Here is a 54910-nt window from a genome sequence, read left to right as displayed (position 1 = left end):
GTCGAGGATGCGGCGGAAGGCCGCGTGGTCCTGGGAGGCGTTGAAGTCGCCGGCGAGGATCAGCGGCCCGTCGTCGCGGTGCTCGGCGGCGAAGTCCCGCAGCCGGCCCAGCTCCCGCTTCCACAGGGCGACCTGGCGCGGCAGCGGCGGCATGGGATGCGCGAGCTGCAGCCGTACGGCCCGCCCGTCGACGTCGGCGACGGCCCCGGGCATGCCCATGCGGCCGGGGACGGCGGGGGCGGGTGTCAGCGGAAAGCGGCTGAGGACGACGGACCCGACGGAGGTGCCCCCCGCCACGGCCCGCCGATGCGGATACGCCGCCCCGAGTTCCCGCGTGACCGCCGCCTGACAGCCGTATTCGCACTCCTCCACGAACACGAGGTCCGGCTTCTCACGGCGAACGGCGGCGATCAGCGCATCGGTGGCCTGCCCGAACTCGACGTTCGAGGTCAGTACGCGCAGCCGTGCGACCGCCGCCCCCTCGGGCTGACTGCTCTTCCCGTACGGCTCGATGAACCAGGCGAGGAGCCCGAGCAGCACGACTCCCCACACCAGCCCGGTCAGCCAGCGGCCCAGCAGGGACAACAGCAGCCCCAGCCCCGTCGGCACGAGCAGCCACGGCAGAAAGGCGAGGAGCTGCGGTACCGGCGTGAAGGCGTCGGTGTCACCGGTCCGGCACCCCACGACCACGCTCACCCCGACGAACAGCAGCCCGGCGCACCAGGCGGCCGACCGCCGCCCCCCGCGCCTCACGGGTGCCTCAGCGGAATTCCCGGACGACCTCGATGCGTCCGACGATGTGCGCGTTGAACTCATCCAACTCCTCCGCCGGCACCCAGAGCTCCAGGATGGTCTCTCCGCCGGCCTGGCGCACCGGATACCGCTCGAGGAACTCGCTCTCGACCTCGAACCGCGTGACGTATCCGACTCCGGAGGCGGGCACGTTCCAGTCCCGCGCGATCCGGACCGCGTAGTCCTCGTTCAGGACGGGATAGAAGATCGGCTGCTCGGGCAACCGCGGCGGCCAGGCGGTCCACCCGGATGCCTCGACGAGGGCCAGCTCCTCGGGGCCGGTGGGGCGCCAGAGGGTCGTTGTCCGGTTCATGGGGTGCGACGGTAGTCGCGGGGGCGCCGGCCAGGCCAAGGGATTAGCCGGCCCGGCCACGGGATCAAAGGAATGATCAGCCGTGGACACGCCCGTCGACACAGCCGGCGACGTGGTCGTCGACACCACCGTCCACACGGCTCAGGAACTCCCCCAACACCCCGTTGAACTCTCCCGCCCGCTCCAGATTCGGCATGTGCGCGGACCCCTCGATGACCCTCAGGACGGAGTCCGGGACGAGGGCGTGCATGTCCTCGGCGTCGGACACCGGGGTGAACTCGTCGTCCGCGCCGACGACGATCAGGGTGGGGACGGTGACGCGGGTGAGGAGGGGGCGGTAGTCGGGGCGTTCGGCGCGGCCGCGCAGGGCCGCGGCGGCGCCCTCGGGCGGGGTGGCGGTCATCATGCGGTGGACGTGGGCCTTGACCTCGGGGTCGGCGTAGGGGGCGACCATCTTGTCCAGGACCTCGTCGGCGTAGCCGCGCATGCCCTCGCGCAGCAGGCGGTCGGCCATCCGGTTGCGGGCCGCCCTGCCGGCGGGTGTCTCCGGGGCCGGGAAGGTGTCGGCGAGGACGAGGCCGACGATGCGGTCGCCGAAGCGGTCGTAGCACTCCATCGCGATCTGGCCGCCCATCGACAGGCCGGCCAGGACGCAGGTGTCCGCCTTCAGGTCGTCCAGGAGCTCCTCGATGTCCTGGGCGAAGCGGGAGAGGGGGGTGAGGCCGGGGGCGACGGGGGAGGTGCCGTAGCCGCGCAGGTCGGGGGCGATGACGCGGCGGCTGGAGGCGAAGGCCTCCACCTGGGGGGCCCACATGGTGTGGTCGAAGGGGTGGCCGTGGATGAGGACGAGAGGGGCAAGGGTGGTATCCGTGCCTTTGTCCTCGTATGCGAGGAAGGGTGCCATGGCGTCGACCCTAGGGTCGGGCAACTCCTCGGTGCAATAAGATCTTTGCTCTCGGTGCAATGTCATGGGGGGACCGGGTGGACGACTACCGACGTATCGCCGACCGCATCGCCGACGACATCGCCGCCGGACGGCTGGTCCCCGGCCAACAGCTCCCGCCACAGCGGCGTTTCGCCCGACGGCACCGCATCGCCGCCTCGACGGCCGGGCGGGTGTACGGCGAACTCGTGCGGCGCGGGCTGGTGGTGGGCGAGGTCGGCCGCGGGACCTTCGTGCGGGCCACCCCGGTGGTCGAGCAGGGGCGGGCGCTCGTCGAGACGGCCACGGCCGCTCCGGTGAACCTGGAGCTCAACTACCCGTCCGCGCCGGGCCAGTCCGAGCTGCTGACGCCTGCCCTCACCCCGCTGCTCAGGCCGGATGTGCTGAGCGAGGCGATGCGTCCGGCCGCCGCCGACGGCACCGCCGCCGCCCGCGCGGCCGCGGCCGACCTGCTCGGCCTCCCCGGCTGGCGCCCCGACCCCGGCCGGTTCCTCTTCACGGGCAACGCCCGCCAGGCCATCGCCGCCGCCCTCGCCTCCCTGGTCCGGCCGGGCGGCCGGGTCGGAGTGGAGCAACTGACGTATCCCCTGGTCAAGGAGATCGCGGCCCGGTTGGGGATCGTGCTGGTGCCGATCGCCGGTGACGGGGAGGGCCTACGACCGGACGCCGTCGCCGCCGCCCACCGCACCGCTCCCCTCTCCGCCCTCTACGTCCAGCCCGCCCTGCACAACCCGACATCGCTGCGGACGAGTGATGGGCGGCTGCGTGAACTCGCGGGCACGATACGGGCCTTGGGCATCCCGGCCGTCGAGGACCGCATCTGGTCCTTCCTCCAGCCGGACGCCGTCCCGCTCGCCGCTCACGCACCCGAGCTGACCCATGTCGTCGACGGGCTGTCCAAGCGGGTCGCGCCGGGACTGACCGTCGGCTTCCTCGTCGTACCGCCGCACCGGGTCGAGGCGGTGGCCGGCGCGGTGCGGTCCGGGGGGTGGAGTGCGGGGCGGTTCGCGTTGGAGGCGGCGGTGCGGTGGGCCGGGGACGGGACCGTGGCACGCCTGGTGGCGGCGAAGCGGGCCGACGCGGCGCGCCGCCAGCGGCTGCTGGCGGACCGCCTGGACGGTTTCACCGTCCACACCGCCCCGCACGCCTACTTCGCCTGGTGGGAACTCCCCGCCCCCTGGCGGGCGGACACTTTCACAGCGGCAGCCGCCACCCACGGCATCGCCCTCACCCCCGGCACAGCCTTCACCGTCGACCCGCACCGCACCCCGAACGCGGTGCGGCTGGGGCTCGCGTCCGCGGGGGAGGAGGAGTTGGGGCGGGCCTTGGGGGTGCTTGCGGGGGTGGCGCGGGGGGTGGGGCTTGGGTGAGGGGGCGGAGTTGCGGGGCGCAAGGGGAGGCGTCGGTGGGGGTGCGGAAGGCGGCGCTGGGGGGCAGGGGGCGGAGCCCCCCGCTGGGGTCTGGGGGCGAAGACCCGGAGGGCGTTCACCCTGTGTCCAGCCGAGTCGGATGAGTGGTGGGTGAGTGCCCGGGATCCGGGGCGGAGCCCCGGGCCGGAACACGGAGGTACCGGGTGAACCACACCCCGCCCGCCACTGTCAGCCCCAGCGCCAACAGCAGCCAGGACGCCGTGCGCAGCGTCGCGGTGAGGGTGTCGTAGACGGCCGCCGCGGCCGGGCGGTGGCTGTGGTCGGGGAGGTCCGCGAGGGTGAGGTGGCGGCCGATGGCCACCGCGAGGCCGAGGAACGCGCCGCCCAGGGCCGTGCCGAGGGCCGTCGCGGTGAGGGCGCGGCGGCGGCAGGCCGCCACGGCGATGCCGGTGACGGCGAGCGCGACGGCCGTGAGGGGGAGCCAGAAACCGGCGACGTCGAGCACGTGATAGCCCTTCCGGAGTGCGGCCAGGTCACGGGCGGGGAGGACGGTGACCCGGCTGTGCGGTATCGGGACGCGTTTCGCGAACGGCAGCCGCTCGGCGGCGAGTTGGCGCTGGATGCGGGCGGCCACCGGCGTCAGGTCCACGGTGACGTCGCCGACGCGGTCGTCGCGCAGGGCGGCCATGACCGACTGGTGCGTGGCCTCGTTGGCCGCGTCCCACCCGGCGTGGAAGGCCCGGGTGCGGGTGAAGGAGAGCACCGCGTCGTGCACGAAGGGGGCCACCTCCGCGGACGGCCGGCGCCCGTCGCGGGCCGCCTCCCGCAGGATGCCCTCACCGACCGTGTCCGCGACGGCGTCCCGTACGGCGGGGTCGGAGGCCAGCGGCGCCATCGTGGTGACGTAGCGTCCGGTGTCCGTCAGCCCGTACGCCGCCCAGGCCGCCAGTGTGCCGAAGGGCAGCAGGAGGCAGGCGAGGGCGATGAGGACGGCCGAGACGGCGGTCCGCAGGCGTCGGGACACGCCTCCAGGCAACGCGGTGCGGGCGAGGGGGCGCGAGCGGGACTCCGCCAGTGGAGTGGCGTCCGGCAACCCCTGGCCGACCTGGGGACTCCGCTCTCCGGTGGAGGGTTCACCCGAACGGGTGTCTCATGGATCTGGGGAGAAGGAGGTCGATCATGCGCACCACTCCGGCCCTGCGGACCCTGGCCGCGGCCCTGCTCACCGGTGGCACCCTCGCCGTCACGGCGGCGGGCACCACAGCGGCGGCAGCGCCCCGCACGGACCTGAACCTGCGACAGTCACCCACCACCCAAGCAACCGTCGTCGCAACGCTTGCGCCCGTCGGCCACGGCGGCGGCGGTGTCCAGTGCGTGGTCCTCGGGTACAGCTGGGACGGCACCCCGTACTGGTACTGCGTCGATTCGTCGCCGCAGTGGAGGGACAGGGACCGGGGCAACTGGGCGGACCCGTTCTGGAACAACTCCTGGAACAACTCCTGGAACAACTCCTGGAACAACTCCTGGAACAACTCCTGGAACTTCGGTTCTTCCGCAGCCTCGTCGAGCGGGTGGGAGTGGATCTCGCTCGCGCGGTGAGTGGAGGGATGAGGGAAACGTGGGCCCCGGCGAGGAACCGCCGGGGTCCACGTACGCGTCAGCTGATGCGGTGTCCTTCCGCGTCCTCGTGCGTGTAGTAGCGATAGAACAGCACCGCGAAGAAGCCCGCCGCGATCGCCACCGCGACGCCCGTGGAGTACACGACGCTCGACCCGGCCTGGTTGATCAGGAAGCCGGACGCGCAGCCGGCGAACGCCGACCACAGCAGCGCGTGCTGTTCCCGCTTCATCCGCGGGGCCACGGCGCGTACGCCGATGTACAGCACGGCGAACACGAGCGCGGTGACGAAGCCGAACAGGACGTTCCAGCCGGTGATGGGCCCGCCGCTGCGCTGGTTGGCCGCGGCCCAGTAGCCGTAGACGAGCCCGAGCACGACGGGCAGCGCCCACTTCGCGATCCTGTGGGTCCGCTCGCTGAAGACGTCGGGTGTCGTCGTGGGAGGGGTCCGCATTCCCAGCGCGGGTGCCGGATGAGCCATGAGAGCACTCCTCTCTCCTCGCCCCCGGCTTCCAGGGCACACCTCGGCGGGGGCCGGTGGCAAGTCGGCGTCGCGGTCGGGGTGCGACCTGTGGCCGCGCGTGCTTCGCTGACCTCATGAAGCGGGGCCAGGGGCTGCTCGACCGCTACCCGCGGGCCCGGCGCCGGGACGTGCTGCAACGCCACCAGCTGCTGCAGATCCGCGGCCGTAGCGTGACCTGGCTGGTGCCGTTGCTGACGCTCGTCGTCATCGCGGTCGTCGACTACAACACCACCGGCGAGTTCCGGATCGTCGCCTGGTGTGTGTTCGTCGCCGCCATCGCGGCCGTGCTGTGCGGGGTGTGGACGACGGCGCTCTTCGCGGTGCTCGCGCTCATCACGTACGTCGAGGCGGACGCCGCCTGGCCCGAGGAGTACCGTGCGGGTCCCGCCGACTTCGTCCTCGTCCTCGTCGGCGGGGTGCTCTCCGTCCTCGCCGCCGACATGCGGGTGCGCGCGGAGCGGCGGATGCTGCACATGCGGCACATCGCCGAGACCACCCGCCGCACGGTGCTGCGCCCGCTGCCGCCCGGCTGGGGCGGCCTCGACCACGCCGCGGTCTACCTCGCCGCGGACGCCGACGCCCGGATGGGCGGCGACTTCTACGACATCCAGCCCGGCCTGCACGGCACCCGCGTCCTCCTCGGTGACGTGCAGGGAAAGGGGCTGGGCGCGGTGGAGGCGGCGGCCGCGCTGCTCGGCACCTTCCGTGAGGCCGCCTACCACGAGGCGGACCTCGCGACCGTCGCCGAACGCCTGGAGACCCGGATGCGGCGCCACCGCGTCCACACCGTCGCCCTCGGCCGCGACGACGGCGACCGCTTCGCCACCGCCGTCCTCCTCGGCTTCCCCGAGGGCGAGACCGGTGCGGTCGAGTGTGTCGGCTTCGGCCACGAGCCGCCGCTCGCGCTCGGTCCGGCGGGGGTACGGCAGCTGCCATGCGGCGACGGGCTCCCTCTGGGCCTCGGTGACCTCACCTCCGGCGGTTCCCCGTCCGTCCTGAACGTCCCCCTCGCCGCCGAGGAGACGTTGCTGCTGGTCACCGACGGTGTCACCGAGGCCCGTGACAGCACCGGCGCCTTCTACCCGCTCGCCGACGACCTCGCCGAGGCCCTCACCCGCGATCCCCGCACCGCCGAGCCCGGCCGCCTCGTCGCCTACGTCCGCGACCGCACCCTGCGCCACTGCGGCGGGCATCTCGACGACGACACGACGATCTTCGCGGTGCGGCGGATGGGGGCCGGGGGCGCCGAGGGCGACGAAGGCCCCGTACGGGGACGTTTGCAGTCCTGAGGTCCACCTTTGCAGCAGCAGCGGTTACGGTGCTGACGTACGGTGATCGACAGGGGGAGGGACGATGCCTGGAACCGTGCTGCTGCTCGCGGCCTCACCCGTGGGCAAGGGGTGCCTGGTGGACGCGGCGTCCGTGCTTCCCGTGCTCGCGGCCGTACCGCCCGCGGTGCTGGCCGGGACCGACACCGCGAACGTCGTCGAGCTCGCCGATCCGCTGGAGCCGCAGGCGGTGCTCACCCGGCTGCGGGCCGCCGCGGCGGCGACCGGGCCGCTGACGCTGTTCGTCACCGGGCAGCTCCAGCTCGACCGGCGTCAGCGGCTGCCCCATCTGGCGCTGGCCCGTACGACGCCGGCGACCGTCCGGTACACCGCGTTTCCCTGGCACTGGTTCCGGGAGGAGCTGCGGTTGCGGCCGGTGGGGTCGACGACGCTGCTGCTCGACCTGCACGCGGACGCGGAGACATGGGCGTGGTTGCGGGGGCATGCCCTGGACTGCGGGCCCGGCGTCGCCGTGCACGGTCGTGTCGCGCCGCCGGCGGGGCGGCGGAGGGTGGCCGCGCCGACGTACATGAAGGCGGTCGCGACGATATTGCGGAGCGGTGGCCGGCCGGCGGCGGAGCAGTTGCATCAGATGGCGTTGGCTCGTGTCGCCGGGGAGGGGGAGGTGGGGGACCTGGTGCTGTCCGGGGTCGGTACCGGCGCCGGTCCCGGGGTGGGTTACGCCCCCGCCGCCCCTGCCCGTCCCGTCCCTGGGGGCTACCGCCCCCAGCCTCCCGCATCGGCCCCGCACGGGCCTCGTCCTCAAGCGCCGGACAGGCTGACGTTCCCCGCACCACCGACGAACGAGCCCACCGCGGCCCGCACCGCCCCCCGAGCCGCCACCACCGACACGACCGACCCCCACGCCGCCATCACCACGGCCGTCCAGTCCGGGAACCACGCCGACGCCGACGCCCTCGCCGCCCGCTGGGAGCAGGCCGCAGTGGCCGCGCACGGGCCGGGGTCGGAGGAGGCGTTGCACTGGGCCGAGGTGCGGGCCGATCTGGCGATGTTCGCGGGGGACGCCGAGCGCAGCTGCCGTACGTGGATGGCGGTCGCCGCCGCCCGCCTGTCCGCCGGCCAGCCGGTCGACGCGCCCGCAGTGGAGGCAGCCGTGGACCGCGCCCACCACCAGTGGGGCCGCATCACGGACGCCCCCCGCGCCCGCGAACTCGGCCCCGCCCTCGCCGACCTCCGCAGCCGGGTCCCGGGCCGCCGCGAGGGTGCCCTGGACCACGTCCGCAAACAACTGCACCAGCTGCAGACCCAGGGCTGAACTCGGGCCCGCGCAGGCGGAGAGCGGCCACCGGCGGGGGTGGGGGAGATGCCGCCGGCGGCCGCGGTCCGGGTGGGGTCAGCTCCAGGCGTTGAAGCGGATGTCGGACGGCTTGGCCTTGTTCAGGGTGTTGCGGAAGCGGTCGCCCTTGTCCTGGAGCGGGAAGTTGGCCTGGCCCCACTCGGAGTTCGCGAGCGCGTTGAACGCCGTGCGGTTCTTGCTCCACAGGGTGTCGTAGGGGACGAGGGCCGGGCGGTCCCAGCCGCCGTTGCCCCACGCCTCCGCCCGCTCGCCCACCTTGGCGAAGCGGAACGCGTGCGTGCCGAACTCGCCGTCCTTGTGGTAGACGACCTTGAAGCGCTTGCCCTCCCGCTCCACGTCGTTGAACCGCTTGGTGGTGTAGTTGCCGTGGGCGGAGGTGGACACGTAGCTGGGCCACTGGTCGCCGTTGCGGTACCAGACCACGGCGGCCTCCCAGTCGTGCCGGTGCCCGATGTCGAGGACCTTGTTGCCCTGGTCCTTCTCGAAGTACAGGGTGTAGACGATGCCGCACCAGCCGGTGCCCTTGTCGCACTTGGCCCGCGAGTAGGTGTTGGCCCTGCCGAGGTGGTCCCGCCCGCAGCTGCCGTTGAGCGCTCCGGAGGGGTTGAGGCCGCCGTTGAGCCGACCGCTCGAGTCGACGGCCGCCGCCGGGTAGCAGCCGTCCGAGTCGTAGTCGAACCAGGGCTGGAACATCTCCTGCACCGGGGCGCCCTGCCCCATGTACGGGAAGGGGTTCAGCAGGGCGGCGTTCGCGCTGCCGGTCAGACCGATGGTCAGCGCGGCGGCGCTGCCCACGACGACGGCGGCCCTGCCGAGGCGGGACGCTCTCTTGCTCCTGCCTGCCTCGGAGCTGCTCTCGACTGCCTCGGACCTGCTCTTGATTGCCTGGGACATGCGGTGGCTCTCCACGTGCTGTCAGTGCGGTCGCCCGGCTGGTCGGGCCGGGCGCACCGGGCCGGGAACCGGCGCGGCGCAACCGACGTTCACATCCGCGGAGTTGATTGGCAGCCCCCTTCACCAGGCCAATCAATGCAGAAAACGCTCGCTTCTCTGTTCGGACACCCGTCACTCACCTGTCATCAACACCGCGTACGAAGGCGGTCGGAGCAGCGCGGAAGCAGGTGAACGCATGGGGCGTCCCGAAAGACCCGTCGACCCCGAGGCCGGTCCCGTTCAGCGGCTCGCGCACGAGCTGCGGGAGCTGCGCCGGACGGCCGGCGGCCCGTCGTACCGGACGATGGCCCGCACGGCCGGCTTCTCCGCGACCACGCTGTCGCAGGCGGCGTCCGGCGAACGGCTGCCGTCGCTCGCCGTCCTCCAGGGGTACGTACGGGCCTGCGGCGGCGACCTGGAGGAGTGGGAGCTGCGGTGGAAGGAGGCCGAGGCGGCGGCCGCCGTGGGTGAGGAGGGGGACGGCGCGGCGCCCTACCGGGGGCTGGCCCGCTTCGAGACCGACGACCGGCACCTCTTCTTCGGCCGGGACCGCATGGTCGAGGAGCTCAGCCGGCTGGTGTGCGACCACCGGCTGGCGGTGCTGTTCGGGCCCTCCGGCAGCGGCAAGTCCTCGCTGCTGCGGGCCGGGCTGATACCCCGCCTCCGCGAGGAGATCGCCCGGCGCGGCGATACGGCCGTGCTGCGGGTGTTCACCCCGGGGGCGCGGCCCGCGCAGACGTACGGGCATCTGCTGCGGCCCGCCGCGGACTGGCCGGCGAACTGGGTGGTGGTCGACCAGTTCGAGGAGGTCTTCACCCTCTGCCGGGACCGCGCCGAACGCGCCCGCTTCATCGACCTGCTGCTCGCCGCCCGTGCCCCCGCAAGCCGCCTGCGCGTCCTGCTCACCGTCCGCGCCGACTTCTACGCCCGCTGCGCCGAGCACCGCGGCCTCGCCGACGCCCTCTCCGGCGCCGGGCTGCTGCTCGGCCCGATGACCGCGGACGAGCTGCGGGAGGCGGTGGTGCGCCCGGCGCAGGCGGCGGGGCTGCTCGTCGAACGCGAGCTGACCACGCGGATCGTCGACGAGGTCCTCGACCAGCCCGGCGGCCTGCCGATGCTCTCGCACGCCCTCCTGGAGACCTGGCGTCGCCGCAGGGGCCGCATGCTCACCCTCGGCGCGTACGAGGCGGCCGGCGGGGTGCGCGGCGCGATCGCCGCGACCGCCGAGGAGGTGTACGGCGAGCTGTCGCCCCAGCAGGCGACGACGGCCCGGCACCTGCTGCTGCGGCTCGTCGCGCCCGGCCAGGCGGGCACCCCGGACACCCGCCGCCCCCTCACCCGCGCCGAACTCGACGCGTGGGCGGACCCGTCGGTGCCCCTGGTCGTCGAACGACTGGCCCGCGCCCGGCTGCTCACCGTCGCCGAGGACGGCGTCCAGCTCGCCCACGAGGCCCTTCTGACCTGCTGGCCCCGGCTGCACGGCTGGCTGGAGGAGGACCGCGAACGGCTGCGCCACCACCGGCGCCTGACCGACGCCGCCCGCGTCTGGCTGGAGCACGACCGCGACCCCGGCACCCTGTACCGGGGCAGCCGGCTCGCGCGCGTGGAGGAACTGTTCCCCGACCACGCGCGCGACAGCACGCTCACCGCGCCCGAGCGCGCCTTCGTACGGGCCTCGCTCACCGCCCGCGCGGTGGAGCAGGACACGGCGGCCCGTTCCGCGCGCCGGGCCCGGACGCTGGTGGCCGCGCTGTCCGCCGTGCTCGCGGTGGCGCTGCTCGCCGGCCTGACCGCGTGGCACCAGGCCCGCGACAACGCGCGCCAGCACACCGACACGGCCGCCCGCCGCATCGCCGCCGTCGCCGACGGTCTGCGCACCACCGACCCGCGCGCGGCGATGCTGCTCGGTGTGGCCGCCTGGCGGGTCTCGCCGCTGCCCGAGTCCCGGCGGGCGCTGCTCGGCGCGCTCGCCCAGCCGGAACAGGACACCTTCACCGACCCCGCCCCCGGCGACGGCCCGCGTCGCTTCCTCGCCGACTCCGGCCGCACCCTGCTCAGCGTGGCCGACGGCCGCTGGACGGCCTGGGACGTGACCGCGCACCGCCGTACCCGCTCCGGCCGGCTCCCCGACGGCACGGACACGGTCCGCGCGGTGTCCCCGGACGCCCGCCTCCTCGCCGTGTCCACGGCCGACGGCCTGCGTCTGTGGGACACCCGGGCCGCCCGCTGGACCGGCGGCCCGCGCCGCCCGGCCTCCGGCTGGTACGACCTCGGCTTCGCCCCCGGCGGCGACACCTACCTCCTCAGCGGCATCGACGACGACTGGGTCCAGCTCCGCTCAGCCGCCGACGGCCGCCTGCTGTTCGAAACCGGGGGGACGGCGGGCCGCGCGAACGTGGCGGTCTCCCCGGCGGGCGACGCCGTGATGACCTGCCCGGTCGGCGCGGCACCCACGGTCCGCAGGGCGGGCCGCACCGTCCCCGGCGCCTGGCAGCGGGCGAGCGGAGTCTGCACGGACACCTCGGCCCTCGTCCCCGCCCCGCCCGGCACCACCCGCTTCGCGGCCCTCACCGACACCGGCGTCCAGGTCTGGGACACGAGGACCGGCCGCGAACTCGCCGGCCTCCCCGCCCCCGCCGCCTACGCCACCTTCAGCCCCGACGGCTCCTTCCTCGCGACCGCCGACCGCGGCGAGGTCCGCGTCTGGCGCCTGTCCGCCCCCCAGGCCCCCGTCTTCCGCCACGCCCTGAACAACCAGCACCTGTACGGCGGCCTGGCGTGGGACCCGGTCCACCCCGTCCTGCGCTACCTGGAGGGCGGCACCGTCCACTCCCTCGACGTGACGGCCCCGACGACGAAGGCCTGGCGGGACCGCCCCCTGGCCGACACCCTCCTCAGCCCCGACGGCCGCACCCTGGCCACGGCGGAGCGCACCGGCACCCACTACACCTTCCGCCTCCGGCCCACGAGCGGCACCGGCACCCCACGCACCCTCCCCGCCCCACCCCTCCCCGTCTCCCGTGACCGCGCCCTGCCGGTCGTCCCGGCGGACACCCTCCCCCTGATGACGTTCAGCCCGGACGGCTCGACCTTCGCGTACGGTGTCTCGGCCCCCGGCAGGGAGGCTGCCCCGCAGCGGATCACGGTGTGGGACGTGCGGAAGGACCACGGCAGGACGACCCTGGACCTGGTGCCGTCGCCGGCGGACCCGGCGGGTGCGGTGCTCTCGCTGGCCCTCTCCCCGGACGCCCGCACCCTCTACGCGGCCCGCACGGACCGGGTGGGCGAGGTGGTCGACGAGGCGTGGACCGTCCCGACCGGCCGCCGAGCGCCCCTCCCGCGCGGCCTGACCGGCATCCACCTCGCCGTCCGCCCCGACGGCGGACTGCTCCTCTCCGACACCAGCACGGTCCCTCTCCCCTCGGGCCGGTCCCTGCGGCGCGACCTGGTCCAGGGCGAGCAGCTCGGCGCCCTGGCCTTCGACGCGGAGGGCTCCCTGCTGGCCGCCGGCGACATGACCGGCCGCGTGGCCCTCTGGGACAGCGACCTCCGCCGGCGCTCCGGGGTCCTGCGCAACGTCTTCCCGGCCCCCCTCGGCGACACCCCCGAGGCCGTCGCCGCCCTGGCCCTCAGCCCCGACGGCCGCACCCTCGCGGTCGGCGGCGACGCGGGCACCCTCCAACTCTGGGACGTGGCGACCCAACAGCCCCTGGGCGACCCGGTCCCCACAGCGGGCGAGGCCATCGAGTCCCTCTCCTTCAGCCCCGACAGCACCACCCTGTACGCCTCCGGCACCCACGTCCCCCTCCAGCGCCACGTGATCGACCCGGCCCGGGTGGTGGAACGGGTGTGCGCGCGAGCGGGAGCGGGCCTGACGAGGGAGCAGTGGAGGACGTACGTGCCGGACGCCGGGTACCGGAGGACGTGCGACTAGGCAGGCCGTGGGACAGGGGCCGGCCGTGGGCGGGCCGTGCGGAAACGTACCAGCACACTCGTTCGAGTGAACGGCTCCGGATTCCCTCTCCGGGCTCCCCGTCTACGCTGGGAGGGTCGCGCTGAGCGAAGGAGGTCTGTCATGGCGACGGCGGAGCCGATCATCATGCCGGGGTACCAGGGCGAGGCCATTTACGGCCCCTATGACGACGCTGACGGCGACAGCGACAGCGACGCGGACAGCGGCGTGCCCAGCCATGAGGGCGCGAGCGTCGAGCAGGTCTTCCAGCTCATCAGTGCGACGGCTCCCAGGGGCTGGCGCGTGGAGCTGATCGAAGGGGAGATCTGCGTGACGCCTCCGGCCAACGGGGAGCACGAGGAGATCGTGTCGGAGCTGACGGAGCAAATCATCGACCGCCGACAAGACCGGTCCCTGCGCAATTGCACAGGCATCGGCCTGAACGTCCCCGGCGCCTCCGTGACCGGTCACGTCGTCCCCGACCTCGCCATCGCCCCCAAGGGCACCTTCGACGACAAGGAAGAGTGGCACGACCCCTCCGCCGTCCTCCTCGTCGCCGAGGTCGCCTCGGCCGGCACCGCCGACCGGGACCGCGAGAAGAAGATCCTCGGCTATGCCCGCGCCGGCATCCCCCTCTACCTCCTGATCGACCGCGAGGAGGGTGCGGTGACGGTCCACTCCGAGCCGTCCGGCGACCAGTACGCCAAGGCGTCGAAGTGCAAGCTGGGCCTCACCGTGCCGCTGCCCGCCCCCCTCGGGTTCGACCTGGACACGGCGGAGTTCTGACTCACCCGCCCCGCACCTGGCCCTCCGCCACGGCCGGTGCCGGCCGGGTGCCCTCCGCGTGGGCCGGGACCGCGTTGGCCGCGATCACCAGGGCCGCCACGGCGAGGACGGCCGCCGCGACGGCTCTGGCGTACCGATGCGAAGAGCGTCCGTAGGGTGCGGATGTGCGTCCGTGCACGGCAACCTCGCAGCGTCGGCGACTACGGCGGACAAAAAGCGACTTCTGCCACGGCTGTTGGCGTCAACCGTGTATTAAGCATGCTTAAGTCGCCGTTTAACCTAGGGGCTGGGCCAGCCGAACGGCAAGGGGCCCAGGGGCAGTTGGGGGGAGTCGGGGCGTGGGAACGCGGGACGAACCGGAGGTCATCGGGCGCCGTGTGCAGCGAATGCGGGTCGAACGGGGACTGACACAACGGCAGTTGGCCGAACCGACCTACACCCCTGCCTACGTCTCGACGCTGGAGGCGGGCCGGGTGCGCCCCTCCGACGAGGCGCTCAAACACATCGCCGCCCGGTTGGGCGTGGACTTCGAGGAACTGGCCACCGGCCGCTCCGCGCGCCTGGTCACCGACCTCCGCCTGCGCCTCACCGAGGCCCAGCGGGCCCTGGCCACCGGGGAGGCCGAGGAGGCGACGGCCCAGTACACCGCGCTGCTGGCGGAGTCCGAGGAGTACGGCCTCGTGGAGGAGCAGGCCACCGCCCTGCTGGGCCTCGGGGAGTGCGCCCTGGCCACCGGCGACCTGGAACTGGGCCGCGAGCACTTCGAACGGGCGGAGGCCTGCCTGGCCGACTCCCCGCTCCCGGTACGGGTACCGGCGCTCCGGGGCCGGGCGGTGGCCCACTACCTGGCAGGCGAGCTCCGCTACGCGGTCTACCTGCTGGAATCCACCCTCGACGAACTCAACAGGTCCGGCCTGCAAGACCCCGACGCCCTGCTCCTCCTCTACGCCTCCGTCATCGGCCCCTACATGGACATGGGCGCCCACGCCCGCGCCGCCCAGGCCGCCGAGTTCGCCCTCGCCCTCGCTCCCCGGGTCGGCGACCCCGCCCTCGTCGCCCGCATGCACCGCTCCGTCGCCCGCACTCTCCTCGCCGAGGGCCGCCTGGCCGAGGCCGACGCCTCCCTCGCCAAGGCCGCCGAGCTGTACCGTCAGCTCCAGCTCCGTACCGAACTCGCCAACTGTCACTGGATGCGCGGCTACGTCTACGCCCAGAACAACCAACTCGAGCGAGCCGAGGACGAGTTGAAGCAGGCCCACACCATGCTCGCCGCCCAGCACGCAGCCCTCTACAGCAGCCAGGCCGCCGTGGAACTGGCCGACGTACTGCGCCGGCGCGGCAAGTCCGAAGAGGCCGCCGAACTCCTGCACGGCGTCCTCGGAGACCTCTCCCCCGAACGCGGAGCCGTCCACTCCGCCGGCGCCCACCGCCTCCTCGGCATCATCGCCGAGGACGCCCGCGACACCGAGGCCGCCGAGGAGCACTACGTCCGAGCCCTGAGCCTCCTGGAACGCGCCGGCGCCGCCGGCGACCTGGCCGACCTCTGCCGCCTCCTGGGCGACCTGTTACGCCGCACAGGAAGAGTGGAAGCAGCCCTGGACGCCTATCGAACGGGCCTTGGCCATCGCACGGCCCCGGGGACGACGACCCTGGGCCCGGCTCCCGCCCAGCCCCCGCTCTAGTTCTCTCGCCCCTGCTGCCCTTATCCCAAAACGCCGGACAGGCTGGGTACACCCGCTCCCTCGTCACAGCTGTGTCTTCGCCGAATCCGAGGCGGTCCACAGCCGTCCCCGCTAGCGTCCCGAGGACACCCACCGGCGGGATGAGAGCGCGTGCAGAACCAACGAACCGTGGCCGACGGCCTCCGTTTCGCCGTGCGCGCGCTCGTCCACGCCGTCCTGGGCGGCGCCGCGCTCGTCGCCATCGCGACCGTCGTCTCCGTACTCGGCCCGACGCTCGCGCTCGACCTCTACACCCCGCCCGTGGCCGCCTGGTGGACGGTGTTCACGGCCGTCGCCGTCCAGGGGGTGCCCTTCCTCCTCCTCGGCACGGTCGTCTCGGCGGCGATCGGCGCGTTCGTGCCGGAGCGGGTGCTGAAGCGGCTGCTCCCGCGCAGACAGGCGCTCGCCGTGCCGGTCGCCGGGGTCGCCGGGGCCGTACTGCCCGGCTGCGAGTGCGCGTCCGTACCGGTGGCCGGGAGCCTGATGCGGCGCGGGGTGGCGCCGGCGGCGGCCCTCGCCTTCCTCCTCTCGGCACCCGCGATCAACCCGGTCGTCCTCGTCGCGACCTCGATCGCGTTCCCGGACCAACCGCACATGGTCCTGGCCCGGCTCCTCGCCTCGCTCGGCACCGCCGTCGTCATGGGCTGGCTGTGGGCGAGGTTCGGCAAGGAGGAGTGGCTGCGGCTGCCCCGCCGGGCAGCCCCCCACGCCAACGGCACCGCCACCGGCGCCCGAGCCTTCCTCGCCGGCCTCCAGCACGACTTCCTGCACGCCGGCGGCTTCCTCGTCCTGGGCGCGGCGGCCGCGGCGACCTTCAACATCGTCGTCCCGGCGTCGGTCCTGGACGTGTTCACCGGCTCCCCCTGGACGGCGGTGCTGCTGCTGGCCCTGCTGGCGGTCGTGCTCTGCGTGTGCAGCGAGGCGGACGCCTTCGTCGCCGCGTCGCTGAGCGCGTTCCCGGCGACCGCGCGGCTGGCGTTCATGGTGGTCGGCCCGATGGTCGACCTGAAACTGATCGCACTGCAGGCGGGCACCTTCGGCCGCGCCTTCGCCGTGCGGTTCGCGTCCGTGACCTGGGTGGTGGCCGTGGCGGCCAGCGTGTTCGTAGGGTGGTGGCTCCTGTGAGGCGATACGGAACGGCGGTCCTGCTCCTCCTCACCGGCGGGGCGGTCCTGCGCATCACGCTCTTCAGCGAGCTGTACCTGCGGTACGTACAGGCGGGCCTGCGCCCGTACCTGATCGTGTCCGGGGCGGCGCTGGTGCTGCTGGGCCTGGCGACGGCGGTACTGCGGAGCCGTACACCGGACGATCACGTTGCCCTGGCCTGCGAGGACCAGCACGGACACGACGAACAAGAGGCCCCCCACAGCCACCACCGCACCCCCCGCACAGCCTGGCTCCTCACCCTCCCCGCCGTCGCCCTCCTCCTCTTCCCGCCCCCCGCCCTCGGCTCCTACAGCGCCGCCCGCGAGGCCGCCCAACGCGCCGCCCAGGGCGTCGGCACCTTCCCTGCGCTCCCGGCCGGGAACCCCGTGGAGCTGACCGTGGCCGAGTTCAGCTCGCGGGCGATCTACGACAGCCGCCGCTCCCTGAAGGGCCGTACCGTCCGCCTGACCGGCTTCGTCACCCACGGCGACGACGGCACCTGGTACGTCACCCGCCTCACCGTCAGCTGCTGCGCCGCCGACGCCACCACCAGCAAGGCCGAGGTCCGCGGCGCGGACGCGCTGCCCGCCGACACCTGGGTCACCGTCACCGGCACCTGGCACCCGAAGGGCGCCCTCGGCTCCGACGAGGCCTGGCCGCCGGTCCTCGACGTGACGACGGTGACGCAGGTGAAGCAGCCGGCGGACCCGTACGAGAAGCCGTAGCGGCACTGGTTTTCCCGGCGGGCGGGGGGTACCCGGCCGACGACGGAGAGGCGGTGCGGCGGCCGTGGGCGGAGGTGATCGCCGTGCGGGACCGGGAACGGATCGCCGACGTGATCGCCCAGGAGGTGCGGGGCGCCGAGCCGGGCGAGGTGCCGGAGCGGCTGTGTGCCGCCGCGGTGCGGCTGCTGCCGGTGAGCGGCGCGAGCGTGTCGCTGCGCGGCGAGGGGATGCCCGTACCGCTGAGCGCGAGCAGTGAGCGGGCCGCGCATCTGATGGAGGTGCAGGCCACGCTGGGGGACGGGCCCTGTCTGCGGGCCGCGGAGACCGGTACGCCCGTCTTCGCCTCCGACCTCACGACCGGCCGGGACGCCACCCGCTGGCCGGTGTTCGCCCAGCAGGCGGCGGCGTCCGGGGTGCGCGCGGTGTACGCGCTGCCACTCGGAGACCGGGCGGTGTGCGTGGGCACCCTCGACCTCTACCGGGACGTCCCCGGCGAGCTGGCCGACGACGAGGTCCGTACGGCGCGGCTCGTGGCCGACGTCCTGACGGTGGCGCTGATGGCGCTGCCGCGCGGCGAGGAGGCCGGCCGGCAGGGCGACGGGCTCTGGCTGAGCCCGCTGGCCACCGACCACGACGAGGTGTACCAGGCCGTCGGCATGGTCATGGCCCAGCGCGGCGTCGCCTCCGACGAGGCCCTGTCCCTGCTGCGCGCCCACGCCTTCGCGGAGGGCCGCACGGTCCTGGACGTGGCGCACGAGGTGGTGGTGAGGACGACACGCTTCGACACGGACTGAGCCCGGTCGCACGGACTGACTCCGGTCGCACGGACTGGGCCCGGTCGCACGGACTGGGCCCGGTCACATGGCCTGACTCCGGTCGCACGGACTGGGCCCGGTCATACGGACTGACCTGCTCGCCTACACCTGCACCCGCCCCTGCTTCCTCACCTCCGTCAGCCGCTGCACCCCCAGCTGCACGGCCGCCTGCGTGGCCTCGTTCGGTACGTCGTTCAGACCGCCGTTGACGAGCGCGAAGGTGTCCTGGCCGGCGCGGACGGCGGCCACGTCGAGGGCGAGGGAGAGCGGGTCGCCGTCGCCGTCGGTGCTCCAGTCGGTCAGCGTCACCCGCAGCCCCTGGCGGACGTCACCCACCTCCGGCAGGGGCAGCTCGGCGACGGTGACGTCCAGCACGGTGTCGTTCGGCGCGTTCGCGGAGAAGCGCGCGCACCTCTCCGGCAGCGTCCGCAGCCAGGCCAGCGCGCGGTCGGCGTCCGCCGGGCGGCGGTCGGTGAGCTGGTAGCGCAACTGGGCCTCGGTGTCGAGGTCGTCGAGGGCGACGACCGCGCGGGCCGGGGCGCCGAGCAGCTCGTCGGAGTACAGGCCGTCGAGGAGCTTCTGGCAGTCGGCGGTCGGGGTGGTGGCCTTGAGCATGCCGTCCCGCCAGGTGGCGGCGCCGCGTGTCGGGCTCCAGGGCGCGCCGAGGTCGGTGTCGCTGATGAGGGCGGCGTGCGCCTGGGCGTCCGTGAGGACGGGGGAGGCGGTCGGCGCGGACGGCTTGCCCGGCGACGGCTGGACGGTCGGCGCGGCCTGGCGGGCGGTCGGCGGGTGCTCCAGCCCGAGGGTGGCGCAGGAGGCGACGGTGAGGAGCCCGGCGACGGAGAGGGCGGAGGCGAGGAGGGTACGGCGGGTCATCGGGGGGTGCCTCCTGCTGGACGGTGAGGGTGCCTCCTCTCACGGCAACACCACGCCTGCGGGCCGACCAGCGCGGCGGGCCGTCCGGGTTACGGGGGTTGGTGCGGGCGGGTGGCCGCCGTGACCGGATGCGTAACCGGATGCCGGGCCACTCGCCCTGGCCGTCAGTCCCGGCCGAAAGCCGCATCCGCGGCCTCAGCCGTATCCGCAGCCCCCGAAAACAGATCGCCCCTCCCCCACCCCCTTGCTACGCTCCCGCCATGCAGCGCGCCCACGTCTCCCTCACGACGACGCCGGAGAGTGTCCCGGCGCGCTGACCACTGGATGTCCGAAGCCCCGGGGCGAGTGCCCCGGGGCTTCGTCGTGCGGGTACTCGCCTCTCTCCCGAGAGGAACCCACCGTGGAACCCACCCCGAACGACCACCGCCGCCTCGGCCGCGACCTCGCCCTCTTCGACACCGACCCCCTGATGGGCGCCGGTCTCCCCTACTGGCTCCCCGACGGGGCCGCCGTCCGCCACACCCTGGAGGAGTACGTCCGCGAGGCCGAGCGAGCCGCCGGCTACCGGCACGTGTACTCGCCCGTCCTCGGCAAACGCGACCTGTACGAGATCTCGGGCCACTGGGACCACTACCGCGACGACATGTTCCCGCCTATGGACCTGGGCGCGGAGCAGGTCGTCCTGCGCCCCAGCCTCTGCCCCCACCACGCGCTGATCTACCGCTCCCGCTCCCACAGCTACCGCGAACTCCCTCTCCGTATCGCCGAGTTGGGCGGCATGTACCGCTCGGAGCTGTCCGGTGTCCTCGGTGGCCTGACCCGCGTCCGGGCCATCCACCTCAACGACGCGCACATCTTCTGCACCCTCGACCAGGCCGTCGAGGAGGCCCGCGCGGCCCTCGCCCTGATCGCCCGCGCCTACGCCGACCTCGGCATCCGTGCCTCCCGGTACCGCCTGTCCCTCCCGGGTGAGGGCGGCAAGTACGTGGCCGACCCGGAGCTCTGGCGCAGGGCCACCGCGCTCCTCAGGGAAGTCCTGGACAACTCCGGCATCGCGTACGAGGCCGCCGAGGGCGAAGCCGCCTTCTACGGCCCCAAGATCGACGTACAGATCACCGATCCCGTCGGCCGTGAGGCCACCCTCTCCACCGTCCAGATCGACTTCCACCAGCCCGAACGCTTCGACCTGCACTACGTCGGCGCCGACGGCGCGAAACACCGCCCCGTCATGGTCCACCGCAGCATCATCGGCAGCGTGGAACGAGCCGTCGCCTACCTCATCGAGCAGCACGGCGGCGCCTTCCCGGCCTGGCTCGCGCCCGTGCAGCTGGCGGTGCTGCCGGTGGCGGAGGCGCAGGAGGAGCGGGCGCACGAGGTCGTACGGCAGGCGGTGGCGCGCGGGCTGCGGGCGGAGGTGCACGGCCCCGGCGAGGGCACCCTCGGCGCCCGGATCCGGGCGGCGCGGCTCGTGCCGTACCAGGCGGTGATCGGGGAGCGGGAGGCCGACGGCGGGCTGGTGGCCGTACGGCTGCGGGACGGGCGACGGCCGGGGGCGGTGCCCGTGGCGGAGCTCCTGGACCGGATCGCGGCCCGGGTCGCGGAACGCGGCACCGAACTGTGGCCCGCTGCGTAAGGTCGCTCTCGTACACCTGGCTCGAGCACCTGGCTCGAACACGTCTCGTCCGCGGAGACTCGAACGCATCTCGTACACGGAGAGAGGAGCGCCGCCGTGACCGGTCGGCCCATCCCGGTGATCATCGACTGCGACACGGGCGTCGACGACGCCCTGGCCCTGCTGTTCGCCGTACGGCATCCCGGTCTCGATGTGCGCGCGGTGACCTGCGTGGCCGGGAACACCGGCGTGGACGGGGTGGTCCGCAACACCCTGACCGTGCTGGAGCAGGCCGGCGCCGGTGACATCCCGGTGGCCCGGGGCGCCGAGTGTCCGCTGATCGAGCCGCTGCGCACCTCCCCGGTGCACGGGCAGGACGGGATGGGCGACCTCGGGCTGCCCGCACCGACCCGGCGCCCTGTCGACGTGGACGCGGTGACGCTGCTGCGGCGGGAGATCCTCGCCTCGCCGCGCCCGGTCATCCTCATCCCCACCGCGCCGCTGACCAACATCGCCCTGCTTCTGCGTACGCACCCGGAGGTGGTGCGGAACATCGAGCGGATCGTGTTCATGGGCGGCGCGGTGGAGATCGGGAACGCCACGCCGGTCGCGGAGTTCAACGTGTGGCACGACCCGGAGGCGGCCGCGATCCTGCTGACCGCCGGGGTGCCGATCACGATGTACGGCCTGGACGTGTTCCGGCAGGTCGTCGTCCCGGCCGCGGACGTCCGGCGGCTGCGCACGAGCTCCGAGCCCCGCCTCCGTCTGGCCGGCGAACTCCTCGCCCACCGCGACCCGGCCGCCTCCGACGACCCCGCCCCCGCGGGTGGCCTCGGCGACGCGGGCGCCGTCTGCGCGGTCGCCGACCCGGAGGGCCTGACCACCGAACTGCTCCCGGTCGAGGTCTCCCTGGCCCCCGGACCCACCCGAGGCCAGACGATCGTCGACCGCCGCCCCCGCCCCGGCGAGTCCGAGATCCATGGGGGCCCCCGCGAACAGGCCCTGGTGGACGTGGCGTTGGGCGTCGACGTCGAGCGGTACGTGAATCTGTGGCTGACGACGGTGGAGAAGCCGTAACAGCCGCGGCAGCCCGCAGCGCCCGGGGTCAGCGAACGACGCCGGCCGGTTTCCCACGGCCCGGCCGGCGTCGAGTCACTGATCCCGCTGCTGGCGCGTTTTGAGCAGGTCGGGTCGCTGCAGTTCGGCAGCGCCCCGAAGGGGCGCGGGGAACTGCGCGACCAGCCACGACGATGCCGCAGACGACTGACGACACATCGCGGCACCCCAGCGGAGCGTCAGCGCGTCGCCTTCCGCCGGCGCGTCGCCAGGACGATCGCCGCGCCGCCCGCCAGCAGGGCCGCGGCGCCGCCGACGATCACGCCGGTGCTGCCGTTGGCGCCGGTCTCGGCGAGGTCGCCGCCACCGCCGTTGGGGGTGGGCGCCGGGGCGGTGCTGGACTCCGAGGCGCTGGGCGTCGGGGTGGACGTCGACGGGGACTCGGACGGCGTCTCCGACGGCGTCCCCGACGGGCTCTCAGAGGCGGGCTCGGACGGGGGCTCGGAGGCCGGGGCCGACGGCGACTGCGGGGTGTCGGCCGGCGGGGAGGCCGGCGGCTGCTCGGCCGGCGGCTGCTCGGTGGGCGTGCAGTCCTTCGAGCCGCCGTTCCAGGCCGCGATCAGCTTGTCCTTGATGACCGGGCGGTCCGGGCCCTTGGGCAGGTCCCCGTGCTCGAAGCCGTCCTTCGCGTCGAGCTTGCCGTCGAACTTCACCGCGCCGCGGTAGAGGTCGATCTGCGCGTAGCACCCGGCGTCCGGGACGGCGATGTCGAGGGTGTCGGTCTTGCCGGGCTTGACCGTCACGGTGTCGAAGTCGACGAAGACCTGCTCGCCGGAGGTGCGGAAGTCCGGGCCGTGGGCCAGGTAGGAGGCCAGGGAGGCCGTGCAGGTGGTGGCGTTGTCGGCGGCCCGGACCGTGATGTGGACCTTGCCGTCGTCGGTCGGCTTCAGGTTCTGGTCGTCGACCTTCACCGAGTCGAAGAAGTTCTTGCCGTCGAGCGAGAACTGGCAGCGGTCGGTCTCCGTCTCGGTGCCCGCACCGGTCCCCGGCTGGTACTGGCCGCCGGACTTCCAGCCGTCGCCGCCGGGCGTCTCGGAGGCCCAGGCCCCGGAGGCGGCGGCGACGGACGCGGTGCACAGGGCGAGCGATGCGGCGCCCGTCCCCAGCAGGCGGCGCACGGAAACACGTCTCGCTATGGACATGCGAATCCCATCTTGGCGAGTGCCCGTCACGGGACGGCGGAGGCCGGGTCGGCGACGGCCGGGGTGACGGGTCAGATCAGAAGAAACACTGGGCCCATTGGTCACATGCGCCACGGTGTGGCCACATCGTGCGGCTCACGACAGACCGCTGTCAACCTGGGGCTATGGAGGGGGAGTTCAAGAATCCGTCACGACTTCCCCACGTGAGGAATGATCCGATCCGGATGGTGCGGACGTTGCCTTACCCGGCAAAGTGGACAGTCTCCTCTGCGTGACCGACTTCGCGCCCGACCACGAGACCGATGCCGTGACCGCCCCCGCGACCGACCTCTCCACCCGCAACCCCGACTGGTGGCGCCAAACCGTCGTCTACCAGGTGTACCCGCGCAGCTTCGCCGACGCCGACGGCGACGGCCTCGGCGACCTGAAGGGCGTCACCGACCGGCTGTCCCACTTCGCCGCCCTCGGCGTCGACGCGCTCTGGCTCAGCCCGTTCTACCCCTCCGAACTGGCCGACGGCGGCTACGACGTCATCGACCATCGGGACGTCGACCCCCGCCTGGGCACCCTGGACGACTTCGACGCCCTGGTCGCCGAGGCCCACCGCCTCGGCCTGAAGGTGATCGTCGACCTCGTCCCCAACCACACCTCCCACCGTCACGTCTGGTTCCAGGAGGCGCTCGCCGCCGGCCCCGGCTCACCCGCCCGCGACCGCTACGTCTTCCGCGACGGTCGCGGCACGCACGGCGAACTCCCGCCCACCGACTGGCAGTCCGTCTTCGGCGGCAGCGCCTGGCAGCGTGTCCCCGACGGCCAGTGGTACCTGCACCTCTTCGCCCCCGAGCAGCCCGACCTCGACTGGGACCACGAGGAGGTCCGCGAGGACTTCCGCACCACCCTGCGCTTCTGGTCCGACCGAGGCGTCGACGGCTTCCGCGTCGACGTGGCCCACGCCCTCGCCAAGGACCTGAGCGAGCCGCTACGGGACCTCGGCGCCCCGGAGTTGAGCGCCGAGGACTCCCTGGCGGCTCTCGCCCCGGGCACCCACCCCTTCTACGACCGCGACGAGGTCCACGCGATCTACCGCGACTGGCGCCGCGTCCTGGACAGCTACTCCCCGCCCCGCACGGCGGTCGCCGAGGCCTGGGTCCCGGGCGCCCGCCGCGCCCTGTACGCCCGCCCCGACGAGCTGAACCAGGCCTTCAACTTCGAGTACCTGCAGGCCGCTTGGGACGCGGCGGCGATCCGCGAGGTCATCACGGCGTCGCTCGCCACCGCCCGTGCCGTGGGCGCCTCCGCGACCTGGGTCCTGTCCAACCACGACGTCGTCCGCCACGCCTCCCGGCTGATGCTCCCGCCGGGCACCGACGAGAACGCCTGGCTGCTCTCCGGCGGCCACGCCCCGCCCGTCGACGAGGAAGCCGGCCTGCGCCGCGCCCGCGCGGCCACCCTGCTGATGCTGGCGTTGCCGGGATCGTCGTACGTCTACCAGGGCGAGGAACTCGGCCTGCCCGAGGTCGCCGACCTGCCCGTGGAGGTCCTCCAGGACCCGCTCTGGGAACAGACGGGCCGGGTCCGCAAGGGCCGCGACGGCTGCCGGGTGCCGCTGCCGTGGACGACGACCGGGCCGTCGTACGGCTTCGGCGCGGGCGGCGCGTGGCTGCCGCAGCCCGCGTCCTTCGCGCGGTACGCCGTCGAGGCGCAGGACGGCGTGGACGGCTCCACGCTGGAGCTGTACCGCACGGCCCTGCGCCTGCGCCGCAAGCTGCTGGAGGGCGAGGAGCTGAGCTGGGCGGAGGACACCCCGCCCGGCGTGCTGGCCTTCGCACGCTCCGACGGCTGGCGGTGTGTGGCGAACCTGTCGGACACCCCCGTCGCGTTGCCGCCCGGGGAGGTGCTGCTGGCGAGCGTCCCCCTGGACGGCGAGGGCCGGATCGGCCCGGACACGACGGTGTGGCTGGCGTAGGGGGAGCCCTACTGTCCTACTACACCCCCTGCCGTGGGCGCCGGCGCCGGGGTCACCCCGCCCGCCACGGACGCGGCGTCGATGTCCACGGGGGTGGACGTGGCGGTCGGCGGCGGAGTGAGGACGATCATCTGCTCGCCCGCGGCCGGCACCGGCGGGGTCAGGTCCGCCTGGGGCAGCTTCGGCGGGGTGGTCTGGTTGAAGAGCGTCTGGTCGAAGTCGACCATGCCGGTCTTCTCCATCACCGTGATGTGGTCGAGAACGGTGTCGTTGGCCTGGTCGGCCAGCGCCCGCACGAGCGTGTTCTTGGTGGTGGACCGGATCTTCGCCACGGTGTTGAAGATGGAACCGTGCGTCTGGCGCAGGATGTTGGCGAACTCGATGTCGAACTGCTGGCCCTGGGCCGCCTGAAGCTTGCTGACGAAGCCGACCTGCTGCGGGCTGGCCACGTTGGGGATCGTGATGTTCAGCATCGGTGCGATCTTGCGGCAGGTGGTGTCCAGGGCCGCGTGCCCGTCGATCAGGTGCTCGCTGGCGGTCTTGACCGCGGGGCTCTGTCCCTTCTGCAGCCCGATGAACCCCACCGGGTACTCCCAGAGGCCGGCCGCCCGGACGGCCACGACGAATGACCGGTCGGCCTCCGTCAGCGGCCCCCACTGCGTGTTGGCGATGATCCGGTCACCTGACGTCGAGGTCGTCTCGAGTCCCAGCATCGACGGGTAGGCGAGGGCTGCAAGGGTCAGGCTGAGAGCGCCACCCACGAAGGCAGTTCCCATCACGTTCCGCGAAAAACGCACCGTTCCTCCTTGCCCGGTAGGGGATACCGCCTGTGCTCGCTGTGCTCGTCGTACTCGGTGTACTCGCTGTGCTCGGCGGGGTCGGACACACAGGAGTACGTACGGAAGCCCACGGGGACTCACAGGTTTCTGCAAAAACTTGCCCGACGGGGGCGGGAGGCGGGGTAAGTTCCCATACGGAACGCACTAGTTGTCCTGTACGGGAAAGGGGACCCGGTGGCGGAGCACCACACCTGGACGGCGGTCGACGACTACTTCAACACCCTGCTGGTGGAGGAGGACGAGGCCCTCGGGGTGGCCGGTGCGGGCAGCGAGGCCGCGGGCCTGCCGCCCCATCAGGTCGCTCCCAACCAGGGAAAGTTGCTGCATCTCCTCGCCCGGATCCAGGGCGCCCGCACGATCCTGGAGATCGGCACCCTCGGCGCCTACAGCACGCTGTGGCTGGCCCGCGCCCTGCCGGAGGGCGGCCGGCTGGTGACGCTGGAGGCGGACCCGGGGCATGCGGAGGTGGCGGCGGCGAACATCGCGAGGGCGGGGCTGGCGGAGGTGGTGGACCTACGGGTCGGCAAGGCCCTGGACACACTGCCGAAGGTGGCCGAGGAGGCAGGGGAGGCGGGGGCGCCTTTCGACCTGGTCTTCATCGACGCGGACAAGCCCTCGAACCCGGAGTACCTGGAGTGGGCCCTGCGCCTGACCCGCCCCGGCAGCGTCATCATCGGCGACAATGTGGTGCGCGACGGCGCGGTGACGGACGCGGACAGCGAGGACCCGCGCGTGAGGGGCGTCCGCCGCTTCACCGAACTCATCGCCGGGCACCCGAGGTTGACGGCGACGGCGGTGCAGACGGTGGGCGAGAAGGGGTACGACGGTTTCGTACTGGCGCTGGTGACGGGCTGAGGGGGCGTTGCGCATGCCGGCGAGGGTCGCGGAGATCACGTACTACCCGGTGAAGGGCTGTGCGGGAATCACGGTCACGGAGGCGGAGGTGACACCGACCGGCCTGCGGGACGACCGCACGTACGCGGTCGTCGACGAGAAGGGCGACTTCCGCTGGCAGTGGGGCAACCCGGCGCTCGCCCTGATCACCCCCGAGCTGAAGGACGGCGAGCTGTGGCTCAGCGCCCCGGACCGGGAGACGCTGCACGTACCGCCCGACGGGAGCGGGGCCGACGTCTGGCTGACGGACGTCCTGGGCGAACCGAGCAGCCTGGTCCGCCCGCCGGCCGGCAACAACGGCCGCCTCCACGTGGTCTCACGCGCCAGCCTGGACCTGCTGAACGGGAAGCTCATGGAGCGGGGCGCCGAACCCCTCCCCATGAACCGCTTTCGCCCGAACGTGGTGATCGACGGCTGGCCGACTCCCCACACGGAGGACGGTGTCGGCCGCGTGTCCCTCGCCGACGCCGAACTCACCTTCACCGAGCGCACCATCCGCTGCGCCATCACGATGGTCGACCAGGAAACGGGCCTCCGATCCGGCCCGGAGCCCCTGCGTACCCTCGCCGACTACCGAAGGGAGCCGGACGGGATCGCCTTCGGCGCGTACTTCGCGGTGCTGCGGCCGGGGAAGGTGTCGGTGGGGGACGCGGTGGCGGTGGCGTGAACGCCGGGGGCTGCCCGCTGCCTTGTGGAGGCGTCGGCCCACTGATCACGGACCTCCGGGGGAACGAAGAAGAGCCACCCCGGAGTGACGTGGTAGCCGTATTCGCAGGCGTCGTGGTCCGCACCCCGTTCGCTCACCGCCGTGCGATAGGCGATGCGGCTCCCCAGGGAGTCCAGCCCGTCCGCTCCCACGGCGAGCACCAGAGTCACCGTCAGATGCAGCACCGGACGCAGGGGACGACGTGAGGGCGTCCTGACAGCCCGAACCGCTCCGACGACGGACACGGCCGCGGCACCGACGATGCACAGGGCCACACCCCAGGAGACCGCCGTGAGGGACCCCGGGGTGCGGCACAGGATGTAGAACTGCGGCTCCTTGGCGGGCGTGCGCTCGTAGAGGGCGAGCCAGACGGCTGCGAGCCCTGAGGCGGGGACGAGGAACCACAGCCGCGCGTACATGACTGATCGCCTTGCGGTTCCTTCGTGAGCCGGAGGACGAAGTCACGAGAACGCTCGGGTCCCAGTGACACGGTCAGCCTCCACCTTACGGAAGCCCGTTCGGAGCGACCGGAGTTGGGCCTCCGAATCGACCAGCGCCGCAGTACGTCCGGTGTGACCTGGTCGCCGCGTCCGGCTCCGCATGCGGGATGGGGCGTGCGGGCCCAGAATGGAAGGCGTGGGACTCGTCCGGCCTGTGTTGCGCAGACAACGCGGCCATCTTGAGCCCGATCCCCGGGGCCGGGGACCCGGGGCACCCCTTTCCTTCAGGTCCAGGTCTGGAGCACTTCCATGAATTACGAGCCTTCCACGCAGGCCGAGACCACCGCGACCACAGAGGAAGCACTGGATCGCGCGGTGGCCGCCAGGGTGTCGACGGCGGCAGGCGGCAGCGAGAGCCGCAGCGAGGCGCACGCCACCTCCGGAATGAACGCCGAAGCGCAGCCCAACGGCACCAAGCCCGCAGTCCGCAAGCAAGCTCCCGCCGTGTGACGTGTAAGGAGGACGGGCCATGTCACTGAGGTTCAGGAACAACCACCACTCCACCGTCTGGGCGATGTACGAGCGGTTCTTCCCCAACTGCCCGGACGGAGGCGACTGGCTGAAGGTGGGCTGGTTCCAGATCGAACCGGGCCAGGAACGCGTCGTCTACACCGGCGACGCCGACGCCGTGAACCGGTTCTGGTACGCCTACGCGCACACGAGCGACGGCGTCGAGTGGGGCGGCACCTTCCCGGAGCTGGTTCCGGTCCGTCGTTTCGAGTGGTGCGAGAAGATCTCCGACACCAACTCGCGGACCATCCACATGCACCAGTTCGAGGTCGGCGCCACGAACCACGTGCACACGTTCCGCTGAGCCCGACTCGTCCAGCAGGCCTCGCTCAGGTCACCACCGCCATCTCGCGCGAGGTGACGTTCAGCCGCCGTGCCCCCTCCTGCGTACAGGTCACGATGTCCGCGATCCGTACGCCGAACCGGCCGGTGAGGTAGATCCCCGGCTCGATCGAGAAACACATGCCGGGGACGAGGGGCTGTTCCTCGCCGGCCACCAGGTACGGCGGCTCGAGCGTGGTGATACCGATGCCGTGGCCGGTGCGGTGGAGGATGCGGTCGCCGTAGCCGGCGTCGGCGATCACCGCACGGGCCACCCGGTCGATCTCCTGGCAGGGCACGCCGGGACGCACCGCCTCGAAGGCGGCCTGCTGGGCCGTACGGACGATCTCGTGCACCGTCCGCTCCTCGTCGGTGGGCGGACCGACGTGGACGGTACGGGAGAGGTCGGACGCGTAGCCGTCCTTCAGCCCTCCGAAGTCCAGGACCACCATGTCGCCGTCCTCGATCACGCGCTCACCGGCCGCGTGCTGCGGATCGGCCCCGTGGGGCCCCGACCCGACGACGGCGAAGTCGACCTGACCGTGCCCGTGCAGGAGCAGCAGCCGGGCCAGGTCGGCGGCCACGTCGATCTCACGCCGCCCGGCGAACGGCACGGCCAGGATCTCCTCGTACACCGCGTCCGCCGCCGCCCCCGCCGCCGCGAGCCGCGCGACCTCCTGCTCGTCCTTCACCGCCCGCAGCATCGGCAGCGCGATGGTCAGCGCGCGGTAGGTGGTGAGGGGGAGGGCCTCCTCGAGCCCGAGCAGATGCAGGGCCCAGGCGTCGTCGGAGATCCCGTAACGGCCGTGGGGCATCAGGAGACCGGCCGCCACGGCGTACGGGTCCTGCCCGTCCTGCCATGCGCTGATCCGGACCGCCCCCGCACCGGGGGCCGCCGCCGCGTCCGGCCGCTCCAGGGCCGGAACCAGCAGGTGCGGCTCCTCGTCGTGGGCGAGGACGAGGAGGGTGAGGCGCTCGGTGACCGCCGCGGGCCGGTACCCGCACAGCCGCACCAGGTCCGGGCCGGGCGTGACGAGCAGCCCGGTCAGCCCCGCGACCGAGGCGTCCCGAGCGGCACGGTCCATACGCGCGGCGTACTCCTGGCGGGTGAAGGCCACGGGACCCACTCCCTCATCACTCATCGCGCCGCCTCGTCCTCGGGCCGTACGGGTCCCGTCCATTGGACCGGGCGCGGGGCGTGGGTACGGCACCGTGCGCCGCCGTACGGGTGACCCTCGGTCCTGGTACTACGCTGCGTGCCGCAGCCCCGGCACGCAGCGGAGACCGTACTCAGAGGCCGGACGTCAGAGGCCGGACGTCAGAGGCCGGACGTCACAGCCCGTACCGCCCCTTCAGATGCCGCCAGAAGTCGCGGAACATCCACTTGTCGAACTCGGTGATCTGGGCCGCGCTGCCGGCCTTCATCAGGAAGCAGCACTGGCCGGTCGGGGTCCAGTCGTAGAAGTCGTCGAGGCCGAAGGTGTGGCCGACCTCGTGCAGATAGATGTGGATGTTCTGCTGGTCGAGGGCGGAGGTGAAGTACTCCTGGCCGAGCCGCTGGCCCCAGTCGCCGCCGGCGCCGCCCTGGAAGCCCTTGGTCAGCCAGAGCGACTGGTCGTAGTGGCGGGCGGTGCCGCCGGGGCACTTGGAGTAGTTGCCGTCCTGGTGGAAGAAGCGGCCGCAGTCGGGGGCGCACTGCGGGGCGCCGCCGCCGTCGAGGATGTTGGTGTAGATGTCGACGGAGTTGTCGGTCCACTGGAGGGTGGAGCGGTTCTTCACCGCCCAGCCGACTATGTTGACCGGGACCGTGGTGTACGGCCAGTTGTTGTAGCCCCGGCCGTTCTCCGTCTGGGCGGCCATCCACAGGGCGAACTGCCGCTTGAGCGCCGTGTGGATCCGGTCGCGCAGGGCGGCGCTGACCGGGGCGTCGGACTCCCAGCGGACGCAGTAGTTGATGCTGCCCTTGTTGGCCATGATCTGGTCCCAGCCGTAGTTGCGGAACCCGTAGAGGTCGGGGTACGTCGTCGAGACGTGGTTCCAGACCTCGTTGATCGGCTGGACGAGATTCGCGGGCGGGTTCCACTCGTTGGCGGCCTCGGCGCGGGGGGCCGCCGTTCCGGTCGCGTGGAGCAGGGCGGCCAGGGCCGCGAGCACGGTGAACAACCGTGCGAGATGCCTGCGCATGGGTGAACTCCTCGTGTGGGGAACGGGATTCACGTACACCTACCAGTCGCCGCACCCGCCCTCGGAGGTTGCCCCCTCTCCCCGCTCCACCCGCCTCGAACTGCCGTACGCCCACTGCTGCGACTGCGGCGGGAGCGGCCGGGGTGCTGTCCCCGGTCCGGGTGGTCCCCTGGCGAGTCCGGCGTGTGCAGGGGTGGGGGGTGGTCATCATGAGCCGGTGCGACAACCTCCTCGTGTTCTTGTCATCGCCCTCGCCGCGCTGGCCCTTCTGGCCGGTCCGGCCTGCATCCGGCTCGGAGGGGGGTGGCCGGGATTCGCTCCGCCGCCCCGCGTGCCGCCCGCCTTCGGCGCCTACCTCGGGTATGACTCGGACGCCGTGCGGCGGTTGGCGGGGCTCGACGGATGGGTGGGAGCGGCCACGCCGCGCGTCGGACGGGCCTTTCTGCCGGGGGACCGGTGGAGCCGTATCGAGGGGGAGCCCGGGCATCTGCAGCACTGGGCGACGTGGCGCAAGGCGCGGAAGGAGCGGATGTTCGTGCTCAACGTGCCGATGCTGGACCGGAGCGAGGCGCATCTGCCCGACTCCGTCGTGCGGCGGGAGCTGAGGAGGGGCGCGGACGGGGCGTACGACAGGCATTTCCGGACGCTCGGGCGGCGGCTCGTCGGGCTCGGGCTCTCCGACACCGTGCTCGTCATCGGGTGGGAGATGAACGGCATCACCTACCAGCACCGGTGCGGTCCGGACCCGGACGCCTGGAAGCAGTACTGGAAGCGCGTGGTGCGGGCCATGCGGGCCGTGCCCGGGCAGCGGTTCCGGTTCGAGTTCACGCCCAACCGGGGGCGGGACGCCATCCCCTGGACCAGGTGCTACCCCGGCGACGCCTATGTCGACGTCATCGGCATGGACGCCTACGACCATCCCGAGGGCATGCCCTTCAAGGAGCAGGTCGCCGAGCCGTACGGGCTGGCGGCGCACGTGCGGTTCGCCAAGGAGCACGGCAAGCCCGTCTCGTATCCCGAGTGGGGGCTGTACCGGAACGGGGACAACCCGGCGTACGTACGCGGCATGCTCGGCTGGTTCGCCCGGCACCGGCCGCTCTACCAGACCATCAGCGACTACTGCCCGCACGGGGTGTGGCTGTGCCGGGACAACCCACGGTCCTCCGACGTGTACAGGAAGCTGGTGGCGCGGCCGAACGGCTGAACACGCGGTGCGTCAACCGGTCCGGGAGCCTCACCGGTCCGATGATCCCAAGATGCGACGAGAACACCCCGCGCGCTTTCCCCGCACGCGTCTCGGTGCCACGACCGGGACCACCCTCCTGGCCGTACCCCTGGCCGTTCTCCTGGTCACGCTCGCCCCGGTGCCCGCCGGTGCCGGGAGCGGTGGGGTCCGCGAGGATGCCGCCCGGGCCGTGGAGGCGCACGAGCAGGCCCGTGAACGGGCCGACCGGCTCCGCGAGGCGCACGCCGACGACAGGACGGTCCAGGCGGCCGAGCACCACCGCAAGGCCGTTCGCGCCCAGCTGTGGGACATGCTGTGGGCGGTGGCACGGAACACCGGCGATCCGGCCGCCGTGGACCCGTCCGGGCGGGACGGACAGTGCTTCGCCCGCGACAGCAGCCGACCGCCCAAGCACCGCAAGCAGCCACCCGAGAACCACGGCCACCAGCCCGACAGCCACGGCCACCAGCCCGAAAGCCACCGCCACCAGCCCGAGGACCGCAGCGGGCCGCCCAGGGGCCGCAGCCACCAGCCCGAGGACCGCAACGAGCTGCTCGGGGACCGCAGCGGGCCGTCCGGGGGCCGCGGTCACCAGCCCGAGCAGCGCAGCGGGCCCCCCAAGGACCGCGCCCCGGCCTGGACCACCCCGACCCGCGGCTACTGGCTCTCCGCCGGCTACGCGGACCGCGGCCCCCGCTGGACCCACCGTCACACCGGCCAGGACTTCGCCGTGCCCACCGGCACCCCGGTGTACGCCGTCGGCCCCGGCACCGTCCGCGTGACCACCTGCGGCGACGGCTTCGGCCACCAGGTCCTGATCCGCCACCCCTACGGCTACTTCACGCAGTACGCCCACCTCTCCCGCATCGACGTCCGCAAGGGCGAGCGGGTCACGGCGGGCCAACGCATCGGCCTCTCCGGCGCGACCGGCAACGTCACCGGCCCCCACCTCCACTTCGAGGTACGCATCACGCCCTACATGGGCTCCGCGGTGCCGCCGTTGCCGTACCTGCGGAGAAAGGGAGTCGAGGTGGTGCCGGACAGCCAGGTACGGCCAGGCCCGGCCAGGTCCGGCAGGGAAATCCCGCGCGAGGGGTGACGGCGGCCGGGCACACTGTGCGTTCGACGGCGGGGAAGGGGACCCTGGAGCGTGCGAGCAGTGAGCAGGCAGTGAGCAAGCGGCGTTACGTCGCCCGGGGCGTGCCCGGCGGCTACCGCATCTGGGACAACCGGGGTCGCCGCTACTGGGGCGACTTCTACGAGCTGTGCCCGGACGAGCTGCTGACGGAGCTGAACGGGCGGGCCGATCAGGCGCGGATCGTCGAACTGATGCGGAAGTACAAGAAGTTGAAGCGCTGAAGGCGGTCGGTCCGGCTTCCGGCTCAGGCCGGCCGGGCCGTCGCCCTCGGCGGCCGGTACGTGGCCAGCGACCAGATCACGAAGATGTCGACGGCGATCAGGACGAGCGACCAGACGGGCGCGTACGGCAGGAACAGGAACTGCAGGATCAGGCTCAGCGAGGCCAGCAGGATGCCCGCGGTCCGGGCCCGGCCGGCCCCCTTGAGGATGCCCCACCCGGTGGCGGCGGCCACGACACCCAGGATCAGCAGGATCCAGCCCCAGCCGGTGAGGTTGATCCGGTAGACGTAGTCGCCGACGCGGGCGTACACCTCGTCCTCGGCGATCGCGGCGATGCCCTGGAGGGCGGTGAGGATGCCGTGCACCAGCATCAGCACCCCCGCGAAGACGACACCGCCGCCGGCCCAGCCGCTCTCGTCCACCGGACGGGAGCCCCACGACGCCGGGGGACGGTTGGTGCCCTGGTGGGACGGGTCCCAGATGGGCGACTCCCGGGGGGTGACAGGGGGCTCCTCGGGCGTGTGGGACTGCGAGGGCTGCTCGCTGCTCATGGCCGTACCCGCTTCCGTGTGCTCCTGTGCCTGTGTCGGCCGTGCTCTCCGACGATCTGTCCGGGGGTGGCCCGGCACCACGAGGAGTGGCCCGTCCGGGTGAGCCGGCATGCGGGCGCGGGCGGGTGGACCTTCACTGGAGGAGATTCGCTGGACGACCCGACCCGACGCTGGAGGCCCCATGACAGCTCACCGCACCCCCTGGGCGACGACGGCCGCGCCGACGGCGACGGCGTGCACCCTCCTGCTGTCCGGCTGCCTCCTGCTGTCCGGCTGCACGGACGACACCGACCCGTCGTCCGTGACCAGCCGCGCCGCGTCCGCCGCGGAGTCGCTCGGCGGACGGGCAGCGGACGCGTTCGCCTCGGCGACCGCGGAGGTCGGCCGCAAGCTGGACGGCATCAAGGGCGGAGTCGAGGCCAAGGGCGACGTGAAACTCGGCAGCCCGTCCAGGGACGGGGACGGCCGCGGCACCGTCGAGGTGACCGCCACGAACTCCGCCGACTCGACGAAGTCCTTCGCCGTCCAAGTCGACTTCCGCGACGGCAACGGCAATTGGCAGGACACGGTCCTCGTCACCGTCCCCGACGTACCGGCCGGCAAGTCCAAGGCGGCCAGTGCACGGACCACGCACAGGGTGCCGGCGGAGGTCCGGGCCGAGGTGGGGCGGGCGGTGCGGTACTGACCACCGCGGGAGCCGGCACCGTACGGACCGCGTCGGGCCCCTACACGTCCCCCGGCCCGGCCAGCACGCCCTCCTCCACCCCCAAGCGCTCCCGCAGGGCTCTCCGGCCCTCCTCCGTCACCGTCACGATCCGTGTCGTGCCCCTGCGGACCATCCAGCCGCGCTCCAGGGCGTGCCGGAACAGGGCCGCGCCCACCGCGCCCGCCAGGTGGGGGCGGCGTTCCGTCCAGTCGAGGCAGGTGCGGACGTGGGCGCGGTTGTCGCGGTGGTCGGCTATGCCCTCGTGGCGGAGCCAGTCCTTGCCCTCGGGGGTGAGGGTGGGGCCGTAGTCCCAGGTCAGGAGGTGGCGGTCGGAGAGGGCGTCGGTGATGGCCACCGCCACCGTGCCCGCCAGGTGGTCGAAGCAGGTGCGGGCGTGGGTGAGGGAGCGGTGGCGGTGGGCGTCGCGCAGGGAGCGGACGTGGGCCGGGCGAAGGGGGGCGTGGGAGGCGAGGCTTTCGATCATTTCGGCGGTGTCGGCGTCGGCGAGGCGGACGTGGCGGTGGCGGCCCCGGCGTTCCTCCTCCAGCAGGCCGCCGGCGACCAGGCGGTTGAGGTGTGCGGTCGCGGTGGAGGCGGCCACGCCCGTGTGGCGGGCCAGTTCCGTGGCCGTCCAGGTGCGGCCGTCCAGCAGGGCCAGGCACATCGCGGCCCGGGTGCGGTCCGCGAGCAGGCCGGCCAGGGCCGCCAGGTCGGGGCGGTCGATGGGGTGGTGGTCGGCTGCGGTCGCGTGCACGTCTCCCATGGTGAGCACCGTACGTTTCGGCGGGGACCGAAGTGTCGGAGGCCTAGCGTTCCCGGCATGAGCGCAACAGCCAACGCCACGACGACGGCCCGCCCCGAGCAGCACCTCCCCATCGCGCCGAGCATTCTGTACTTCGGTACCCCGGTGGCCCTGCTCGCCACCGAGAACCCCGACGGCACCCCCAACCTCGCCCCTGTCTCCTCCGCCTGGGCGCTGGGTTACACCGTCGTCCTCGGGATCGGCCGCGAGAGCCGTACCGTCGAGAATCTGGACGCCCGGCCGGAGTTGGTCATCAACCTGCCCGGTCCCGGGCTGTGGCGGCAGGTCGAGGCGCTCGCCCCGCTCACCGGCACGGACCCGGTGCCGGAGGCCAAGCGCGCCACCTACCGGTACGAGCCGGACAAGTTCGCGGCCGCGGGGCTCACCTCGCAGCCCGCCGAGACGGTACGGCCGCCACGGGTCGCGGAGTGCCGGCTCCAACTGGAGGCCGTCGTACGGGAGATGAGGCCGGGCGGTGCGGACGGGCACTTCCGGATCGTCGAGTGCGAGGTGCTGCGGGTCCACGCCGACGCCTCCGTCGTCGTCCCCGGGACCCAGCATGTCGACCCGTCGGCCTGGAGCCCGCTGATCTACAACTTCCGCCACTACCACGGCCTCGCGCCGGAACTCGGCCACGGCTTCCGTTCCGAGACCCCGCGAGGCCGCAACAGCAGGTGAATTTCTTCCCCAACAGGCAACCTGGGCAACGGTTTTACCTGTCTCACAGGATGTTCACAGATGTGTGGCCTGGGCGCGTGGGGTGCGTCCGTACGAGGGCCGCCTCCGTGGGCTGTCCAGTCCGATGCCACTGACCATGGCACTCGCAGACGAGGAACCGATGACCAGTCAGCCACATCGCAAGGGGCTCAAGCGCGCCGCGTTCGCCGCGGGCGCCGCGCTCACCGTCGTAGCCGTCGCCGGGGCCGCACCCGGCGCCGGCGCGGCCCCGCAGAGCAAGCCCGGCGTGCCGGAGCTCAAACTGATCGCCGCGTCGAAGTCCGTGACGCTCGACCGGTGGGAGTGGGACGGACAGGCCGGAGTGAATCTGGACCTGGGTACGTACGTCTCGGTCGACAACGCGCCGCTGGAGTTCAAGGTGACGCGCAAGTCGTACAAGGACCCCGTCGTCGCCGAGCAGATCCTGCGCGACGGGACGAAGACGAAGACCAAGAAGCTGCCCGCCGGCCTGGTGAACGACTTCTCCGGGCTGCCCGGCTTCCTGGAGGTGTCCGTCACGGACGCGTCCGGGGCCGAGGTCGCCACCAGCAAGGGAACCTTCTGCCCGAACAACGCTTCCGGCCGGATCCGTCCGGACGCCCCGGCGACCTCGCACTATCCGCAGAGCTGCCCCACCAACCCGTTCACGCTGGGTTCGGTGTGGGGCGTCGAGAAGGGCTGGGCGGCCAACACCAGCACCATCGACTACGACAAGCCGGTGGACCTGCCCGTGGGCGAGTACACCGCCACGGTGTCGGTGGCGAAGAAGTACCGGGACCTGTTCGGCATCCCCGACGACCGGCCGACCATCAAGGTGACGGTACGTCAGGAGTCCGACGGGGGCGAGGGCGTGGGCCTGCGGTCCGCCGCCGCTCACGGCGGGCACGGCGCGCACTCCGCGCACGCCGGGGGCCAGGCGGCCGGCGACACCGGTCACCACTACGGCACGCGCGGCGCCGACGCCCCCACCCCGCCCGCCCTCTCCCACGCCCTCGAGGACCGTGGCCTCGCCCACCACCTGGGCGACGGCAAGGGCCACACCGACGGCTCCCGCATCGCGCCCGCGCTGAAGGCCAACGCCAAGGAGCCCACCGGCCGGGCGAGCGTCCCGGCCAACGCGCCCAAGCCGGACCTGCGGTCCCTGCCGGCCTGGGGCTTCGAGATCACCGACGGCGAGGACGGCGACGTACCCGGCAGGGACTACCTCGCCTTCAGCGCCAACGTCTGGAACGCGGGCCCGGCCCCCCTCGTCGTGGACGGCTTCCGCAGCCCCGGCCAGGACCTGATGGACGCCTACCAGTACTTCTACGACGCCAACGGCAAGCAGATCGGCTACACCCCCACCGGCACCATGGAGTGGGACCCGCGCGTCGGCCACGAGCACTGGCACTTCACCGACTTCGCCAGCTACCGCCTGCTGAGCGAGGACAAGACCAAGGAGGTGCGCAGCGGCAAGGAGGCGTTCTGCCTGGCCAACACCGACGCCGTCGACTACACGGTGAAGAACGCCAACTGGCACCCGTACAACACCGACCTGTCCACCGCCTGCGGTGAGCAGAACTCGATCTCCGTGCGCGAGGTCCTGGACGTCGGCTCCGGCGACACCTACACCCAGTACCGCCCGGGCCAGTCCTTCGACATCACCGACCTGCCCAACGGCACGTACTACGTCGAGGTCCTCGCCAACCCGGCGAAGCGCCTGAAGGAGACGAACCTCAACAACAACACCTCCCTGCGCAAGGTCGTCCTCGGCGGCACCCCGGGTGCCCGTACGGTGTCGGTTCCGCCGTACGACCTGATCGACGCGCCGTAACCGGTTGGGCGTTGGCGGGGGACATGCCAGGATGAGCGGATTCTGGTCATGATCCGTCGACTCGGGGGAGCAAGCGACGTCATGAGCACCGCCGCCGACGCCTACGACCGCCCGCCCTACCGCACACCCGACGCCCCGGCCCGCGCGAGCGGGCCGGGTGCGTGGGCGCTCGACGTGCTGCTGCCGTGGCGGCTGGCCCGGCGCGTCTACGGCCCTTTCCACATCCTCCGCTTCAGCGCGGCCGACGCCGTCGGACCCGTCGGACAGGCGGCCGACCCGCTCATCGAACGGCTGCTGCTGCCCAGGGCGTTGCTGGGGCTGGGTGTCCTCTTCCTGATCGTCCGCCTGGTCACGGGCGGAGGCATCGTCGAGCCCATCGGCGAGGCCTTCAGCGACAGCGTCCTGATGCTGGCCACCGGCCCGGTGGCCCTCCTCCTGGCCTGCGTCCCGCTCATCGCCGTGGCCCGCCCCGGCACCCGCGGCCGGGTGGCCCGCCTCTGTGTCCGCCCCCTGCTGACCGCCCTGCTCACGGCGGTCTTCTGCGGCCTGTTCGTGGCCTGGGCGCTCCACGGCTACGACTACGAGCCCGACCAGGCCGCCTGGCTGGTCCTTGCGGTGCTGTTCGGCCCCTGGCTCACGGTCTTCTTCGGCTCCGTCCTCTATCTGATCCACCGCAACGCCTTCAGCACCGGCGGCCACCCCCTCGTCCGCCCCCTGGCGAGCGTCCCCCTGGTCTGGCTGACGGCGATCGCCCACGCGGTGCTCATCGACGCGGTCGAGGCCTACCCCGGCTCGCACCCCACGCCGTCCTACTACGTGGCCCTCTTCGCCGGCCCGGCCGCCGTGACCGGGACCGCCGTGGCCGAGATCGTCCTCCTCCGCCGCCGCCACGGGGTCGGCTTCCGGGGCCCACTGCCGGGCTGGCGCCCCCCACAGCCCCGCCTGTCCGCGATCCCCGCCCCCCTCGTCGAACGACTCCGCACCGACGTGGCTCACGGCCTGTCCCACCACTGGCCCTGCTACGTCGACCGCACCGGCGTGGTCTGGGCCGTGACCCCAGCCGTACACACCGGCCAACGGGTCATGTGGCCCTACGTCCCCACCTTCACGGAGCAGACCCGGCCCGCGGTGTGGGCGGAGGTCGAGGCGGCGGCGGGGCCGTTGCGGCCGAGGTGAGCGGGGAACCGGGGACGGCCGGCCCGGCCCGGCGGCCGCCCCGCCGGAACCGCGACGTCGGCCGTGTTCACCTTCGTCGTCCCGGAGGACGGCGAACCCGTCCCGCACACGATGGGCCTGCCGGACGACGGCCACCGCTGCCCGTGAGGAACACGAGGAACGCCATGGACGACGACTGCACCTTCTGTCACCTGATCCGCGAGGACAGGGCCCGCTGGGTCACGCGCACCCCGGTCGCCTGTGCCTTCGCGCCCCTCGACCCCCTGGCGCCCGGCCACACCCTCGTCGTGCCGACCACCCACCACAGGGATCTCTTCGACATCCCGCCGCAGACCCTGAGCGCCACCGTGGCGCTGGTTCAGCGGGTCGCGGGCACGATGCGGACCGCGCTCGGCGCCGGCGGCGTCAACATCCTCAGCGCGAGCGGACCGGGCTCCGAACAGTCGGTGCCCCACTTGCACTTCCACGTCGTACCGCGCTGGCCGGACGACGGTTTCAGCACCTGGCCGACGGACCGCTCCCGGCACCGGACCACCGGTGATGCGTTCACTCGGCTCGCCGAAGCCCTGGCGAACCCGACGGACCCGACGGACCCGACGGACGCGACCGGCGTGACGGACGCGGTGGACGTGCCGTAAGGCAGCAACCTCCGGGGCGGATGAGTCGTCTGTGTTTTCGGGACGTATTCCTACCTGCGTGTAGGGTTCCGTCGTTCGGCGGTGACCAACGCCGCACGATCCGAGCACGGTTTACGGGGTGGAACGGCCGAGGCGGAGGGCGAGCGCCGGTGAGCGGAAGTGGAAGGCGACGGCGTACTCCGCCGGGCAAAGCCGGTAGGGCGGGGACGACCAGGCTGACGCGGCGGGGGCGGATCCTCGCCTGGGGCGGGGGAGTGACCGCGGTGGTCGTCCTCGCGGTCGGCGGGGTCGGCGCCTGGATCTACCAGGACCTCAACAACAACATCAACTCCGCCGACGTCGACGACAAGTTGGGCGCCGACCGGCCCGAGAACCTCAGTCCGGGCTCGAAGAACATCCTGGTCGTCGGCTCGGACAGCCGTGACGGCGCGAACGCCAAGTACGGCGGCAACGACCTGACCACCATGCAGTCGGACACACTGATGGTGCTGCACATCCCCGCGAACCGGGAGTGGGCCGCGGTCGTGTCGTTCCCGCGGGACTCCTGGGTGCAGATACCCGCATGCGAGAAGGGGGACGGGAGTTCGTCCGCCCCGCACAAGGCCAAGATCAACGAGGCGTTCGCGATCGGCGGCAGCAGCGGCAAGGTGGCCGGGGCCGCCGCGTGCAGCATCAAGACCGTCGAGGCCCACACGGGCCTGCGCATCGACAACTTCATGTCCGTCGACTTCTCCGGCTTCAAGGGCATGGTCGACGCCCTGGACGGCATCGAGGTCTGCCCCAAGCAGCCCATCAAGTCGGACAAGGCCCGCCTGGACATGAAGGCCGGCTGCCAGACCGTCGACGGAGAGACGGCCCTCGGCTACGTCCGGGTCCGCTACGGCGTCGGCGACGGCTCCGACATCGGACGCATCGGCCGCCAGCAGGAGTTCATGAACGCCCTGGTCAAGAAGGCCAAGGACAAGCTGACCAGCCCCGACTCGCTGTACGGCTTCCTGCAGTCCGGCACCAAGTCCCTGACGACGGACCCGGATCTGGCCGGCATCAAGCCGATCTACGCGCTCGCCAACGAGCTCAAGGGCATCCCCAGCGAACGGCTGGCCTTCCTCACGGTGCCCAACTACCCCCGCGAGGCGGACGTCCCGTCGGACCTGGCCAACGTCGTCTGGCAGTACCCGCAGGCCGCCAACCTGTTCACCGCCCTGGCCAACGACAAGGAGATGACCAAGGCGCAGCTGCAGGCCGCCGTGAAGGACCTCATCTACGCCTCCCAGGTGCGCGTCCGGGTCCTCAACGGCACCGGCGTCTCCGGACGCGCCGCGGCCGTCGCCGAGAAACTGCGCGCGGCCGGCTTCACCGTCACCGAGACGGGCAACGCGCCCGAGACGGTGAGCAGGACGGCCGTCACCTACCCGACGGGCCTGGAGAGGCAGGCCGCGGTCCTCTCCTCACAGCTGCCCAAGGCCCAGTCCTCCGCGTCCGCGGACGCGGCCGCGAACGTGGTCACCCTCGTCGTCGGCCCCGACCTGGAGCTGGACGAGCTCGACTGACGGGTGGTCGGGAGCACTCCCGGGATGCTGTAAGCTTGATCTTGAGCTGGTCGCCACAACAGCGGCGAATCGGTTCTGCGTTGGTGGTCCAAGGAAAGACGCCCCGCTTCCTGCGGGGAAATGCAGGTGCAAGGCCTGCCCGGCGCTCTCACTACGAGGCCCACCCCGTGTCGGACGGGGTGGGCCTCGTGCGTTGTATGCGTTGTACCGAGTTGCTCGTATCTCGTACCTCGTACCTGATCCGCGCTGGGCGGCTCGGTCATCCACAGCTGTGGACAGGTGTGAGGCGCTTCGTCGACCGGTGCCGGGCGGGGCGTGCGAGGTGGGCGCGGGGCGCGCGAGTGGCGCCGGCGGCGCGGTCGGCGCCGTTGGTGCGCGTGGTGCAGGTGCGGGTGGACAGGCTCTCCCTGGGGGTTCGGTCCGGGGCGCTCGCCGGGGCCGGGATGGACGGCGTGCGGTCACGGCCCGTCGCGAAGACGAACAGACGCAGGACCAGGAAGCGGCCGACGCCGGCGAGGCCGGAAGCGCTGAGGTACGCGATCTGCTCGGTGAGCAGGCCGGGGTTCGGCTGAAGGGTGTGCAGGGCGAACATCGCGGCACTGGTCGCCCCGTAGGCGGCCGCCGCCGAACCCGCCGACTGCCAGTGGCGGCGCCAGCCGGCGCGACCGCCGGTGCGGAAGGTGAAGCGGGCGTGGAGTTCCGTGCAGAGGAGGGTCGAGGCGATCGTGATCAGCGCGTTCGCCAGTGTCCAGGGCATCAGGGTGGCGAGGAGGGGGACGGCCAGGCTGGAGAGGACCCCCACACCGCCACCGAGGATCACGAAGCGGATGAACGAGGCCGCGGGGCCGGTGGGTATCGCCTGCTGCGACCCGTGGGACGCCGCGGCCGGCTGGGGGGAGAGCAGCGTCTTCACGGGCGTTCCTTCCACAGGGCAGTTTCTGATGGCGGAAACGCTACGTTGCATTCACGGATCCGACAACGCAATTATTGCGCGTGATTTACATCAGCCCAGGTCAGGCCAGAAAAAACGTTGCAATGGATTTTGATTTAATGCAACGATGGCCACCCTGTTCATTGCAATGGATGGGAGTGAACGCTCTACTGGCACGGGACAGACCGAGGCCCGCCACCGTCGGGTGGCGGGCCTCCTGGTCGGGCGCCTTCTCAGCCGATCTTGTCGAGCAGCAGCTTCGCGGCCACCGTCGCGCCGTCGGTGCGGATCGTGCCGGCCACAGCGGCTGCCCGGGCTCGGGTCTCGGGAGCCAGAGCGACACCGAGCGCGGCCGACAGGGACTCGAAGGTCGGGTTCGGGCCGTCGTGTGCCGCGCCGATGCCGAGGTCGGCCACGCGGCCGGCCCAGTACGGCTGGTCCGCCAGCTGGGGTACGACCACCTGGGGCGCACCGGCCCGGGCGGCCGTGGTCGTGGTGCCCGCGCCGCCGTGGTGGACGACGGCGGCGACCCGCGGGAACAGGGCATGGTGGTTGACCTCGCCGACGGCGAAGCAGTCGTCCTGGTCGTCGGCCACGGCCAGGTCGGCCCAGCCGCGGGAGAGAAGCACACGGCGGCCCTGCGCCCGGACCGCCTCGACGGCCGCGCGGGCCACGTCGTCCGCGTCGCGCAGGGGAATGCTGCCGAACCCCACGTACACCGGCGGTTCGCCGGCGTGGAGGAACGCCTCCACGTCGGCCGGCAGCGGGCGGTCGTCCGTCCGGAACCACGCGCCGGTCTGCACCACGTCGAGGTCCGCCGGCTCCTGCCACGGGCTGAGGACCGGGTCGGTGGCCAGCCAGGGGCGGTCGGTGAGGACGTGGTCGCGGAAGTGGTCCACCGGCGGCAGGCCGATGGACGCCCGGTGGGCGTTGAGACCGGTCCCGAACAGCACGTTCATGGTCTCGGTGTCCAGGTCCCACAGCATTCGGTTGTCGGTCACGCCGGGCGGGAACGGCCGGCCCGGCCGCTCGAACGGCGGGTGGTGCGGCGAGGGCAGGTAGGCGGGGAAGTAGGCGACGAACACGTAAGGGATGCCCAGGTGCTCGGCTGCCGTTCTCGCGCCGGCCGCGGCCGGGAGCAGACCGGTCGCCAGGATCACGTCGCATCCCTCGGCAGCCGTGACGACCGCCTCGTACGTCGTGGCGGTCATCGCGGCCGCGCGTGCGGGCAGCCCCTCCGCGGGAGCCTTCGTCTTCCCGGTGAGCACCCCCTTCACGAACGGGCGCACCGGCTCGCCGATCGGCAGCAGCGGGAGGCCGACGGAGTCGAACAGCTCCGCGAAGTCCGGAGGCGTGCACATCCGCACGTCCACTCCCAGGTCCCGCAGCTGCACCGCAACCGCCACCAGTGGTTCGACGTCTCCGCGCGACCCGTAGGCCATCAACAGCACGCGCATGTAGTGAGTCTCATTTCGGGGGATTCCGGGACCTCCCTGGCAGGGGCCCGGTCTTGCTGTCAGTGACAGTGGTCACCGTAGGTCGGCTTCCGCAAGGGCTGCTCAGCGTGGAGCGGGATTGCCCTGGTGGGTGAAGGCGGCCCACAGGTGGATCTCGTGCAGGTCGGCGCGGGCGGCCTCGCGGTGCAGCGGGTCGCCCAGGCCGGGCGGGGGCCGGCGGTCCGGGTCGAGCATCCACAGCTGGGCGGCGCGCAACGCTTCGGCGGGAGCGAGGTCCCGACTGGTGAGGAAATGGTGGAAGACGGCCATCATCAGCGCGGTCGCGCTGTCGTCGACGGCCCAGCGGGAGCCGACCACGTCGGCCGCGCCCCGGGCGACCAGGGCGGTGGAGAGGGTCAGTGCCTCGTCGTGGTCGCCCGTGCTCAGGTCGGTCTCGCAGGCGCTGAGCACGACCAGCGGGCCGTCCGGGCCGGGCGCCGCGGCCGCGGCGTGGTCCAGGATCCGGGCGACGGTCAGCTCGCCGTCGGCCAGTGACAGCGCCGACCGCGTAGGGCTCGGACCGGCCACGCCGTGACAGGACACGTGCACGACCGCCGCCGGCTGACCGCCGCCCGGCAGCACGTCCAGCAGGTCCTCGCAGCTCCCCGGCGCATCCGGCACGCCCTCGGCCTCCACGAACTCGCCGTAGCGCCGGGCGTCCGGGTAGCAGGCCGAACGCAGCGCCTCCGTTTCGAACTCGGCCCATACCAGGCTGAGCTGCGGGTCGGTGACCAGGACCCGGCGCCCGGTGACGGGCAGCCGCTCGCGGGCGGCGGCCCGCAGGAACTGCCCGCCGGACGGGGCGTAGCTGAACACCGCGTCCTGGCAGGCGTACCGGTAACCCCCCAGCGGGATGTGCTTGCGCGCTGCATGCCAGGGGACGACGCCGAGGGGGCCGCAGGGGATCAGCACGATCCGCGGCGGCCGGCCGAGGGGTTCCAGGGAGTCGAGGACCGGCCCTACGGCAGCGGGCCAGGCCCAGTCGCACAGCTCGCTCAGCGCAGCCTGCCATTCCGTCCTGGCGGCCTCCCGCGACGCACGCGACGCGTCCGGGTCGGCCGCCTTGCGGGAACGGTCGGCGGCGGCGGCGAGGTAACGCTCCAGCTGGTGGCTGCCGGGGGAGAGCAGCAGGGGCAGGCTGAGCACGGTGGGCTCGGCGCCGCCGGGGCGCAGGATCAGCGCGCATCCCGGGATGTGGGGGCGGAAGCCCTCGCCGGGGATCAGGTAGACCAGCGCGTCGGCCCCCGAGGTGGCCAGCGCGGCGGTCAGTGCGGCGGCGTCCGGAGTGCCGAGCAACTCCCGCGCACCGGTGCCGTTTCCCGCCCCCAGTGCGGCGAGCGCCTTGCGCCGCAGGCTGCTCGGCAGCTCAGCGCCGGAGGCCGGGGCCGTCACCACGGCCGCTCTCCTCGGCCGGAGCGGATCCCCCTCAGCCGGATGCCCCTCGCCCGCGTCCCCCTCAACCGGATCCCCCTCAACCGGATCGCCCTCAACCCGACCCCCCTCAACCCGACCCCCCTCGCGCGGACCCTGCTGGAGTGGATGCCGCGGTGCCTGCGCCCGCCACCGCTCGGCCAGGTCGGAGTGACCCCGGTCCGCCAGCAGCCGGGGTACACCGTGTGCTGCGGCGGCCGTCTGGAGCACCAGGGCACGACCCAGCTCCAGCGCCTCCACGGCCTCGGCGGGGCGGCGGTCCTCGGCGCACCGCAGGGCCAGCCACAGCACGTGGCCGGTCGCGGCCCGGGCCACCGACAGGGCGTGCTCGGCGCCGAGTTGAAGGAGGACATCGGCGGCCATCAGCTCCAGTGCCTCGCGGCGGGTGTCCAAGCTCGCCTTCCGGTCCTCACTCGCGCGCGGGCCACCGGTCACCGCGCTCATCCAGTGGGCCGTGGACAGCTCCGTCAGGACCTCGACGTTCAATGACGGGCCGTGGCCTTCGGCGGCCAGGGCGCGGACCCGGCTCAGCTCGGCGATGCACGGGTCGAGCAGGCTGAGGTCACTGCGGTGGGTGGTCGCGCGGAACATGGCCCGGCCGAGGGCGAGCCGCAGCCGGGCTTCGTCCCAGGGCGACGTCCGCGATTCCTCGATCACCCGGTGGACCTCCGCGATGGCGCGGTCGATGACCTCCCGGCGGGGGTCGGCCCGGGCCAGCTCGGTCATCAGATGCGCCCGCGTCATGGGGAAGTACGGTGCGAACAGCGGCGAGACCGTGGCCGGATCGATCTCCACCGCCTCCCGCAGGTAACGGGCGGCGGCCCGGAGGTCGGCCTGGTCTCCGGTGCGGGCGGCACGCTCGCCGTGGGCCAGGCCCAGCGTGCCGGTGACGACGAAGCGTGTGCCCGCGTCCGGCGCAGGGGAGGCGTACCGGTCGCTCAGCGTCTGGATCAGGTCCTCTGTCGCGCGGGCCAGCGCGGCCTGGTCCCGGCTGCGGTGGGCCAGCTGGAACCCGGTGAGGAGGCTGAACAGTGCCTGGACCTCGTCGCGTTCATCGGTGGCGGACAGCCCCTCGGTCATCGACAGGGCGACGACGCCGTCCTGGAGGCTGCCTCCGAGCCTGGCGGCGGTGGCGATGCGATGGGCGAGGAGGGCGGTCAGGTACCGGCGCGCGGCCGCGGCCCTCGCCCCGTCCGCCGGAAGGGCGTCGATCCACTCCCGAAGCCATGCCACGCTCCGCTCCACGCGCGCGATCTCGCCGTTCGACACCCACAGGTTGTCGATCGAGGTGGACAGGATCAGTTCCAGGCTCAGCTCTCGCCGCCAGGCCGAACGCGCCGCGGGGTCGGGGTCCGGCCGCATCGCGGCCACGTCCACCTCGCCGAAGTCCAGCGATTCGGGCATCCGGAGGTTCCCCGCCACCAGCAGGGCCGCGTGGAACTTGGCGACGCGGATCCGCTCGGGTGCGTCCGCAGGCAAGGCGAGCAAGACCTCCCTGGCCGCCTGCGCGGCGCTGTGGACGCGTTCGGCGAGCGAACGGGGATCCTGCCCGCCCGATCTGAGCGCGGCGAGCAGCTCGCGCAGCGGCGCGAACTCCGGCTGGTTCAGGCCCAGATCCGCCAGCTCCCGGCCGGCGTCCGCCAGGGAGCCCTGGGGATCGTTCACGGTGACGCACAGCCACTCCAGCAGGCGCGCGAAACTCACCGCGTCCCGGCGCGCCCAGTCCACCACCCCCTGGACGGCGTCGGCCAGCGCCTCCTCCACCGGCCCCCCGCGGGGCACCGCACCGGCCGGCCCCGCCGCCTCCTCACCACCGTTGCCCTCCTGAGGTGGAGACGGCGAACTCTTCCCGGGCGGGCCGGGGAACGAGGACAGCATCGTCGCGACGCGCTCCATGACGGCCACCACCGTCTCCCGCGTCGTCAGGTCCCCGGCGACGATGCGGGCGAGAACGTTCAGGGCCTCGGTCAGCTGCTCCCGCAGGGATTCGGCCAGGGCGGGCGGCCCCGAGCCGTCGAGCGCCTCCGGAGGAATGCCCGGCGGGATGAGCAGCTCGGCCAGGTTGCCCCGGGCCATCATGGCGAGCCGGTCGTTCAGCGGCCTGGCACGGTCGGCCCACCGGAGATGGCTCAGGGCGGCCGCCCGCTCCCGCGGATCGGCGTCCGGCCGGCCCATGAGCCGCGCCCGCATCAGCAGCCCGAGCCAGGGCACAACGGCCGCCCGGGCCGGGTCCTCCGCCGGTAACAGCCTCTCGATGGTGGCCAGATGCTCGGTCACGAACCGTAACGCGTTCGGCCGCGGATCCTTCCGCGCCTGGGGCCACAGCTCGTGCGCCTGGCGAACGGCGACGGCAGCCCAGGCCCTGAGCCCCGCGACGTCTCCCTCACCGTGGTCCCGCTGCTTCTCGTCAGCCATGCATCCCCCCGGCGACCGATGATCCCAGCCGTGAGTCCCACGGAACCTGCATTCAGGTCAGTTTCCGTTGCTTTCGGCGAGAGTGTGGGCGACGAGAGCGTTGGCGTGGCCATGACCGAGTCCGTGCTCGGTCTTGAGCCAGGTGACCAGTTCCATGTGCTTGGTCAGGGGCGAGGTGCGGATGAGGTCCTTCCACTCCGCGATCGGGCGGCCGTACTTCTTCTCGATCGAGGGGAAGTAGCTGGCGGGGCCCTTCACCGGTGCAGTCATGGGTGATGTCCTGCCTCTCATGTCGTAGTGATCCTGCTTGCGTACTTCCGGCGGGTGCCACGTCCGGAGACGCGACGGCAGGGCGAGTGCGGGAGCCGTGTCAGCGGACCACATCGAATACGTTCTTCTGCAGCCCGTTGGCGTATGCCTCGTGCTCGACCAGCTTCAGCTTCTGGGTGTCCTTGTCCGTGTCACTGAACAGACGCTTGCCCGCGCCCAGCAGGAGCGGGAAGACGAGCAGGTGGTACCGGTCGATCAGGCCGGCGTCCGAAAGGCCCTGGTTCAGGGCGGCGCTGCCGTGGACGATGATCGGGCCGCCCTCGGTCTCCTTCAATGCGGCGACCTCGTCGAGCGAGCGCAGGATCGTGGTCTCGCCCCAGTTCGACACCAGGTCGTCCTCGGTGAGAGTGGTGGAGACGACGTACTTCGGCATCACCTTGTAGTCGGCGAATTCCTCCATGTCCGGCCACACCGGGCTGAACGCCTCGTAGCTGGTCCGGCCCATCAGCATGGCGCCGGCTTCCTTCTGCTCCCGGCCCTTGATCTCGAACGCCTCGGGGAGGAACTCGACGTTCTTGAAGGTCCACCCGGAGTTCCGGTAACCGGGCTCGCCCCCCGGCGCCTCCACGACGCCGTCGAGCGAGATGAAGGCGGTGCTGATCAGAGTACGCATCTGGGGTTCCTCCGTGACTCGTGGTCGCTTCACCGGGTCAGACGGCGCACCCCGACGGAACTCATCGCCGTCGGACGGAGATTTCCAGAAAACTTTCGGCCGGCCGCGCGGCGCGCCCGATATGGGCCGCAAGCACGGGCGGGACAGCCGCCTGGTACACCCCGCGCACACCACGAGGGACTGCGCCCACTGCGATGCGAGAGCCAAGCACGCACTGCCGCTGGGTGAGCGCAGCCTGAGTCAGGAATCCCCTCCCTTCAGGGAGGGGAGGATTCAATGCTCCTCGAGGGGTGCCTGCCGGGCAAGGAACTCCTCGAACGCCGCCTTCTGCTTCGGATCCATGAAGCCCTGGCGGACATCGCGGGCCTTCTCCTGGAGCCAGTGCGCCTCGTCGGGGTCCAGCAGCTCGGCGACCACCACGCCTTCGCGCGCCACCGCCGTGCGCCCTCCCACGCGACGACGAAAGAGCGTGAACGCGCCGAATTCCGCCGGGTGGGCCAGTTCCGGCTCCTCCGCCACAGGCCGGTTCTCGTCCCCAGCGACACTCGTCGGGTAGGCGGTGGGGGCCCAATGCTCCCAGAGCGCCAGCGTGGCCGCGGGCACCAGCACCGCGCGTTCCGCCTCTTCACGCCCCTCCCACAGGAACGTGACAGTGACGGGCTCGCCGACCGTCTCGGCCAACGCGAGCACCCTCTCCACCTCATCGTTGACCGGGTAACCCACCACTACATCGATCTGAATGCCCATGGCGCCTGAGGCTACTGGCCGCTACGGCGCATCAGATTCCGGTGGAAGTCGCACTTCCGCCCAGACCGTCTTGCGCGGCGCGGGCCCCTCGCTCACTCCCCAGCGGGCGGCAAGGGCCTCTACGAGGACCATTCCGCGGCCTGACTCGCCGTCGGCCTCGGCCGGTTGGACGACGTACGGCACACGGTCACTGCGTGTGTCCGTGACCTCGATGCGAAGCGTGTCGCCGATGACGTACAGCAGGAGCCGGAAGTCGCGTCCGGTGACGCGGCCGTGGGTGACGGCGTTGGCCGCCAGCTCACCGACGATGAGCGCCGCCGGGTCCAACGGCAGGCCCCACGAGCGGAGTTGTTCCGTCGCGAGCAGACGGGCCAGACGGGCTCCGCGTGGTGTCGGGGACAGCTGCGCGTGGAAGTTGCGGATGGGGGAGTCGAGTTGAGGGGTTTCTCCGATCACGTCACCCAGAGTGGCCGGACATGCTTACTGTGAACAGTGACGACGCCGATACGTACGGTGACTGTCCGCCGGTTGTCCGGTGGTGTCCGGGCTTGTCGGTGGGGCACGAGAGGAGGGGCAGCGCATGCTGGTCGACGGTGAGGTGGGACGGCTCAAGGGGGAGGCGGACGAGCCGGGGTGGGAGGTGGATCCGGACGACGAGTGGGGCGTGGCGGTCATCGCGACCGTGGGGCGGCAGTTGAAGCTGCGGCGGGAGTTGGCGGGGTTGCGGGCTGCCGAGTTCGGGTTGGCGGTGGGGTACGGCGAGGACCTGGTCTACAAGATCGAGAGTGGGAAGCGGATTCCTCGACCTGAGTTCCTGGACAAGGCGGACGAGGTGTTGGGGGCGGGTGGGCTGATTTCGGCGATGAAGGAGGACGTAGAGAAGGTCCGGTATCCGAAGAAGGTACGGGACTTGGCGGAGATGGAGGCGAAGGCAGTCGAGATCGGGCTGTACCTGTGCAACAGCATCAGCGGGCTATTGCAGACGCCGGAACACGCCAGGGCCGTGATCGAGGCCGCGCAGCCTCCGTACTCGGAGGGTGAAGTGGAACGTATGGTGGCCGCTCGCCTCGCCCGGCAGTCCATCTTCGAACGGGACCCGGCGCCCGCGCTCGGCTTCGTGCTGGAAGAAGCGCTGTTGCGGCGTCCTCTCGGAGGCACAATGGCCTGGCGGCGGCAGCTCGAACGTCTGTTGGAGGTGGGCTGCTTGCGCAACGTCACATTCCAGGTGATGCCTACGAACTGCGAGGTCCATTCCGGTCTGGACGGCAAGATCGAGGTGCTGAAGTTCGCGGACGGTACGGCGGTTGGGCGTTCCGATGGCGCGTTCAACGGTCGGCCGGTCAGTGAGCCGAAACAGCTCCGCATCCTTGAGTTGCGGTATGGCACCATCCGGGCGCAGGCGCTTCCCCCGAGGGAGTCGCTGGCCTTCATCAAGCAATTGTTGGGAGAAACATGATGGACAAGGCCGCCGAACTGGTGTGGTTCAAGAGCAGCTACAGCGACGGCAATGACGGCGAGTCCTGCGTCGAAGTCGCACTGGCGTGGTTCAAAAGCAGCTATAGCAGCGGGCCTGACGGCGACTCCTGCGTCGAAGTCGCCACCACCCCCGCCACCATCCACATCCGCGACTCCAAGCTCGCCGCCAGTCCCCTCCTCACCCTCGACCCCCGGTCCTGGGCGGACTTCGTCACCTTCGCCGCCGCCCAGGACTAGGGACCGCTCACTTCCGGTCGCCCGCCTTGTCCACGACGGTCGTCGACATGCGGGTGGCCATGCCGATCTGCGTGCCCTTCTTCACGAACGGGCCGTTGGAGGCCTTGCCGTCGACGTAGTAGTCCATGCCGGCCACCCAGCGGACGCCTCGGTAGGCGTATGTGTCGGGGTCGAGCAGGACCTGCATGCTGTTGCGTTCGTAGGTGTAGTCGCGGAAGTTGCCGTCGATGCCGATGGCGAGGACGGTGCGGTCGGCGCCGTCGGTGACGTTGACCGGCTTGGTCGCCCCCTCGAGGCCGGTGATGATCCGGTAGAGGGTCCGGGCCTTGTCGGCCGGGACGTAAGACGCTCCGGAGAGGATCTCCACGACCTCGTGGAAGTCGCGTTGGGCCTGGGTCAGCCGGTGGGCAGTGGAGATCCGGCTGGGGATGGAACGCTTGAGGATCAGCGCGAGGGCGGCGTCGGGGTCGTCGGGGAGTTCGGCGAGCATGGCGTCCGTCGCCTGGGGCGAGAGCATGTCACCGTTGGCGTACGGGGCGGGGTCGTCCCTTACTTGCACGTCGTCAGGGTCGTTCGTTTCCATGTCCGGAAAGGCGCGGGCCAGCCCGTCGTAGCGGAACCACATGTTTTCCTCGTAGGTCTCGCCCGAATCCAGGGCACACCCTCGTGGTCCGGACGCCAGATACATGCCGCCGGCTTCGCTGTACTCCCTGTCGGCGACCGCGACGACGCACTTCGGGATGTCGCGACGGACGTCGTGGTGCACCCACTGGCCCGCCCGGGGAGTCGCGGTGGGCGTCGCCGTCGGGGCTGGTTCCGCGGGTGTCCTGTGGTCCTGACGGAGCACCAGCGTCGAGAGCACGGCCGCCGCCACGACCGCGGCGGCCGCGCCGAGCGCCTTCAGCTTCCACCCGGCGTGCCGGCGCCGCGGCGCGGCGATCTCGTCCAGCAGCCGTTGCCGGGCAGGGGTGAGCCGGGCGTGGTCGGGCAGGGGGGCGTCGGCGCGCAGTCGCCGGACCGCCGCCATCTCGTCCATCTCTGTCTCAGCCAATTGCGGATCACCTCCGGGTAGTCGGCGGTCACGAACGTGGGGTCCACGCCTCCGAGGGCGTGCCGGACCTTTCTGCGGGCCCGGTTGAGGCGGGAGCGGACCGTGCCCACCGGGATGGACAGGGCCTCGGCGACCTCCTGGTAGCCGAGGTCGGCCCAGGCGACGAGCAGCAGGACGTGCCGGTCGCCGGAGGAGAGGCCGGCCAGCGCGCCGGCGAGCGGGCCGTGGGCCGCCTGTGCGGTGACCCGGCTGTCGCTGCGGTCGGTCCAGGACTCGGCGACGGGGTCGTGGCCGGTGCGGGCCAGCGCCTTGAGAGCCCGTACCTCGGTGCGGCGCTGCTTGCCGATGAGGTTGGCGGCTATGCCGTACAGCCAGGGGCGGGCGTTGGGGCGGGTGAGGTCGTAGCGCTTGCGGGTGCGGAACGCGGTCAGGAAGGTCTCGGCGGTGACGTCCTCGGCCGCGTTGTCGCCGAGGCGGCGGGCGGCGTAGCGGTGGATGTCGGCCGCGTGCCGCTGGTAGAGCTCGCCGAAGAGCTCCGGTCGGGCCAGGGAGTCGGCGATGACGGATGCGTCGTCAGCGACGTATGTGTCGTCATCGGCAGGTCTGCCGGGCGGGCCGTTCACTCGGTCTCCGTGTCTGCTGTCGGGCGGGGTACGCCCCTTGTTACCCGCAGCCGCGGATGCGGTTCACGGTCGTAGAGTGGCGGGATGTCCGCCACCACCCCCGTGGGGAACTCGCCCGCCACCACCGTTCGCCGGTACCTCGCAGGCCTGTTGGTGAACCTGCTGATCGGCATACCGATGGTCGTGGTCGTGGTGTGCTGGCGCTGGTACCTCGACCACGGCCACTGCGACCTCGACGATCTGCAACGTTCCGATCTGGACGGCTGCACCTACGACCAGATCGAGAGCAGCGACTTCGCGCTCTTCGGCCTCGTGATGAGCGCCGCGCTCGTCGTGCTGCTGATCCTGCGCTTCGACGTGCTGAAGCCGCTGGCCAGGGAGCGCTCCCTCAAGCCCCGTCTGCTGACCCTCCCGGCGGTCCTCCTGCCGTACGTCCTTCTCCTCGCAGCGGCGAGGAACGGCTGACGGCGGCGGGCACAGGTCATTCCCGGCCGCGTCGATTGACCAGGGTCACGGCCGGACGTCCCGTCCCCGGACCGGCCGGAACCGGTCCGTGGCCGCCACAACGGCCTCCGTCGTGGCGGCTCCCGACAGCCCGTGTCCCTCGTCGCCGATCAGCACGAGCTCCGCGTCCGGCCACACCTGAGCCAGCCGCCATGCGACGTCCGGGGGGCCGCTGACGTCCATCCGCCCATGGACCATCACGCCGGGGATCCCGGCGAGCTTCCCGGCGTCGCGCAGCAGCGCCCCGTCCTCCAGGAAGCCGGCGTGCCGCCAGTAGTGCGTGACGAGGCGGGCGAAGCGCAGCCGGAAGTGCGGGTCCCGGTAGCGGGGATCGGGCTTGTGGCCAGCAGGGCCTCGCCGAGTACCGGCCCCGCTTCTCCCCGGTCGTACGGGCTCTGCTGGCCGAAGGCCCGCTCCCGGTCCGCGACCTGGCCGCGGCGGTGGGCGTCACGCACTCGGCCGCGAGTCAGACGGCGGCTCAGATGGCCCGCGCGGGCCTGGTCACCCACACTCCCGATCCGCGAGACGCCCGGATCGAGCTCACCCCGAAGGCCCGTGCCCTGCTGCCGCGGATCGAGGCGGAGTGGGACGCGACGGTGGCGGCGATGGCCGAGCTGGACGCGGAGCTCTCGATGCCGCTGGCCGAGCTGCTGACGGAGGTGGCGGAGGCGGTACGCCGCCGCCCGTTCCGGGAGCGGATCGCGGCGGCGCACCGCCCCTAGACGAGTAAGTCCGAACCTACGCCTGCGCCGCGATGCGTGTGCATCGCCACGATCGTTCCGTTTACAGAACGTTCTGTTTGTGGAACGCTAGTCGCGTCACGGCCAATGCATCAACGGCGCAGTAAGGGGCGGAAAACTATGGAACTGGCCCAGGAGGTGGGCGCGCGGCTGCGCCGTCTGCGCCAGGACCGCGGCCTGTCGCTGTCGGAACTGGCCCGTCGCTCCGGCGTCGGCAAGGGCACGCTCTCGGAACTGGAGACGGGCCAGCGCAATCCGACCCTGGAGACGCTGTACGCGCTGACCACGGCCCTCGATGCGCCGCTAAGCACGGTCGTCGGCCCCGCCCCGGTGCAGGGTGCGGCGGTGCACGCGGTGCTGACGGACCGCGTGCAGGACGCGGCTGCGGTGTGGGAGGTGTATCGCATCCGCATTCAGAGCGGCGCGGTGCAGCGCTCGGCCGCTCATGTGCCGGGCACGGAGGAGCACTTGCTGGTCTTCAGCGGCACGGCGCGGGTTGGTCCCGCCTCCGCCCCGTTCGAGGTGGGCCCGGGCGGCCACGCCCGGTGGGCGGCGGATGTACCGCATCTGTACGAGGCAGTGGGGAGGGATGTGGAGGGGGTGTTGGTGGTGCGCTACCCGGTGGGATGAGATGCCTACTTCGCACCGCCCTGCGCGCCAGGCCACGATCACCGCCGATCGGCCGTGGGATCCACCGCTGCGGCAGGAGGCCGGCAGTATCCAGTCCGTAGGCCCGGGTCTGATGGCCGGTCTGACAAGGGCAGGAACAGCCAGGTCTGCCGGTGCCACTGGGTGGCGATTTCATGCAAAGCCAGCTACGTCATCGAGAGA

General features: G+C 72.3%; 55 protein-coding genes and 2 pseudogenes (1 of these 57 cut by a window edge). 32 read left to right on the top strand and 25 right to left on the bottom strand.

All coding sequences use genetic code 11. From position 1 onward, the window contains the following. The 3 genes from IE263_RS01610 to IE263_RS01600 all read right to left on the bottom strand — a co-directional run. Window positions 1-816, bottom strand: the 5' portion of a protein-coding gene (locus IE263_RS01610; protein WP_189931351.1) for an endonuclease/exonuclease/phosphatase family protein. It extends 204 nt beyond the left edge of the window; the window shows 816 of its 1020 coding nt (coding positions 1-816); its start codon is at window positions 814-816; the stop codon falls past the left edge of the window. Further along, window positions 761-1105 carry a hypothetical protein gene (locus IE263_RS01605; protein ID WP_189931350.1) on the bottom strand — a complete coding sequence of 115 codons (345 nt, stop codon included), beginning with the start codon at window positions 1103-1105 and terminating at the stop codon, window positions 761-763. The genes IE263_RS01610 and IE263_RS01605 overlap by 56 nt, the downstream gene beginning before the upstream one ends. 76 nt (window positions 1106-1181) lie before the next feature. Then, window positions 1182-2009 (bottom strand): alpha/beta fold hydrolase, encoded by an 828-nt coding sequence (locus IE263_RS01600; protein WP_189931349.1) that lies wholly within the window; start codon window positions 2007-2009, stop codon window positions 1182-1184. Between the two features lie 77 nt (window positions 2010-2086). On the opposite strand from IE263_RS01600, the gene IE263_RS01595 reads away from it, so the two are divergent. After that, window positions 2087-3418 carry an aminotransferase-like domain-containing protein gene (locus IE263_RS01595; RefSeq protein ID WP_189931348.1) on the top strand — a complete coding sequence of 444 codons (1332 nt, stop codon included), beginning with the start codon at window positions 2087-2089 and terminating at the stop codon, window positions 3416-3418. Window positions 3419-3533: 115 nt separating this feature from the next. Here the strand turns inward: IE263_RS01595 and IE263_RS01590 are convergent, their stop codons facing one another. Continuing rightward, entirely contained in the window at window positions 3534-4442 is a 909-nt protein-coding gene (locus IE263_RS01590; protein WP_189931347.1) for a hypothetical protein, read from the bottom strand. 155 nt (window positions 4443-4597) lie between these two features. Here IE263_RS01590 and IE263_RS01585 point away from each other — a divergent pair, with 155 nt between their 5' ends. Beyond that, window positions 4598-5017, top strand: a complete 420-nt coding sequence (locus tag IE263_RS01585; RefSeq protein WP_189931345.1) for an SH3 domain-containing protein — start codon at window positions 4598-4600, stop codon at window positions 5015-5017. Window positions 5018-5075: 58 nt separating this feature from the next. Here IE263_RS01585 and IE263_RS01580 read toward each other — a convergent pair whose 3' ends face one another. Next, window positions 5076-5516 (bottom strand): hypothetical protein, encoded by a 441-nt coding sequence (locus IE263_RS01580; protein ID WP_189931343.1) that lies wholly within the window; start codon window positions 5514-5516, stop codon window positions 5076-5078. Between the two features lie 116 nt (window positions 5517-5632). On the opposite strand from IE263_RS01580, the gene IE263_RS01575 reads away from it, so the two are divergent. Both IE263_RS01575 and IE263_RS01570 read left to right on the top strand, forming a co-directional pair. Further along, window positions 5633-6847, top strand: coding sequence for a PP2C family protein-serine/threonine phosphatase (locus tag IE263_RS01575; protein ID WP_189931340.1), 1215 nt, complete (start codon window positions 5633-5635; stop codon window positions 6845-6847). A gap of 64 nt (window positions 6848-6911) precedes the next feature. Further along, window positions 6912-8162, top strand: a complete 1251-nt coding sequence (locus IE263_RS01570; protein WP_189931338.1) for a hypothetical protein — start codon at window positions 6912-6914, stop codon at window positions 8160-8162. A gap of 78 nt (window positions 8163-8240) precedes the next feature. On the opposite strand, the gene IE263_RS01565 is transcribed toward IE263_RS01570, so the two are convergent. Further along, entirely contained in the window at window positions 8241-9098 is an 858-nt protein-coding gene (locus IE263_RS01565) for an NPP1 family protein (protein WP_189931337.1), read from the bottom strand. 235 nt (window positions 9099-9333) lie between these two features. Here IE263_RS01565 and IE263_RS01560 point away from each other — a divergent pair, with 235 nt between their 5' ends. After that, window positions 9334-13071 carry an nSTAND1 domain-containing NTPase gene (locus IE263_RS01560; RefSeq protein WP_189931335.1) on the top strand — a complete coding sequence of 1246 codons (3738 nt, stop codon included), beginning with the start codon at window positions 9334-9336 and terminating at the stop codon, window positions 13069-13071. Window positions 13072-13212: 141 nt separating this feature from the next. Further along, on the top strand, window positions 13213-13875 hold the full coding sequence (locus tag IE263_RS01555) for a Uma2 family endonuclease (protein ID WP_189931333.1): 663 nt from the start codon (window positions 13213-13215) through the stop codon (window positions 13873-13875). 1 nt (window position 13876) lies between these two features. Here IE263_RS01555 and IE263_RS01550 read toward each other — a convergent pair whose 3' ends face one another. Beyond that, a complete protein-coding gene (locus IE263_RS01550) occupies window positions 13877-14053 on the bottom strand; it encodes a hypothetical protein (protein ID WP_189931331.1) in 177 nt (58 codons plus the stop codon). Window positions 14054-14213: 160 nt separating this feature from the next. On the opposite strand from IE263_RS01550, the gene IE263_RS01545 reads away from it, so the two are divergent. From IE263_RS01545 to IE263_RS01530, 4 genes are all read left to right on the top strand, one after another. After that, on the top strand, window positions 14214-15557 hold the full coding sequence (locus tag IE263_RS01545; protein WP_189931329.1) for a helix-turn-helix domain-containing protein: 1344 nt from the start codon (window positions 14214-14216) through the stop codon (window positions 15555-15557). A 150-nt stretch (window positions 15558-15707) separates the two neighbouring features. Next, window positions 15708-16721: a permease gene (locus IE263_RS01540; protein WP_229910748.1), complete on the top strand. Its 1014-nt coding sequence runs from the start codon at window positions 15708-15710 to the stop codon at window positions 16719-16721. After that, window positions 16718-17467, top strand: coding sequence for a TIGR03943 family putative permease subunit (locus tag IE263_RS01535; protein WP_189931327.1), 750 nt, complete (start codon window positions 16718-16720; stop codon window positions 17465-17467). Before IE263_RS01540 ends, IE263_RS01535 begins: the two co-directional genes overlap by 4 nt. A gap of 53 nt (window positions 17468-17520) precedes the next feature. Then, window positions 17521-18261, top strand: coding sequence for a GAF and ANTAR domain-containing protein (locus IE263_RS01530; RefSeq protein ID WP_189931325.1), 741 nt, complete (start codon window positions 17521-17523; stop codon window positions 18259-18261). Between the two features lie 123 nt (window positions 18262-18384). On the opposite strand, the gene IE263_RS01525 is transcribed toward IE263_RS01530, so the two are convergent. After that, window positions 18385-19158: a hypothetical protein gene (locus IE263_RS01525; protein ID WP_189931324.1), complete on the bottom strand. Its 774-nt coding sequence runs from the start codon at window positions 19156-19158 to the stop codon at window positions 18385-18387. A 400-nt stretch (window positions 19159-19558) separates the two neighbouring features. Here IE263_RS01525 and thrS point away from each other — a divergent pair, with 400 nt between their 5' ends. Together thrS and IE263_RS01515 are read left to right on the top strand one after the other, a co-directional pair. Beyond that, window positions 19559-20791, top strand: coding sequence for a threonine--tRNA ligase (gene thrS, locus IE263_RS01520; RefSeq protein ID WP_189931323.1), 1233 nt, complete (start codon window positions 19559-19561; stop codon window positions 20789-20791). Window positions 20792-20887: 96 nt separating this feature from the next. After that, on the top strand, window positions 20888-21847 hold the full coding sequence (locus IE263_RS01515; RefSeq protein ID WP_189931322.1) for a nucleoside hydrolase: 960 nt from the start codon (window positions 20888-20890) through the stop codon (window positions 21845-21847). A gap of 218 nt (window positions 21848-22065) precedes the next feature. Here IE263_RS01515 and IE263_RS01510 read toward each other — a convergent pair whose 3' ends face one another. Then, on the bottom strand, window positions 22066-23028 hold the full coding sequence (locus IE263_RS01510; protein ID WP_189931321.1) for an LAETG motif-containing sortase-dependent surface protein: 963 nt from the start codon (window positions 23026-23028) through the stop codon (window positions 22066-22068). Window positions 23029-23299: 271 nt separating this feature from the next. Here IE263_RS01510 and IE263_RS01505 point away from each other — a divergent pair, with 271 nt between their 5' ends. Beyond that, on the top strand, window positions 23300-24994 hold the full coding sequence (locus IE263_RS01505; RefSeq protein ID WP_229910747.1) for a glycoside hydrolase family 13 protein: 1695 nt from the start codon (window positions 23300-23302) through the stop codon (window positions 24992-24994). 8 nt (window positions 24995-25002) lie between these two features. Here the strand turns inward: IE263_RS01505 and IE263_RS01500 are convergent, their stop codons facing one another. After that, window positions 25003-25770 carry a DUF4142 domain-containing protein gene (locus IE263_RS01500; protein ID WP_189931320.1) on the bottom strand — a complete coding sequence of 256 codons (768 nt, stop codon included), beginning with the start codon at window positions 25768-25770 and terminating at the stop codon, window positions 25003-25005. 237 nt (window positions 25771-26007) lie between these two features. Here IE263_RS01500 and IE263_RS01495 point away from each other — a divergent pair, with 237 nt between their 5' ends. Both IE263_RS01495 and IE263_RS01490 read left to right on the top strand, forming a co-directional pair. Beyond that, window positions 26008-26688 (top strand): O-methyltransferase, encoded by a 681-nt coding sequence (locus IE263_RS01495; RefSeq protein ID WP_189931318.1) that lies wholly within the window; start codon window positions 26008-26010, stop codon window positions 26686-26688. Between the two features lie 13 nt (window positions 26689-26701). Then, window positions 26702-27394 carry an MOSC domain-containing protein gene (locus IE263_RS01490; RefSeq protein WP_189931316.1) on the top strand — a complete coding sequence of 231 codons (693 nt, stop codon included), beginning with the start codon at window positions 26702-26704 and terminating at the stop codon, window positions 27392-27394. Here the strand turns inward: IE263_RS01490 and IE263_RS01485 are convergent. Further along, window positions 27298-27852: a hypothetical protein gene (locus IE263_RS01485; protein ID WP_189931314.1), complete on the bottom strand. Its 555-nt coding sequence runs from the start codon at window positions 27850-27852 to the stop codon at window positions 27298-27300. The genes IE263_RS01490 and IE263_RS01485 overlap by 97 nt on opposite strands. 330 nt (window positions 27853-28182) lie before the next feature. On the opposite strand from IE263_RS01485, the gene IE263_RS01480 reads away from it, so the two are divergent. Both IE263_RS01480 and IE263_RS01475 read left to right on the top strand, forming a co-directional pair. Beyond that, window positions 28183-28383 (top strand): hypothetical protein, encoded by a 201-nt coding sequence (locus tag IE263_RS01480; protein WP_189931312.1) that lies wholly within the window; start codon window positions 28183-28185, stop codon window positions 28381-28383. Window positions 28384-28402: 19 nt separating this feature from the next. Then, the gene (locus IE263_RS01475) at window positions 28403-28747 is read left to right on the top strand and encodes a DUF1036 domain-containing protein (protein ID WP_189931310.1); all 345 of its coding nucleotides are present in this window, start codon (window positions 28403-28405) and stop codon (window positions 28745-28747) included. Window positions 28748-28772: 25 nt separating this feature from the next. Here IE263_RS01475 and IE263_RS01470 read toward each other — a convergent pair whose 3' ends face one another. Next, window positions 28773-29906, bottom strand: coding sequence for a M24 family metallopeptidase (locus IE263_RS01470; RefSeq protein ID WP_189931308.1), 1134 nt, complete (start codon window positions 29904-29906; stop codon window positions 28773-28775). 190 nt (window positions 29907-30096) lie between these two features. Further along, a complete protein-coding gene (locus IE263_RS01465) occupies window positions 30097-30948 on the bottom strand; it encodes a hypothetical protein (protein ID WP_189931306.1) in 852 nt (283 codons plus the stop codon). Window positions 30949-31165: 217 nt separating this feature from the next. Here IE263_RS01465 and IE263_RS01460 point away from each other — a divergent pair, with 217 nt between their 5' ends. The 3 genes from IE263_RS01460 to IE263_RS01450 all read left to right on the top strand — a co-directional run bounded on the left by IE263_RS01460 (window position 31166) and on the right by IE263_RS01450 (window position 33532). Further along, window positions 31166-32152 carry a glycoside hydrolase family 26 protein gene (locus IE263_RS01460; protein ID WP_229910746.1) on the top strand — a complete coding sequence of 329 codons (987 nt, stop codon included), beginning with the start codon at window positions 31166-31168 and terminating at the stop codon, window positions 32150-32152. A 52-nt stretch (window positions 32153-32204) separates the two neighbouring features. Further along, window positions 32205-33272, top strand: coding sequence for a M23 family metallopeptidase (locus IE263_RS48170; protein WP_229910745.1), 1068 nt, complete (start codon window positions 32205-32207; stop codon window positions 33270-33272). Window positions 33273-33343: 71 nt separating this feature from the next. After that, complete coding sequence (locus IE263_RS01450; RefSeq protein ID WP_189931302.1) at window positions 33344-33532, top strand: hypothetical protein; 189 nt, start codon at window positions 33344-33346, stop codon at window positions 33530-33532. 23 nt (window positions 33533-33555) lie between these two features. Here IE263_RS01450 and IE263_RS01445 read toward each other — a convergent pair whose 3' ends face one another. After that, on the bottom strand, window positions 33556-34083 hold the full coding sequence (locus IE263_RS01445) for a DUF7144 family membrane protein (protein WP_189931301.1): 528 nt from the start codon (window positions 34081-34083) through the stop codon (window positions 33556-33558). A gap of 181 nt (window positions 34084-34264) precedes the next feature. Here IE263_RS01445 and IE263_RS01440 point away from each other — a divergent pair, with 181 nt between their 5' ends. Beyond that, window positions 34265-34768: an FxLYD domain-containing protein gene (locus IE263_RS01440; RefSeq protein ID WP_189931300.1), complete on the top strand. Its 504-nt coding sequence runs from the start codon at window positions 34265-34267 to the stop codon at window positions 34766-34768. Between the two features lie 40 nt (window positions 34769-34808). Here the strand turns inward: IE263_RS01440 and IE263_RS01435 are convergent, their stop codons facing one another. After that, a complete protein-coding gene (locus tag IE263_RS01435) occupies window positions 34809-35552 on the bottom strand; it encodes an ArsR/SmtB family transcription factor (protein ID WP_189931299.1) in 744 nt (247 codons plus the stop codon). A 57-nt stretch (window positions 35553-35609) separates the two neighbouring features. Between IE263_RS01435 and IE263_RS01430 the strand changes: the two genes are divergently transcribed. The 5 genes from IE263_RS01430 (at window position 35610) to IE263_RS01410 (ending at window position 41485) form a co-directional block, all read left to right on the top strand. Further along, window positions 35610-36269, top strand: a complete 660-nt coding sequence (locus IE263_RS01430; protein WP_189931298.1) for a flavin reductase family protein — start codon at window positions 35610-35612, stop codon at window positions 36267-36269. A 136-nt stretch (window positions 36270-36405) separates the two neighbouring features. After that, window positions 36406-38121: a lysyl oxidase family protein gene (locus IE263_RS01425; protein WP_189931297.1), complete on the top strand. Its 1716-nt coding sequence runs from the start codon at window positions 36406-36408 to the stop codon at window positions 38119-38121. Window positions 38122-38202: 81 nt separating this feature from the next. Then, entirely contained in the window at window positions 38203-39297 is a 1095-nt protein-coding gene (locus IE263_RS01420; RefSeq protein ID WP_189931296.1) for a hypothetical protein, read from the top strand. A 164-nt stretch (window positions 39298-39461) separates the two neighbouring features. Then, complete coding sequence (locus tag IE263_RS01415) at window positions 39462-39935, top strand: HIT family protein (RefSeq protein WP_189931294.1); 474 nt, start codon at window positions 39462-39464, stop codon at window positions 39933-39935. Window positions 39936-40084: 149 nt separating this feature from the next. Further along, window positions 40085-41485 carry an LCP family protein gene (locus tag IE263_RS01410; protein ID WP_189931292.1) on the top strand — a complete coding sequence of 467 codons (1401 nt, stop codon included), beginning with the start codon at window positions 40085-40087 and terminating at the stop codon, window positions 41483-41485. A gap of 259 nt (window positions 41486-41744) precedes the next feature. Here IE263_RS01410 and IE263_RS01405 read toward each other — a convergent pair whose 3' ends face one another. The 5 genes from IE263_RS01405 to IE263_RS01385 form a co-directional block, all read right to left on the bottom strand. Next, entirely contained in the window at window positions 41745-42398 is a 654-nt protein-coding gene (locus IE263_RS01405) for a GtrA family protein (RefSeq protein WP_308430571.1), read from the bottom strand. A gap of 251 nt (window positions 42399-42649) precedes the next feature. Then, complete coding sequence (locus IE263_RS01400) at window positions 42650-43873, bottom strand: glycosyltransferase (protein ID WP_189931290.1); 1224 nt, start codon at window positions 43871-43873, stop codon at window positions 42650-42652. Window positions 43874-43975: 102 nt separating this feature from the next. Then, window positions 43976-47758, bottom strand: a complete 3783-nt coding sequence (locus IE263_RS01395) for a CHAT domain-containing protein (protein WP_189931288.1) — start codon at window positions 47756-47758, stop codon at window positions 43976-43978. A 57-nt stretch (window positions 47759-47815) separates the two neighbouring features. Continuing rightward, window positions 47816-48028 carry a DUF4287 domain-containing protein gene (locus tag IE263_RS01390; protein WP_189931286.1) on the bottom strand — a complete coding sequence of 71 codons (213 nt, stop codon included), beginning with the start codon at window positions 48026-48028 and terminating at the stop codon, window positions 47816-47818. A 100-nt stretch (window positions 48029-48128) separates the two neighbouring features. Beyond that, entirely contained in the window at window positions 48129-48701 is a 573-nt protein-coding gene (locus IE263_RS01385; protein WP_189931284.1) for a dihydrofolate reductase family protein, read from the bottom strand. Window positions 48702-48819: 118 nt separating this feature from the next. Here IE263_RS01385 and IE263_RS48165 point away from each other — a divergent pair. After that, window positions 48820-48936: pseudogene (locus IE263_RS48165) on the top strand (RNA-guided endonuclease TnpB family protein); the annotation flags it as partial. 38 nt (window positions 48937-48974) lie between these two features. On the opposite strand, the gene IE263_RS01380 reads toward IE263_RS48165, so the two are convergent. After that, window positions 48975-49448 carry a hypothetical protein gene (locus IE263_RS01380; protein WP_189931282.1) on the bottom strand — a complete coding sequence of 158 codons (474 nt, stop codon included), beginning with the start codon at window positions 49446-49448 and terminating at the stop codon, window positions 48975-48977. Between the two features lie 21 nt (window positions 49449-49469). Further along, window positions 49470-49913: an ATP-binding protein gene (locus IE263_RS01375; protein ID WP_373311848.1), complete on the bottom strand. Its 444-nt coding sequence runs from the start codon at window positions 49911-49913 to the stop codon at window positions 49470-49472. Window positions 49914-50028: 115 nt separating this feature from the next. On the opposite strand from IE263_RS01375, the gene IE263_RS01370 reads away from it, so the two are divergent. Beyond that, on the top strand, window positions 50029-50904 hold the full coding sequence (locus IE263_RS01370) for a helix-turn-helix domain-containing protein (RefSeq protein ID WP_189931277.1): 876 nt from the start codon (window positions 50029-50031) through the stop codon (window positions 50902-50904). Beyond that, window positions 50901-51161 carry a DUF397 domain-containing protein gene (locus IE263_RS01365; protein ID WP_373311827.1) on the top strand — a complete coding sequence of 87 codons (261 nt, stop codon included), beginning with the start codon at window positions 50901-50903 and terminating at the stop codon, window positions 51159-51161. The genes IE263_RS01370 and IE263_RS01365 overlap by 4 nt, the downstream gene beginning before the upstream one ends. A gap of 7 nt (window positions 51162-51168) precedes the next feature. Here the strand turns inward: IE263_RS01365 and IE263_RS48160 are convergent, their stop codons facing one another. Together IE263_RS48160 and IE263_RS01360 are read right to left on the bottom strand one after the other, a co-directional pair. After that, a complete protein-coding gene (locus tag IE263_RS48160) occupies window positions 51169-52212 on the bottom strand; it encodes a hypothetical protein (protein ID WP_229910743.1) in 1044 nt (347 codons plus the stop codon). A 5-nt stretch (window positions 52213-52217) separates the two neighbouring features. After that, a pseudogene (locus IE263_RS01360) lies at window positions 52218-52835 on the bottom strand (RNA polymerase sigma factor); the annotation flags it as partial. An 84-nt stretch (window positions 52836-52919) separates the two neighbouring features. Here IE263_RS01360 and IE263_RS01355 point away from each other — a divergent pair. Beyond that, entirely contained in the window at window positions 52920-53300 is a 381-nt protein-coding gene (locus IE263_RS01355) for a hypothetical protein (RefSeq protein ID WP_229910742.1), read from the top strand. A 45-nt stretch (window positions 53301-53345) separates the two neighbouring features. Here IE263_RS01355 and IE263_RS49685 read toward each other — a convergent pair whose 3' ends face one another. Next, window positions 53346-53522: a hypothetical protein gene (locus IE263_RS49685; protein WP_308430570.1), complete on the bottom strand. Its 177-nt coding sequence runs from the start codon at window positions 53520-53522 to the stop codon at window positions 53346-53348. A 212-nt stretch (window positions 53523-53734) separates the two neighbouring features. Between IE263_RS49685 and IE263_RS01345 the strand changes: the two genes are divergently transcribed. Continuing rightward, window positions 53735-54061 (top strand): MarR family winged helix-turn-helix transcriptional regulator, encoded by a 327-nt coding sequence (locus IE263_RS01345; protein ID WP_189931989.1) that lies wholly within the window; start codon window positions 53735-53737, stop codon window positions 54059-54061. 138 nt (window positions 54062-54199) lie between these two features. After that, complete coding sequence (locus IE263_RS01340) at window positions 54200-54709, top strand: helix-turn-helix domain-containing protein (protein ID WP_189931275.1); 510 nt, start codon at window positions 54200-54202, stop codon at window positions 54707-54709. Window positions 54710-54910: the final 201 nt, after the last annotated feature.

It is taken from the genome of Streptomyces aurantiogriseus (genome assembly GCF_014649375.1).
In the GTDB taxonomy this organism is placed as follows: Bacteria; Actinomycetota; Actinomycetes; order Streptomycetales; family Streptomycetaceae; genus Streptomyces; species Streptomyces aurantiogriseus.
This window is presented reverse-complemented; position numbering and strand designations above follow the sequence as displayed.

What these genes read in the sequence shown, in the direction of transcription:
- IE263_RS01430 (WP_189931298.1), top strand. Translation starts at nt 35,610, where the DNA reads ATGAGCGCAACAGCCAACGCCACGACGACGGCCCGCCCCGAGCAGCAC.
- IE263_RS01585 (WP_189931345.1), top strand. Translation starts at nt 4,598, where the DNA reads ATGCGCACCACTCCGGCCCTGCGGACCCTGGCCGCGGCCCTGCTCACC.
- IE263_RS01420 (WP_189931296.1), top strand. Translation starts at nt 38,203, where the DNA reads ATGAGCACCGCCGCCGACGCCTACGACCGCCCGCCCTACCGCACACCC.
- IE263_RS01525 (WP_189931324.1), bottom strand. Translation starts at nt 19,158, where the DNA reads ATGACCCGCCGTACCCTCCTCGCCTCCGCCCTCTCCGTCGCCGGGCTC.
- IE263_RS01605 (WP_189931350.1), bottom strand. Translation starts at nt 1,105, where the DNA reads ATGAACCGGACAACGACCCTCTGGCGCCCCACCGGCCCCGAGGAGCTG.
- IE263_RS01565 (WP_189931337.1), bottom strand. Translation starts at nt 9,098, where the DNA reads ATGTCCCAGGCAATCAAGAGCAGGTCCGAGGCAGTCGAGAGCAGCTCC.
- IE263_RS01380 (WP_189931282.1), bottom strand. Translation starts at nt 49,448, where the DNA reads ATGGGCATTCAGATCGATGTAGTGGTGGGTTACCCGGTCAACGATGAG.
- IE263_RS01390 (WP_189931286.1), bottom strand. Translation starts at nt 48,028, where the DNA reads ATGACTGCACCGGTGAAGGGCCCCGCCAGCTACTTCCCCTCGATCGAG.
- IE263_RS01470 (WP_189931308.1), bottom strand. Translation starts at nt 29,906, where the DNA reads ATGAGTGATGAGGGAGTGGGTCCCGTGGCCTTCACCCGCCAGGAGTAC.
- IE263_RS01510 (WP_189931321.1), bottom strand. Translation starts at nt 23,028, where the DNA reads ATGTCCATAGCGAGACGTGTTTCCGTGCGCCGCCTGCTGGGGACGGGC.
- IE263_RS01600 (WP_189931349.1), bottom strand. Translation starts at nt 2,009, where the DNA reads ATGGCACCCTTCCTCGCATACGAGGACAAAGGCACGGATACCACCCTT.
- IE263_RS01575 (WP_189931340.1), top strand. Translation starts at nt 5,633, where the DNA reads ATGAAGCGGGGCCAGGGGCTGCTCGACCGCTACCCGCGGGCCCGGCGC.
- IE263_RS01415 (WP_189931294.1), top strand. Translation starts at nt 39,462, where the DNA reads ATGGACGACGACTGCACCTTCTGTCACCTGATCCGCGAGGACAGGGCC.
- IE263_RS01490 (WP_189931316.1), top strand. Translation starts at nt 26,702, where the DNA reads ATGCCGGCGAGGGTCGCGGAGATCACGTACTACCCGGTGAAGGGCTGT.
- IE263_RS01365 (WP_373311827.1), top strand. Translation starts at nt 50,901, where the DNA reads ATGATGGACAAGGCCGCCGAACTGGTGTGGTTCAAGAGCAGCTACAGC.
- IE263_RS01580 (WP_189931343.1), bottom strand. Translation starts at nt 5,516, where the DNA reads ATGGCTCATCCGGCACCCGCGCTGGGAATGCGGACCCCTCCCACGACG.
- IE263_RS01500 (WP_189931320.1), bottom strand. Translation starts at nt 25,770, where the DNA reads ATGGGAACTGCCTTCGTGGGTGGCGCTCTCAGCCTGACCCTTGCAGCC.
- IE263_RS01440 (WP_189931300.1), top strand. Translation starts at nt 34,265, where the DNA reads ATGACAGCTCACCGCACCCCCTGGGCGACGACGGCCGCGCCGACGGCG.
- IE263_RS01445 (WP_189931301.1), bottom strand. Translation starts at nt 34,083, where the DNA reads ATGAGCAGCGAGCAGCCCTCGCAGTCCCACACGCCCGAGGAGCCCCCT.
- IE263_RS01480 (WP_189931312.1), top strand. Translation starts at nt 28,183, where the DNA reads ATGAATTACGAGCCTTCCACGCAGGCCGAGACCACCGCGACCACAGAG.
- IE263_RS01465 (WP_189931306.1), bottom strand. Translation starts at nt 30,948, where the DNA reads ATGCGCAGGCATCTCGCACGGTTGTTCACCGTGCTCGCGGCCCTGGCC.
- IE263_RS01340 (WP_189931275.1), top strand. Translation starts at nt 54,200, where the DNA reads ATGGAACTGGCCCAGGAGGTGGGCGCGCGGCTGCGCCGTCTGCGCCAG.
- IE263_RS49685 (WP_308430570.1), bottom strand. Translation starts at nt 53,522, where the DNA reads ATGGACGTCAGCGGCCCCCCGGACGTCGCATGGCGGCTGGCTCAGGTG.
- IE263_RS01395 (WP_189931288.1), bottom strand. Translation starts at nt 47,758, where the DNA reads ATGGCTGACGAGAAGCAGCGGGACCACGGTGAGGGAGACGTCGCGGGG.
- IE263_RS48170 (WP_229910745.1), top strand. Translation starts at nt 32,205, where the DNA reads ATGCGACGAGAACACCCCGCGCGCTTTCCCCGCACGCGTCTCGGTGCC.
- IE263_RS01555 (WP_189931333.1), top strand. Translation starts at nt 13,213, where the DNA reads ATGGCGACGGCGGAGCCGATCATCATGCCGGGGTACCAGGGCGAGGCC.
- IE263_RS01385 (WP_189931284.1), bottom strand. Translation starts at nt 48,701, where the DNA reads ATGCGTACTCTGATCAGCACCGCCTTCATCTCGCTCGACGGCGTCGTG.
- IE263_RS01400 (WP_189931290.1), bottom strand. Translation starts at nt 43,873, where the DNA reads ATGCGCGTGCTGTTGATGGCCTACGGGTCGCGCGGAGACGTCGAACCA.
- IE263_RS01435 (WP_189931299.1), bottom strand. Translation starts at nt 35,552, where the DNA reads ATGGGAGACGTGCACGCGACCGCAGCCGACCACCACCCCATCGACCGC.
- IE263_RS01425 (WP_189931297.1), top strand. Translation starts at nt 36,406, where the DNA reads ATGGCACTCGCAGACGAGGAACCGATGACCAGTCAGCCACATCGCAAG.
- IE263_RS01370 (WP_189931277.1), top strand. Translation starts at nt 50,029, where the DNA reads ATGCTGGTCGACGGTGAGGTGGGACGGCTCAAGGGGGAGGCGGACGAG.
- IE263_RS01570 (WP_189931338.1), top strand. Translation starts at nt 6,912, where the DNA reads ATGCCTGGAACCGTGCTGCTGCTCGCGGCCTCACCCGTGGGCAAGGGG.
- IE263_RS01355 (WP_229910742.1), top strand. Translation starts at nt 52,920, where the DNA reads ATGTCCGCCACCACCCCCGTGGGGAACTCGCCCGCCACCACCGTTCGC.
- IE263_RS01485 (WP_189931314.1), bottom strand. Translation starts at nt 27,852, where the DNA reads ATGTACGCGCGGCTGTGGTTCCTCGTCCCCGCCTCAGGGCTCGCAGCC.
- IE263_RS01560 (WP_189931335.1), top strand. Translation starts at nt 9,334, where the DNA reads ATGGGGCGTCCCGAAAGACCCGTCGACCCCGAGGCCGGTCCCGTTCAG.
- IE263_RS01475 (WP_189931310.1), top strand. Translation starts at nt 28,403, where the DNA reads ATGTCACTGAGGTTCAGGAACAACCACCACTCCACCGTCTGGGCGATG.